We start from the raw sequence: 56,577 nt of genomic DNA, 5'->3' as shown, positions 1-56,577 counted from the left end.
GTCTGCAGCGCCTGGTCCTGACCGGGGGGCCACAGTGCGTCGATGCTCTGCTCCAGCAGATCGTCGTGGTCCCAGCCGAAGGTGGTGCAGGCGGCGGGATTGGCATCCAGAATCGCCAGCGTATCCAGATCGTAGACCAGGATCGGGCCGGGGTTGCCTTCGAACATCTGCCGCAGGCGCAGTTCAGAGGCCTGCTGGCGGGCATGGGTACGCAGCGCGTGCTCGGCCAGCGGACGCAGCAGCAGGTACAGCAGGCCCGCACTGGCCAGGGCGAAGAATGCGCCCTTCAGGCCCTGCCACAGCGCTGCCTGTTGCGGGTCGGGGACCAGTGCCTGGACCAGGCTGTCGGTGGAGATCATCCAGGCCAGCGCCATCACCAGGTAGCTCAGCACCACCCGCCGCCGGTCACGGCTCAGCGCCTGCGCCATCCGCGGGTCGGGAACTGGGGCGTTGCAGGTCGGTTCTGCGGGCATGGACAGGGCAGGGGAAAGGGGCGCCGGCCATCTTACCGCGCAGGTGTGCCGTGACCACTCAATTATCCGCCGCAGGCGCCGTTAACCACTGCGTGCCCCGCTGACGGGCGTGTCATCCGGAGCAAGATCGCGTGGACCAAGGGATCATCGCCAGCCTGCTGCAGCACCCGCTTGCGTCGGCGCTGGTCATCGTCGACCGTGCTGGACGTCCGTTGGCGGCCAACCCGGCTGCGCGCGAACATGGCCTGCCGGCCACCGTTGCCGCTTATGCGCCGATGCTGGAGGATCTGCGCCTGATGGCCGCCGATGGCGGCATCGTCGCCTGCACGCTGCCGGGTGGCCCGCGCGGCCACTATGACGGTCACCTGCGCGCCGTGCATGACAGCACCGGCAACCTGCTGGCGTTCACCCTGAGCATTCCCGAGCCGGTGCCGGTCGATGGCGGCGGCCGCTGGGAACTGGCGCTGGACAGTGCCGGGCACAGCCTGTGGGACTGGGACATCCCCAGCGATCGGGTGGCGCGCACGCCGGCACTGGGCGATGAGACTGCTACTGAAATGCTGTCACGCGTGCACAGCGAGGACATCGTGCAGGTGCGCGCCGCACTGGACGAGCACCTGCACGGACGAAGCGAGCAGTACAGTGCACAGTTCCGCTTCCGCCAGTCCGACGGGCAGTGGCGTTGGGTGCTGGATCGCGGCCGGGTGGTCGCGCGCACGGCCGACGGCCAGCCACTGCGCATGGTGGGTACGCACACCGACATTGAGCAGCAGAAGCAGCTCGAAGCGCTGCTGCAGGAACAGCAGCTGCACCTGAGCGAGGCCCAGCGCATCGCCAGCATGGGCAGCTGGTCGTTCGATCCCACTACCCGCCACTTCTGGTGGTCCCCGGAGCTGCGCTCGCTGCTGGCGCTGGAGCAGGGTGCCATCCCGGGCCAGCGGCGTTGGCTGAAACAGCTGCATCCACGTTCACGCGGTGCGTTGCGTGCGGCCTGGCGCCGCCTCTGGCGCGATGGTCGTGCCGCCAACCTCGAGCTGGAGCTGACCCGCGGCAAGGAACCCTCGCAGCACCTGCGCCTGTGGATGCAGCCGCTGCTGGACATGGATGGCCAGCCCAAGCGCCTGCTGGGCCAGGTACAGAACATCACCGAACAGCACCAGACCGACGCGCTGATCCGCTGGCGCACCGAACTGCTCAACCGTGTTTCCGCGTTGGGCCGCATCGGCGGTTGCGAGATCGAAGTGCAGACCCGGCACATGCAGTGGACCGAGGAGTGCTACCGCATCCACGGCTTGCGCAAGGAACCGATCACCCTCGACCAGGCGCTGGCGCTGTACACCGAAGACTCGCGCGATGCGTTTGAGGCGGCGCTGGTCCGCATCGCCAACGGCGGCCTGCCCGAGCAGCTGGACCTGTGCTTCTACCGCCAGTCCGGCCTGCGTGTCTGGGTGCAGGTGCTGATCGAGCTGGACCGGCGCGACGGCCTGCCACCGCGCTTCGTGGTGCTGTTCCGTGACATTACCCGCGAGCGCGAAGCCAACGAACGCATCGAGCTGCTGGCCCATTACGACCTGCTGACTGGACTGCCGAACCGCGTACTGCTCGGCGAGCAGACAGCTGAAGCCATCGAGGAGGCGCGCGATCGCGGTACCTCGTTGGCGATGCTGTTCATCGATCTGGACGGCTTCAAGACCATCAACGACAGTTTCGGCCACGCCACCGGCGATGCCCTGCTGAAGGCAGCGGCCACCCGCCTGCACCAGAACCTGCGCAACAACGATCTGTTCGGGCGCTTCAGTGGCGATGAATTCATCGTGGTGCTGCGCGACCTGGCCGAGCCGGAAGACGCCGGCCACGTGGCGCGGAAGCTGATCGGCTCGCTGGCCGAGCCGCTGCGTCGTGGTGAAACCACGCTGAAGGTCGGCGCCAGCGTCGGCATCGCCATGCTGGGTGACGCGCAGACCGACTTCGATTCGCTGCTGCGTGCCGCCGACGCTGCGATGTACGCGGCCAAGGAAGCCGGGCGTAACACCTACCAGTACTACAGCCAGGATGCGCTCGCACGCATCCAGCGCCGGCTGGAGATCGAACACGGCCTGCATGGCGCGATCGAGCGCGAGGAGTTCAGCCTGGCCTACCAGCCGCTGCTGCATGCCCACCAGGGCGAGCCTCCGGCGATCGAAGCGCTGCTGCGCTGGCATCGTCCCGGCATCGGCTACTGCAGCCCGGCCGAGTTCATTCCCATCGCTGAAAAATGCGGCGAAATCGTGCGCATCGGCGACTGGGTGTTGAATGAAGCCTGCCGCCAGGCGACCGCCTGGGACCGTGCCGGCCTGCATTTCGATCGCATCGCGGTGAATGTATCAGCGGTGCAGCTTCGTGATCGTGGTTTTGCCGAACGTGTGATCGAGATCTGCCATGCCCACGGCTGGGCGCCACAGCGGCTGGAGCTGGAACTGACCGAGTCGGCATTGATTCGTGACACCGACATCCTGCGGCATTGCTTCGACGTGCTGGAACGCCACGGCGTCCCGCTGGCGGTGGATGACTTCGGCACCGGCTTCTCCAACCTCAACTACCTCAATCGCTTCCCGGTGGGTCGCCTGAAGATCGACCGCAGTTTCGTGCAGGGCATGCTGCACGACTCGGGAACGGCTGAAGTGACCCAGGCCATCGTGCACCTGGGCCATGCGCTGGGCATGAAGGTGGTGGCCGAGGGCGTGGAAACGCACCAGGAAGAAGACATGCTGCGCCGCCAGGGCTGCGACGAGATCCAGGGCTACCTGTACTCGCGCCCGCTCAGCCCGCGCGACCTGGCACAGTGGCTGCGCCAGCAGCATCCGACGCCGATCCGCACCGACGCCAGTGGCGAAGTGGTGCTGGCGCGCTGACAACCGCCCTCTGGCGGCGCCCGCTCTGGTGGGTGCCGACCGTTGGTCGGCACTGGGGCTTGCACTCGCGGCCATCCACGCATGGCGTGGATCTACTGGCGGCACCTGCGATGGTGGGTGCCGACCGTTGGTCGGCACTGGGGCTTGCGCTCGCGACCATCCATGCATGGCGTGGATCTACTGGCAGCAGCTGCAATGGTGGGTGCCGACCGTTGGTCGGCACTGGGGCTTGCGCTCGCGACCATCCACGCATGGCGTGGATCTACTTGGCAGCACCTGCGATGGTGGGTGCCGACCGTTGGTCGGCACTGGGGCTTGCACTCGCGACCATCCATACATGGCGTGGATCTACCGCTTCGGGTCGGTGAATCGTCGCGGAAACTCCGAGCGCACCCGCGCGTGCACGGCCTCCACAACCTCGGCATAGCGTCGCAGCTGGATGCGATAGCCCATATAGAACACCAGCAGAAAGCCCAGCATCGGCCACGCCATCGGGTGCATCACGATGATCGGCAGCAGCATCATGGCCAGAATCAGCGCGAACCAGCTGCATCGCCCGATCACGCGAACCTCGCGGCGTCGCTTGTCGACCACCAGCTGGCCGTGCATCAGTGGAAAGTAGCGGCCGCCATAACCCGGCGCGAAGCTCTCACGAAACACTGCACTGCCGTCCGGCAGTGCATGGAATACGAAGCTCAGCCACTTGTCGGTAGGAAGGTCGTACTCCAGGCCGCCCAGCGATAGCCGGGTCAGTTCAGCCGGGGAGGCGGCAACGCGCTGGTTGAACAGGACGATGCCGGTGCGGAAGAAGAAGGGTGCCCAGAACAGCAACAGCAGAAGCTCCAACAGCATCAATGCGATCAGTGCGATGGCCATCGGTCTTCCATGAACGGGACCGGCGCATCATGCCACAGCGACTGCGCCGCTCCAGCAGATCCACGCCATGCGTGGATGATGTCCTGGAGCTCGCACTGTCACGTCATCCACGCATGGCGTGGATCTACTTCAGTGCTTCTCCATCCAGCCCCAGGTCCCACGCCAGTCCCAACAGGTCTTCACCCACGTGGGGCGGCGCAGGCCGCGCATCCGCCAGCTGCTGCAGTTCGCGGATTTCCTCACGGGCGACGTCCTCCAGCTGTTGCAGCTGCTCACGCACGCTCGCGTTGCGCGGGCGCTCGGTATCGGTGAGGGAGGGCAGGGCACGGATCAGGGTCATGGTGCGCGTACAGGATGCATCCAACGGCAGGTTACAGGCAAAGGCCCCGGGCGAACCGGGGCCTTGCGGGCTGCCGGCAATGGCAGCAGGCATCTCGATCAGAACAGCTCGACGGTACCGGCGCCCATGCTCTGCTGAGCAACCGGCTTGTGCGGCGGCCGTTCCCATTCGCTGCGCAGTTCGCGCAGGCGGCTGCCGGTGCGCTGCAGGGCGGTGGCGATTTCTTCGTCGAACACGCCGCCATTGCGATGCAGCAGTTCCTGCAGTGCCACCGCCTCACGGTTGATCGCGGTCAGGCGGTCCAGGTGGGTGTGCACGCCGCCCAGCGCCTGGGTGGCAATGTCCTCGAACTGCAACGCGCGCACGGCTTCGGCCACGCTGCCATCGATCGAACGGGCGCAATCGGACACTTCGCGCATGCCGTCGCCCAGCGAGGCATTGATCTGGGCCACGTTGTCGAGCATCGCGGCCGCTTCCTGGCGCGCTTCGCGGGAGCGGTCCATATCACGCGAGGCCATGTGCGAAACCGTCTCGCGGACCTTGGCGATGGCGTCCTTGGAGCTGTGGGCGAGCTTGCGGATCTGCTCGTTGAAGGTGGTCGAGCGCTCGGACAGGTTGCGCACTTCGTCAGCCACCACCGCAAAGCCACGACCGGCTTCACCGGCGCGCGCCGCTTCGATGGCGGCATTCAGCGCCAGCAGGTTGGTCTGGTCGGCGATCGACTTGACGTCTTCCAGCAGGGCGAAGATGCCGTCCAGGTGCTGCGCCATCTGGTCGATGTGCTGCACCGTGGTGGAGCTCTGGCCGCTGACCTGCTCCAGTGCTTCGACCAGCTGTTCCATGCGGTTGCTGGCGTGCTGGGCGAAACGGGCAACGTCGAGGCCGGCGCTGCCTTCATCACCGGCGCGGTCGACGATGCGCGACAGGGCCTGGCTCTGCTGGCGCGACTTGCGGTTCATCGCATCGAAACTGCCGCCGAGGCTGGACACCGCCTGGCGGATCAGGTCGCGGGCGCGCTCCACTTCACCGCGTGAACCGTCGATCTCGTTGCCGACGAAACTGCGCAGTTCGGTCAGCAGCTGGTCCTGTTCACGCAGGACGCGGGCATGTTCCGGGGAACGGTGTGCCTGGGCACGGGTGGTCCACCACGCAAAGCCAAGCCAGCTCAGCGTCATCGTGGTCAGGATCGCCCAGCGCAGGGCGGCCGGCCATTCGAAACCGATGGCGAAGGGGAGCAGCAGGGTCAGAGCCAGGGGGGCGGCCAGACGGATGAAAATGCGTGAGTACATGGACGTTCTCGGGAGGTGCACGGAGGATGTATCGGCCGTACCCCCCTTCTCTTTAACGTCGATGTGCTTCGAAGTGCATTGTGAATGCGCCGGTTTTCCGGCGCCTTGGTGGCTTCGGGGTCAGGGCCCTTTCCTTGCCGGAAAGGGATCTGACCCCTGGGTGGGCCGCGGCGGCCTCAGGCCAGTTGCCGGTCCACGGCCTCGATCATGGCCTTGCGGCTGAACAGGAAGTCCCAGTAGCTGCCACCCAGCTGCCGCCACAGCACCGCCGAGCGTACCGCGGCCAGCAGCAGCGCGCGGATCTCGGCGACCACGCCAGCCTGTCCCAGGTAGTGCGGGTTGCCCTGCACCATCACCCGTGGCTTCAGGTGGCTGATGGTGTCCGCGTACAGGCCGCCAAGGTTGGCCAGCACGTCCGGGTGCCCGCTATCGCCCAGTTCTGCGGCCTGTTGCTGCGCACGCTCGATGCCCGAGGCGACCTTGTTCACGGTCGCCCCGTCCTGCACGAAGCGGCGCTCCAGCTGCAGCACCGACAGGGCCAGCTTGGGCAGGATCGGGTCCTGGCCCTGGCTGCGGAAGTAGTTGTGCAGCAGGCGCAGGCCGGACTTCAGCGCATCGCGGTCACCGAACACCTCCTGCGGCGAGGACGCATCGACACGGAACACGCTGTCCACGGCAGTGCGCACGGCGGCGGCGTCGGAATGGCCGGTATCGGCGATGCGGCGTACCTGCTGCAGGGCCTGGGCAATGCCGGCCAAGGCCAGGACGCGGTCGTCGACAGTGAAACTCATGCAGCGATTACCTCAAAGGGGGAAGGGGTGGTGCGCAGGCGTTGTTCCAGGGGGGCATCGGTGGCGGCGATCACCGCGCCACCCAGGCACACGTCCCCGTCATACAGCACCAGCGACTGGCCGGGGGTGACGGCGCGCTGCGGGCGGGCAAACGTGACCAGCACGCTGCCGTCGTCCAGCACCTCGACCGTACACGGCTCGTCCGGCTGCCGGTAGCGGGTCTGTGCGGTGCACTCAAAGCGTCCCGCCGGCGGTGCACCGGCAATCCAGTGTGCGGTCTCCGAACGCAGGCGGTTGGACAGCATCCACTTGCTGTCGCGGTCCTGGTCCACGTACAGCACGTTGCTGGCCACGTCCTTGCCGACCACGTACCACGGTGCGGCGGGGCGGCCACGTACGCCGCCGATGTTCAGGCCCTCGCGCTGGCCAAGGGTGAAATAGAACACGCCCGGGTGTTCGGCAATCACGCTGCCGTCGGCCGGGTCGAGAATCTGGCCGGTCCGTGCCGGCAGGTAGCGGCCGAGGAATTCGCGGAAATCGCGCTCGCCGATGAAGCAGATGCCAGTGGAGTCCTTCTTGGCATGGGTGGGCAGGCTGACATCGCGCGCGATGCGGCGCAGATCACTCTTTTCCAGATCGCCGATCGGGAACAGGGTGGCGGCCAGCTGCTCCTGGCCCAGTTGGTGCAGGAAGTAGCTCTGGTCCTTGGAGCGATCGGCGCCACGCAGCAGCAGCCACTGGTGGCCGCGCTGGGTCACCCGCGCATAGTGGCCGGTGGCGATGCGTTCGGCGCCCAGGTCGCGGGCGGCATCCAGGAAGTGCTTGAACTTCACTTCGCGGTTGCACAGTACGTCCGGATTCGGCGTGCGGCCGGCGGCGTACTCGGCCAGGAAGTGCTCGAACACACCCTTCCAGTACTCGCTGGAAAAGTCGCGGAAGTGGAACGGGATGCCGAGCAGGCCGCACACCGCCACCGCGTCACGGCGGTCGTCCTCGGCACGGCAGTCGCCACTGCCGTCGTCGGCCCAGTTCTGCATGAACAGTCCGGCAACGGCCTCGCCCTGTTGCACGAGACGCCAAGCGGCGACCGAGGAATCGACGCCACCGGAGACGCCAACCATCACGCGCGGGGTGCTCATGCGACCTCCCGGACCAGCGAAAGGGGGTGGCGCTGGCCACCCAGGTAATCGGCCACCACCTGCCATACCAGCGGGCTGCGCTGGCGCTGGCCGGCGGCCTGCAGCTCGGCCGGGGTCAGCCACAACGCGCGGTCGATGCCGGTGTCCAGCGGCTGCGCCGGGTCGTGCGAGACCGGGCGCGCCGCATAGCAGAAGCGCAGGAAGGGCGTGCCATCACCGGCAGTCCACTGGTAGCAGCCGATGAAATGGGTCAGCTGCACCGTCCAGCCGGTTTCCTCGCGGGTCTCGCGCACGGCCGCCGCGGCCAGGCTTTCACCCGGCTCGAGGTGGCCGGCAGGCTGGTTCAGCACCTGGCGGCCATCGATGGTCTCTTCGACCAGCAGCACGCGGCCGCCGTCCACCACCACCGTGGCGACGGTGGCGTGCGGTGCCCAGCGCGGGTCCGGCGTGGCGTTCAACTCAGAATTCATCCTTCTTGGTCAGCTCCAGCTCCATCGCGTCGGCGGTGCGGATGGCCGCATCGATGGCGTCGCTGAGCTGGTCCGGGGTGGCGTCGGCGTCGATCTTCACTACGAACATGGCGGTCGTGTCCTGCTTTACCCAGCCGCCCATCTTGGCGTCCTGGGAATCTTCCAGCAGACGGTTGGCCACCACCACCGGGAACTGCTTGGTCTTGGACGTGTAGGCCGGCGACCAGATCTCGCGGATGTTGTGGGTGCCGAAATCTTCCACCGCCGAGCGCACGTAGACCATCTGGGTGCGATCGTCCACCACGTCGAACACCAGGCGGTAGTCACCATCCTCGTCGACCTCGTAGGTGTAGCCCAGCTTGTCCAGGTGGCGGGCCACGGACTTGTCGGCCTCGGGCGCGGCGGCGGCGGAGCCGGCAGCGGCCAGGGCGATCAGCAGGGCGGGCAGAAGGGTCCTTTTCATGAAGATCCTGTGAAGCAGAATTGAAAGAAGATGCAATTGTGACGATGGGCGTCCGCGCCGTCCAATCTGCGGCAGGCCGACGCAGGCCCGGCGCAACCTCTATAATGGCCAGATGCCCCATGAGTCTTCCCCCGATTCCCATCACGAGCACGGCGTTGCCGTGGAGCCCGCGCGCCCGGAAGTGGCGCCGCCGCCGTTCTACCAGGTGATGCTGCTCAACGACGACTACACCCCGATGGATTTCGTGGTGGATGTGCTGCAGCAGTTCTTCAGCATGGACCTGGACAAGGCCACGCAGGTGATGCTGCACGTCCACACCCGCGGCCGTGGCGTATGCGGAGTGTTCACCCGCGAGGTGGCCGAGACCAAGGTCGCCCAGGTCAACGAGTACTCGCGGATGAACCAGCATCCGTTGCTGTGCACGATGGAAACGGCCTGACCGGCCCCGATCTGTAGAGCCGAGCCCGTGCTCGGCTGCCTTTCGTCGAAGCGTACCGACGCCTGACGCAAAGTGCGCACCAAGGCGGGCACCTACGAGGCCGGTTTCAGCCCTCCGCCAGCGCCTCCAGCGCCATCTGCGCCACCGTCTCATCGATGTCAGCCGGGTCGCCATCGTCGCGGAACCACGCCGCTGACAACCCCATGCTGGCCGCGATCCAGCGCAGCAGCCGCACACGGTCGATGCCGGACAGCGCTACGACCTGTTCCAGCCGGGCGGTAAACCGCTCCGGCCGGGTCGCCACGTGGATCCCGGGGCCGCACAGGTCCGGGTTGCTGAACAGCGTCGTGTAGTCGAATGCACGGTCACCGAGCAGCCGCTTCGGGTCGATCGCCAGCCAGCCGCGCTGGCCGAAATCCAGCACGTTGTCATGATGCAGGTCGCCGTGCAGCGGCCGGATTTCCTGCTCTTCCTGCAGCAGCACCTCCGCCCATGATCCGCACTGTTCCAGCAGCGGCGGCAGCGCAACCCTTGGCTGCAGCAGGTCGGCGAACCATGTACGCAGGCAGATCAGTTCCGTTGGCGCCGCGTTCCGTGGCCAGTGCAGCCGCTGCAGAACCTGGCACAGGATCGCGGTACAGGCGTCATCGTCGCCGTCGATCGAGCGTTGTCGCAGCGATGGGCCGGCGGCACGTTCGATCAGGATGGCCGGCCCTTCATGGGCAAGCAGGCGGGCGGCGCCGTTGCCGTCCCACCAGCGCAGCAGGCGATGGGCGTTCTGTTCCTCGGGTTCGTCGCTGACTTTCAGCATCGCCGGCTCTCCGGTGGCGGTCAGGACCGGCCAGAGGTGCGCGCGGGGCGTCTGGATGGCCGGGCCATCACGCCGCAATCGCCAGCGGCTCAGGTAGGGTTCGGTCATGCCGGGCGGGCTGTCCTGGAGTGAATGAAGATCAAGCGATCCGTACTGCTAACGCCATCTGAACGCAGCAATCCGCTAGGGTGATGGAAATCGCGTAGTCAGGCCGCATATTGTTCCCATCTGCCGCCGGAGTAATCCATGTTCAGCAAAGACCTCGAACACACCATCGGCCAGTGCTACAAGCGCGCCCGTGAGGCCCGGCATGAGTTCATGACGGTCGAACACCTGCTGCTGGCACTGCTCGACAACCCGTCCGCCCAGGCCGTATTGAAGGCCTGTGGTGCCGACGCCGAACGCCTGCGCCAGGAGCTGGAGCAGGCCATCGAGGCCTCCGTGTCCCGCCTGGCCGAAGATGACGGTCGCGATACCCAGCCGACCCTGGGCTTCCAGCGCGTGCTGCAGCGGGCCGTGTACCACGTGCAGTCCTCGGGCAAGAAGGAAGTCACCGGCGCCAATGTGCTGGTCGCGATCTTCGGCGAAAAGGACTCCCACGCCGTCTATTACCTCAACCAGCAGGATGTCACCCGGCTGGACGTGGTCAATTACCTGTCTCATGGCATCGCCAAGCTGGGCGAGGAGGGCGAACAGCCGTCCTCGTCCTCCGAGGGTGAGGGCCGTATGGAAGGTGGCGAGGGCGAGCCCAAGGGCGATGCCCTGACTGAGTTCGCCAGCAACCTCAACGAACAGGCCCGCGCCGGACGCATCGATCCGCTGGTGGGCCGCGCCGACGAGATCGAGCGCACCATCCAGGTGCTGTGCCGCCGCCGCAAGAACAACCCGCTGTACGTGGGTGAGGCGGGCGTGGGCAAGACCGCCATCGCCGAGGGCCTGGCCCGTCGCATCGTCGAAGGCTCCGTGCCCGAGGTGCTGGCCGATGCGGTGATCTACTCGCTCGACCTGGGTGCGCTGGTGGCCGGCACCAAGTATCGCGGCGATTTCGAGAAGCGCCTGAAGAGCGTGTTGACCGCGATGAAGAAGGTGCCCAATGCGGTGCTGTTCATCGACGAGATCCATACCATCATCGGTGCCGGCTCGGCGTCGGGCGGCACCATGGATGCCTCCAACCTGATCAAGCCGGCGCTGGCCTCCGGTGAGCTGCGCTGCATCGGCTCGACCACCTTCCAGGAATATCGCGGCATCTTCGAGAAGGACCGTGCCCTGGCGCGTCGCTTCCAGAAGATCGACATCGTCGAGCCGACCGTTGGCGAGACCTACGAGATCCTGCAGGGCCTGAAGTCCAAGTACGAGCTGCACCACGGCGTGACCTATTCCGACGAGGCGCTGCAGGCCGCCGTGGACCTGTCGGTCAAGCACATCGGTGACCGCCTGTTGCCGGACAAGGCCATCGACGTGATCGACGAGGCCGGTGCCCGCCAGCGCCTGCTGCCGGAAGAGCAGCGCAAGGAGCTGATCGACGTCGAGGAAGTCGAAGCGATCGTCGCCAAGATGGCGCGCATTCCGACCAAGCAGGTCAGTGCCACCGACAAGGATGTGCTGCAGCACCTGGAGCGCAACCTGAAGATGGTGATCTTCGGCCAGGACCCGGCCATCGAGACGCTGTCGGCAGCGATCAAGCTGGCCCGTTCGGGCCTGGGCAACCCGGAAAAGCCGATTGGCAACTTCCTGTTCGCCGGCCCGACCGGTGTCGGCAAGACCGAGGTGACCAAGCAGCTGGCACTGCAGCTTGGCATCGAGCTGGTCCGCTTCGACATGTCCGAGTACATGGAGCCGCATTCGATCAGCCGCCTGATCGGTGCGCCTCCGGGCTATGTCGGCTTCGACCAGGGTGGCCTGCTCACCGAGAAGATCGTGAAGACGCCGCACTGCGTGCTGCTGCTGGACGAGATCGAGAAGGCGCATCCGGACATCTTCAACATCCTGTTGCAGGTGATGGACCGCGGTGTGCTGACCGATACCAACGGTCGCGAAGCCAACTTCAAGAACGTGGTGCTGGTGATGACCACCAATGCTGGTGCGGCACAGGCCTCGCGGCGCTCGATCGGCTTCACCAAGCAGGACCACGCCACCGACGCGATGGAGACCATCCGCCGCAGCTTCACCCCGGAATTCCGCAACCGCCTCGACGCGGTCGTGCAGTTCCAGGCGCTGGGCTTCGAGCACATCCTGCGCGTGGTGGACAAGTTCCTGATCGAGCTGGAGATGCGCCTGCAGGAGAAGCACGTCAGTCTGTCGGCTACCCCGACCGCACGCGACTGGCTGGCTCATCATGGTTTCGACCCGATGATGGGTGCCCGTCCGATGGCCCGCGTGATCCAAGACAAGATCAAGCGTCCGCTGGCCGACGAGCTGCTGTTCGGCAAGCTGGTCAACGGCGGCAAGGTCAGCATCGACGTCCGCGACGACGAGCTGGTGGTCGAGGCCCAGGCTGAGCCGGAGCGCCTGCTTCCGGCCACGGTGGAATGAGCTGACGCCGGGCCAGGCCCGGCGGACCTGAAATGACAAGGGCGGCTTTTTGGCCGCCCTTGTCGTGTCTGGCATCAGCGGCGCTGGCGCGCCTTCTGCTTGAACGTGGCCTCGTCGATCGTCTCGATCCGGGCCACCTTGCAGCGCCCCGAATCGGTCAGCAGATCGCTGCGACCGCTGGCGCACAGCCGGCCCTGCTCGCCCTCGGTGACGAAACTCAGCTTCCTGGAGCGGGCCGCGGCGGAGCAGTCATTCTGGAAGTGCACCACGTAGTGGTCCTGGCCATTGCGCAGCAGGACATTGCTCGAGGCGCCGCCGCGCACCAGTTGCTGGTCGCTGCCCAGCTGGAGGCAATCGCTGGCGTTGGCGGAAGGAGGGGCGGCGGCATGTGCCGGCGTGACCGCCAGGCTGGCGGCAGACGCGGCGAGGGCGGCGAGCAGGACAGACAGCGCGGGCATGTTCATGGCGGGGCAGGGGATGGCGATCCGGACTGGACCGGATCCCACGATGCCGCCCTTCCGGGGGCTGCGAATCTGCCGCAAGCGGGGCTGACCGACGTCACGGTGAGTTCGGTCACTGTGACCTCCGGCAGGGCCGGATTTCAGGCATGACAAAAGGCCAGCAACCAGGGCTGGCCTTGTCGAAAGGGCGCCAGGCGCCGACCGCTTACTTCATGCGGTAGGTGATACGACCCTTGGTCAGGTCGTACGGGGTCATTTCAACCTTGACCCGGTCACCGGTGAGGATGCGGATGTAGTTCTTGCGCATGCGGCCGGAGATGTGGGCAATGATCTCGTGCCCATTTTCCAGACGAACGCGGAAAGTGGTGTTCGGCAGCGTCTCGCTGACGGTGCCCTCGAACTCGATGGAATCGTCTTTCGACATGTAGTCCTGTGCGGTTCAGAAAACGGCCACGCTGGGCCTAAGGCGCGGTATTTTACGCGTGACGGGCCCAGCTTGCAAAGTTTGTGTTAACCCCCGGCCAAATCCCGGGCAGGCAGGCGCCCGATCGCCTGTGTCCACGGGCCTTCACGGCCATCGCAGCGCACTGCCTGGCGCACGTGATCGAGGAACGCGGCGCGGGGCTGATGCACGGCGCCCATCCTCAGCAGGTGCGGATTCTCGACCTGGGCGTCGATCAGTGACCAGCCCCAGCCATGCAGGATGGACGCCAATGCGGCCAGCGCGGTCTTGGAGCCGCCGCTGGCACCACTGAACATACTTTCGCCGAAGAACATCGTCCCGAGTGCGACACCATAGATGCCGCCGACCAGCGTCTGACGATCCCACACCTCGATGGAGTGGGCGAAGCCCAGATCGTGCAGCTGGCTGTAGGCCTCGACCATCGCCGGGCTGATCCAGGTGCCGTCCTGCCCGGGGCGGGGTGCAGCCGCGCAGGCGCGCATGACCCGGCCGAAGGCCGTGTCGGCGGTGACCTCCCAGTCGCTGCCGCGCAACTGGCGACGGAACCGGCTGGACAGGTGCACGCCATCGGTACGGAACACGATGCGCGGGTCCGGCGACCACCACAGGATCGGCTCGCCCTCGCTGAACCACGGGAAGATGCCGCCAGCGTACGCGTTGAGCAGGCGTGCCGCATGCAGGTCGCCGCCGATCGCCAGCAGGCCATCAGGCTGGCGTAACGCGGTTTCGGCCGGAGGGAACGGGGCGTCGGGCGCGTCGGCCAGGCGCCAGGGCAGCTGGCGGGTCATGCCGCCATTGTATTCGCGGTGGCCGTGCGCGATGTCTGGCACCATCACCCTCCACCGGCAAGGAGCCTCCCATGAGCGATTCGATCACCGCCCTGCTCGATGTGCACGACGCGCCGCGGACGCGCAACGACAGCCAGGGGCTGCTGCTGGCGTTGGCCAGCGAAGATCGCCGCCAGCTCGGTGCCGTGATGACACAGGCGCTGGCCCGGCGCTCGGCCGGCTCGAGCTTCCTCGACATGGCGCTGGATCTGCTGGCGGACGAGGCGGTGCCTGGAGTCTGCGCCGATGCCTGGCGCCGCTATCGTGAGGGCGAGCGCAGCGAACTGCTGGCTGATGTGCTGACATTCGCCAGCTACCAGGCGCCGCAGGTGCTCCAGGATGAGTGGGAGGCACTGCTGGCGGTGGCCATCGAAGACGAGGTGCAGTTGGCTTCGCAGGTCTGGCAGGCCCTGCCGGAGGCGATCGCCCTGCAGTGGGCGCAGGTGCTTGCCGAGGCCGACGATGATCGGGAGATGATGCGCGCGCGGGCCCTGCTGCTTGCCGCTCAGCCCGGAACCTACGCCGTCGCGCGAGGCTACCTGGCGGACTGGGGACGGCTGGACGCCGAGGTCTGGGCACACTGGGCCGGTGTTGCCAACGGTCCGCTGCCGCGCCGCTTGCACGATGAGGCGCCGCTGCACATCCGCTTCGGCCGCGAGCAGCATCGCGCACAACAGGCCGACGAGCCCAGCTGGCGCAAGCGTATCTGGCGCCTGCATCCCACCTGGAATGATGGCCGGGCGCATCATGCTGGCCGCATGGGCGGGCTGCTGGAAGCGCTGTGTGGCAGCTGCCATGCGCCGCTGCAGCGCCTGCTGCAGACCGAAGCCGCTGCGCTGCAGCCGGGTGCCGCGGGCGAGGTCACGCTTGGCCTGTGCCTGGACTGCTGCGGTTGGGAGGCTCCGCCGGTGCGCTTCTATCGCCACGATGCCGCCGGCCAGCCTGGCTGCCACCCCAGCCAGTATCGCGAGGTGCCCGCCACGCCCACCGACAATGGTGACCTGATGCAGGCCGAGGTGGGGCTGGTGGCGATGGAAAGTGCGCGCTGGCGGCAGCAGGACTGGGGGCAGTCCAACCATCGGCAGAACCTGTCGCGCGTGGGTGGCGCGCCGAGCTGGGTGCAGAGTGCGTGGTACCCGGCGTGCATCGATTGCGGCGAGGAAATGCGGTTCGTGATGCAGCTCGATTCGACGCTGCCCACCACCGCCGAAAGCACCCTGCTGTGGGGCAGTGGCGGCATGCTGTATACGTTCTGGTGCGCAAAGTGCCGGGTGAGTGGGCATTTCTGGCAGTGCACCTGAGCGTGCGGAACGGCCCGTTGCTCCGGTAGGTGCCAACCTTGGTTGGCACGCTTCGCAGGGGCCGACAGTCGAGCAAGCTCGACGCTACGTCTCGTTGCGGAACGGGCTGTGCGCCTGCAATTCCTGCTGGTAACGCCGCACATCGCGCCGCTCCTGCCGGCACCAGTCCTGCAGTGCCTCGGCGAACTCCGCGTCAGCCACCCAGTGCCGGCTGCGCACCAGTGTCGGCAGGAAGCCGCGCGCCAGCTTGTGCTCACCCTGCGCGCCGGGTTCGAAACGGGTCAGCCCTTCGCGCAGGCAGTATTCGATACCCTGGTAGTAGCAGGCTTCGAAGTGCAGGCCGGGAAGGGTCGCGCCGCCCCAGTAGCGGCCGTACAGGGTGTCGCCGCCCCGCAGGCACAGTGCGCCGGCAATCGGTTCGCCATCCATCTCTGCCAGGAACAGCACCAACCCGCGCCCCAGTGAAATGGCCAGATGGCGCAGGAAGGTCTCGGTCAGGGCCGGGGCGTTGCCGTATTCAAGGAAGGTTTGAAGGTAGAAGCGGTACATCGCCTGCAGGTCGGCTCGGCTGGCCTCGTCGCCGTGCAACACGCGGAACGTGATGCCCTGGCGGGTGACCTTGGCCCGCTCCTGGCGGATGTTCTTGCGGTGCTTGTGGTCCATGGCGCCGAGGAACTGCTCGAACGTGGTCCAGTCACCCGGGTTCTGCCACTGGAACTGCACGTCCTCGCGCAGCAGCCAGTTTTCGCCGAACGCGGCCTCGTCGTTTGCCGTGTGGAAATTGATATGGGCCGAGGACACATCCAGGCCGGGCAGCGCCTTGCGCAGTGCCGCCAGCAGATCACTGCGCCCTGAATCGTGACGGGCCAGCAACCGGGGGCCGGTGACCGGCGAGTACGGGACCGCGCCCAGCCACTTCGGATAGTAGTCGCGCCCATGGCGGGCGTAGGCATTGGCCCAGGCGTGGTCGAACACGAACTCGCCATGCGAGTTGCTCTTCAGGTAACCCGGAATGGCGCCGATCAGGCACTCGTCTTCCCACAGCGTGAAGTGGCGGGGTTGCCAGCCCCAGTCCTCGCGCAGGCAGCCGTGCTCTTCCAGTCCAGACAGGAAGGCGTGGCTGACGAAGGGATTGCGGCCGTCATGCAGGGCATCCCAATCGGTGGCGGGAATGGACTGCAGGGAGTCGAGGAAGCGGGCGGAAGGCATGGGGGGAAAGGATAGGGCAGGTGGATCGCGAACGGTGTTGGCGGGGCTGGGCCGGTTTGTTCTGGTTGAGGGTGAGGAAAGTTTGAATTGTCCATCCGTGTGCGCCCGCTGCGGATTCACTTGCACTCGACTCGGCACGGTGTCGGGGCGCTGCATGAGCGGCGCGTAGCCCGCCACATGGAGAAATCAACAATGAAGGGATTGAAGTTTGCCCCTGTCGTGGTCGCGTGCGGCCTGTTCTTTGCATCACCTGTATTGGCTTCTGGAGCTCAGGTGGAGAAAGTGGCTGAGGATCCAGGCGCATATGCGGAGGTGGTTGCACTGTTGGAGCGCGAGGCTGCGAGTCAGCTGACGCGTCATCTGCAGCAAACGGGGGAGCTGCGACAGGTCAGCGTCAGCATCCGTATTGATATGAAGAATAGATCAATGATGGTAAGTTTTGGCCCTGGATACCTTCCCGGCCCGGAAGGCAGCTATGACGAGCTCTTCCTGATTCCGATGGCGTCCTCATTGAGGTTCTACGCCGAAAAATCGGGACTGGACGTGAACGACATTGATTTCCTCTTTGACGGGAAAACCCTTGAGGAGTACTACCCCGAGGATCTGGCCGTTCCGCCGCAGGTTCAAGTGAGGTCTACGCAGACATCAGCCTTGGTCTCGGCAAGTCATGGCTACATCAGCCTGCATCCCGGCAGGGAGTGGGAGTTTCAGCGACCGGCGCCCCTCGGAGTTCAGGAGGACACGCTGAGTCCAGCATATGGCGACGAACTTCAAGGATTGATTGAGCAACGTAGCGGATTGACGGTGCACCGGGCACGAAGTCGCTCTACGGAACTCCATCCGGAGTCAGGAAAGCCATGGGAGCACATGTCATCGCGCTATCACCTAAAGGCGCTTTTTCCCGAGCGCACCGACATGTGGAATGAATTTCCGAACAGTCCAGCGTCTGCTCGCGAAAAGGACGAGGACATAAGAGCCCGCCCAAACTACGCCAACCATCTGGGTGTGGACGTGATGCTGAGCCTGCACACCAACGGCAGCGAATCCGCCAGCGTGCGCGGCACCGAGGTCTACTACCATCAGGAAAAACCGCAGGACAAGCCCCTGGCGGACAGTATCCTGTGTGCGATGCAGGAAATCATCCGCGCGCAACCTGGCTATCAGGATTTCCCGATTCGCGAGAGTTCGAGCGCGGCCAGGCACGGCGAGAACCGCATCGGAACGATGCCCTCAATCATCGTCGAGACGGCCTATCACTCCAATCCCGACGATGTGGCTGCCCTGCAGGATCCTGTCTTCCGTGCCGCCTCCATGAAGGGGGTGGAGAAGGGCTATCGCCTGTGGGCAGCTGGAAAGACGTGCGAGCCCCTGGCCCTGCATCCGATCCCGGATGTGGATGTGCTGGTTCAATCGTCCCGCGACGTTGGCCTGGGTTACACCGGCAATCCCCAGTACCCGCTGGCCGTGGAGCTCTCGCTGACGTCCTGCTCGGAGGCGGGCGCATGCACGCCAACGACGACGACCTTCGACGATCCGGTGAAGCCGTTGGCGATCACTCTCGCCTGCAATGGGCCGGGTTCGGGTGTGGTGCGCTTGACGGCTGTGCTGCGGGATGCAGATGGGGTTGCGACGGCGCCGGTCGAGTTTGCGCAGGCCTGTGTACGGGGGTGAGGGCATGTGCAGGGCTGCCAGGCATGGCCTGGCACTACTGAAATGCAAAGGCCGATGCTCTCGCATCGGCCTTCTCGGTCGAGCATGGCTCGACTCTACACAGAGGCGGGAGTGGGGCTCAGCTGGCCTTGCCCTCGGCGTCCAGGAAGCGCTCGGCGTCCAGTGCGGCCATGCAGCCGAAGCCGGCCGAGGTGATCGCCTGGCGGTAGTGCTGGTCGGCCACGTCGCCGGCGGCGAACACGCCTTCCACCGAGGTCTGGGTGGCGTTGCCGCCCAGGCCCGAACGGATTTCCAGGTAACCGTTGTTCATCGCCAGCTGGCCGTCGAACAGGGTGGTGTTCGGGTGGTGGCCGATGGCCACGAAGAAGCCGTGGGCGTCGATGTCGCGGGTGCTGCCGTCCTGGGTGGACTTGACGCGCACGCCGGTCACGCCGGCATCGTTGCCCAGCACTTCTTCCACCTGGTGATGCCAGACGGTTTCGATCTTGCCTTCGGCCACCTTCTTGAACAGCTTGTCCTGCATGATCTTTTCCGCCTTCAGGGTGTCGCGGCGGTGGACCAGGTAGACCTTGCGGGCGATGTTGGACAGGTACAGGGCCTCTTCCACGGCGGTGTTGCCGCCGCCGACCACGACCACGTCCTGGTCGCGGTAGAAGAAACCGTCACAGGTGGCGCAGGCCGAGACGCCGCGACCCTTGAAGGCTTCCTCGGTCGGGATGCCCAGGTACTTGGCAGTGGCGCCGGTGGCGATGATCAGCGCGTCGCAGGTGTACTCGTGGCTGTCGCCGATCAGCTTGAACGGGCGCTGGGAGACGTCGGCGGTATGGATGTGGTCGAAGATGACCTCGGTCTCGAAGCGCTCGGCGTGGGCCTGCATGCGCGACATCAGGTCCGGGCCCATCAGGCCATGGGCGTCACCGGGCCAGTTGTCCACCTCGGTGGTGGTCATCAGCTGGCCGCCCTGCTGCAGGCCGGTGATGACCACTGGCTTCAGGTTGGCGCGGGCGGCGTAGACGGCGGCGGTCCAGCCGGCCGGGCCGGAACCGAGGATGACGAGGCGCTGGTGGCGGGAAGGCAGGCTGGTGCTCATGTAAACTCGCGAAAAGGTAGATGGGACAAGGCGCTGGCGATGTTTGCGCAGCATCCGTGGCAGGTCATAGAGTGGCGGCTGGGGCAGGGCGATTCAAGCCGATGAACAGAACGCCGTCATCCACCGGCCGTTCGGGAGCCTCGGATGGCCCGTCAGATGTCGCATAACTGAAAACTGACGCCGTCTCATTTATTATCAATCACTAACAGCGCATTCCAAAGGTATGGTCTAAGGTGGCGAAGCAGGTCCCCGAACGCTCCAAGTCCGACGACAGCAAGGCGTCACGTCGCACGGCCGCGGCGGCGACGACCGACAATCCACGACGTCAACGCCTCTGGCGCGACCTTGGCCTGATCGCCATCGCGCCGGCGCTGCTGTACCTGGCGGCCAGCCTTTTCACCTATTCAGCTACTGACCCGGGCTGGTCGCATACCGGCAGTGTGGTCGCGCCGGTGCACAACATGGGCGGACGTGCGGGTGCCTGGATCGCCGACGTGCTGCTGCAGCTGTTTGGCTACATCGCCTTCCTGCTGCCGGTGGTGCTGGGCGCGCTGGCGTGGATCGCCATGTTCGGACTCAAGCGTGAGAGCAAGGGCGAGAACGACCTGGACCCGGCACTGCGGCTGGTCGGGCTGGTCGGTTTCCTGATCGCCGGCACCGGTTTCCTGCATGTGCGCCTGTTCAGTGGCGATGTCTCCAGTGCTGGCGGCATCCTCGGCAAGCTGGTGGGCAACTCGCTCACGGTGGGCTTCGGTGCGCTGGGCGCGAACCTGTTCGTGCTGGTACTGCTGTTGGCTTCGATCACCCTGGCGACCGGGCTGTCCTGGTTCACGGTGATGGAGAAGATCGGCCGTGGCGTGATGTCGCTTGCACCGTTGCTGGAGCGCAAGAAGGAAGAAGTCACCGAATGGCAGCAGACCCGCGTGATGCGCGAGGAACGCCAGGAGGTGCGCAAGGCCGATGCCGAGGTGCGCGCCAAGCGCGAGCCGGTGAAGATCGAGCCGCGCCCGGAGCCGGTGATCGAGAAGAGCGACCGGGCCAAGCGGGACAACCAGATTCCGATGTTCCGCGGGGTCAATGGCGACGGCTCGGACCTGCCGCCGCTGGCCCTGCTGGATGACCCCAAGCCGCAGCCGAAGGGCTACGACGAAGAGACGCTGGAGACCCTGTCACGGCAGATCGAGTTCAAGCTGAAGGACTTCCGCATCGACGCGCAGGTGGTTGGTGCCAACCCGGGCCCGGTCATCACCCGTTTCGAGATCGAGCCGGCACCGGGCATCAAGGTCAGCCAGATCAGCTCGCTGGACAAGGACATCGCGCGTGGCCTGTCGGTGAAGTCGGTGCGTGTGGTCGACGTCATTCCAGGCAAGTCGGTGATCGGCCTGGAGATTCCCAACGTCACCCGCGAAATGATCTTCCTGTCCGAGCTGCTGCGCTCGAAGGAATACGACAAGTCCGCCAGTGCGCTGACCCTGGCGCTGGGCAAGGATATCGCCGGCCGTCCGACCGTGGCCGACCTGGCGCGCATGCCGCACCTGCTGGTGGCCGGTACCACCGGTTCGGGCAAGTCGGTAGCGGTCAACGCGATGGTGCTGAGCCTGCTGTTCAAGGCTTCGCCCAAAGACCTGCGGATGCTGATGATCGACCCGAAGATGCTCGAACTGAGCGTCTACCAGGGCATCCCGCACCTGCTGGCGCCGGTGGTCACCGACATGAAGGAGGCCGCCAACGGCCTGCGCTGGTGCGTGGCCGAGATGGAGCGCCGATACAAGCTGATGAGCGCGGTGGGCGTGCGCAACCTGGCCGGCTTCAACAAGAAGGTGAAGGAAGCCGAGGACGCCGGGCAGCCGATGATGGACCCGCTGTTCAAGCCGAACCCGGAACTGGGCGAAGCGCCGCGTCCACTGGAGACGTTGCCGTTCATCGTCATCTTCATCGACGAATTCGCCGACATGATGATGATCGTCGGCAAGAAGGTGGAAGAACTGATCGCGCGCCTGGCGCAGAAGGCGCGTGCGGCCGGCATCCACCTGATCCTGGCCACGCAGCGCCCGTCGGTGGACGTGATCACCGGCCTGATCAAGGCCAACATCCCGACCCGCATCGCGTTCCAGGTCAGCTCCAAGATCGACTCGCGCACCATCCTCGACCAGTCCGGCGCGGAAACCCTGCTCGGCCATGGCGACATGCTGTACCTGCCGCCGGGCACCGCCATGCCTGAGCGTGTGCACGGCGCCTTCGTCTCCGACGAGGAAGTGCATCGCGTGGTCGAGCACCTCAAGGCGATGGGCCCGGCCGACTATGTCGATGGCGTGCTGGACGAAGTGCAGACGATGGGCGACGGCGTGGTGGTCGGTGCGACCGGCCTGCCGGAGACCAGTTCCGGCGGCGGCGATGAATCCGACCCGTTGTATGACGAAGCGCTGCGGGTGGTCACCGAGACCCGTCGCGCCTCGATCTCCGGCGTGCAGCGCCGGCTGAAGATCGGCTACAACCGTGCGGCGCGGCTGATCGAGGCCATGGAAGCGGCCGGCGTGGTCAGCTCGCCCGAGCACAATGGCGACCGCACGGTGCTGGCACCGCCGCCGCCGAAGTAAGACCCGACGTACCCCCACGACGTCCAAGGAACCGACGCATGCTTCACTCCGTACCAAGCGCGCTGGCGCTGGCGCTGGCAGGCCTTCTGGCTGCTGGCCCGGCACTGGCAGAAACCGCCGCCGCCGCGCCCGCCACGGCACCGCCCTCCAACAGCGGTGATACCGAAGCCAGCAACAACTTCAGCATTGTCCGTTACCGTGCCGATTACCAGGTGCGGCCGGATGCGGGCAATGTGCAGACCGAAACCTATGAGGTCCTGCTAAAGACCAAGGCCTCCGTCGAGCAGTTCAGCCAGGTGCGGCTGAGCTACAGCGAGAAGATGGAGACGCTGGACGTGCTCAGCGCCTACACGATCACCGCCGACGGCCAGCGCCGCGATGTGCCGGCCGATCGCATCTACACCCAGGAAAGCTACTCCAGCGCCTCGGCGGCGATGTACGCCGATCGCAAGGTGCGGGTGATCGTATTCCCGAACCTGGCCCCGGGTACGCGGCTGTTCTACCAGCTGCGCCGCACCCAGACGACGCCGTACTTCCCGGGCTACTTCGGCCTGTGGGAAACCTTCAATGTGTTCACCGAATACGAAGACGCCGAAGTCACCCTGAGTGCGCCGGCCAATCTGCCGATGTTCGTTGATACGCGGGGCGTACAGGGCAGCGACCGGCCTACGGTGAAGAACGGCCAGGCGCAGTGGCGCTGGCGCTACCAGCGCCGTGAAGCGATGCAGGCGCAGAACTGGTCGGCGGCCGGCTGGGAATTCGGCCCGAACATCATGGCCAGCACCTATCGTGACTGGTCGCAGATGGGCCGCGCCTACCAGCTCAAGGCGGGCCCGGCCGCGCAGGTCACCCCGGAACTGCAGGCGTTGGCCGACCAGGTCACCGCTGGCATCAACGACCGCCGCGAGCAGGCCGATGCGCTGTACCGCTGGGTGGCGCAGAACATCCGCTACGTGGCGGTGTACCTGGGCAATGGCGGCCTGGAGCCGAACAGTGCACAGAGCATCCTCGACAACCACTACGGCGACTGCAAGGACCATGTGACCATCCTGGAAGCGCTGCTGGCGGCCAAAGGCATCGCCAGTTCGCCGGTGCTGATCGGTGCCGGGGGCGGCCCCACGTTGCCGAAGATCCCGGTGCTGGGCCGTTTCAACCATGCCATCACCTACGTTCCCGAGTTCGATCTGTACCTGGACTCGACCACTGCATGGGCGCGCTTCGGCCAGCTGCCCGAAGGTGACCTCGGTGCACCGGTGGTGCGGACGGCGGACGCCACGCTGGCACGCACGCCGGCCAACAGCCCGCAGCGCAATGCCACCTCGATGGAGGTGCGTTTCACCTTCGACGCCAACGGCAACCTGCGCGGTGAGACGGTGCCGAAGCTGGGTGAAAATGCCGAGATCGGCATGCGCGCCCAGTTCGCCCAGCTCAACGCACAGAACCGTGCGCGCGCTGAGGAGCAGATCATGGCCGCGTCCGGCTTCGATGGGCGAGGGCAGCTGCAGCTGCAGGGTGTGCCGGTCGACCTGACCCGCCCGTTCGGTTATCGCATGGCCTTCCAGGCCGAGGACTACGCCGACTTCAGCGTGGCCGGTGGCATGGCCGTGCCGGATCCGCCGGGTGGTGAGTCGGTGCGTGGCCTGTATGCCACGGCCTCGGCACCGGCCAACGAGACGCCGTTCTACTGCAATGCCAGCCTGCGCGAGGAAACCTACCGCCTGCAGTTCCCGGCCAACGCGCCGATCATCGCCATCCCGGCCAGCCAGCGTTTTGCCAACGCCGCCGGCGAGTATCGGGTCGACTGGAGCCGCGAGGGCCAGGAGGTGATCGTGCACCACCGCCTGCAGCAGAATGCGGTGCGTGGCCCGGAGGCGCTGTGCCAGCCGCAGGACTACACAGCGTTCCGCGCGCTGTACCGCGAGGTGCGTCGCGGCTTCCGAGGCCAAGTGCTGTACGGCAGATTGCCGGCGTCGGGCGGCTGAATCGCCGATGGACGCACGGGGCGGCATAATGTCGCCCTGATCGCCCATTCATCTTTGACCGGGCACACTGCAACCCATCTTCCTGGCGCATGCGCCCACAGGATTCCTGCATGAACTTCCGCTTCCGCCGTTTCCTCGCCACCACCACCCTGGCCGTGGCCTGTGCTGCCGCCGGCAGCGCCTGGGCCGGTGCCCGCGATGACCTGAAGAGTTTCACCAGCGGCCTGAAGGGGCTGGATGGACAGTTCAGCCAGCAGGTGTTCGACAGCCGGGGCAAGGTGAAGGAGGCAACCAGCGGCCGCGTAGCGCTGTCGGCGCCGCGCCTGTTCCGCTGGGAATATGTGCGCCCGCACGAACAGCTGATCGTGGCTGACGGCAAGAAGGTCTGGATGTACGAGCCGGACCTGGAGCAGGCCACCGTGCGTGAGCAGGGCAAGGAAGAGCAGAACAGCCCGCTGACCGCGCTGATCAACCCGGCGCTGCTGGAGCAGCAGTACGACGTCAGCGAAGAGGCCGCACAGCGTGACGGTCTGCAGTGGCTGTCGCTGTCGCCGAAGCGCGAAACCGAAGCCAGCTTCCAGTACGCCGCGCTGGGCTTCAATGCCCAGGGCCTGGCGAAGATGGAAATCACCGATGCCCTCGGTCAGCGCACCGTGATCACCTTCAGTGGCTGGAAGCGCAACCCGGGCTTCGCCGCCGGCACCTTCAGCTTCACCCCGCCGAAGGGCACCGACGTCATCGGTAATTGACGCGCGACGCCGGGCATGGCCCGGCGCTACCTGCTCTGGTGGGTGTCAACCTTCGCCCTTGGTGGGTGTCAACCTTGGTTGACACGCTTTTGATCTGCCGGCCAGCGGCTGGCACTACCGGCTACTGCGGCCTGATCCGCCGGGCATGCCTCGGCGCTACCGCGATCCGACCTGACCCGCTCTGGTAGGTGCCAACCTTGGTTGGCACGCTTTCGGCCGGCTTATCCGTTGTCCGGATGAACGATGACCTGCCAGTCGAAGCCATCGAAGCGGACCAGATCCCAGGGCGTCAGCACCCACAGCACGCTACCGACGGAACTGATGTCGACGATCGTCGCATCTCTCAGTTCTTCGGGGATGCCTTCCAGTAAGGGTTCAACTACCCCGGTTTCGTGGCTGTAGACGTACAGGCCTGCATATTCAGTGCCGATGTAGATCTGTTGCCCATGTTGGCAGGCCGAGTTGAAGTTGATGTCCTCGCTTACGTCATGGCGTAGGTACTCAAATCCAGTAGAGATGTTGCCGGTAACGATGGCGCTTTCCTTGCCGACAAAGAAGAGGCGGCCCTGGTCAGTTCTACAGGCATGAAACAGCTCCGCAGTGGTGACTTGCTCGGGCTGCGTCCACTTCAAGCCATTCCAGTGCGCAATCAAGCCATCTGAGCCGATTGCGTAGAGGTCTGTTAAGCCGGTTCCGCAGAGGTCGTTCACGCTGGCGACGTCAAAACTGGCGAGCAACTCCCTGTGCGCGGGGGCTTTGCGGCCCTCAACTATCTGGCTGCGTGTTTCGTCGAACTTCCGACGCAGCTCGGCCTCACGTTTTGTCGGATCAGTGGGTAGTGGGGGAACGCCGTCGAGTTCGAATATGTGGCCGCAATACAAAAGCCAAGTTTCGAAGTCCATCGAATCAAGATCGTCCTCGAGACTCCTGCGCCCGGGTGCGGGGAAGTGCGTGGGAAGTTGCTTCCACCCAGCCTCGTTGCGGTGATAGATCATTCCGTGCACACCGCAACAGAACAGATCTTCGCCGAGCTGCCGAATGCGGGTGAGGCCACCTGTATCCGCCTTCACGCGCTCAATCGTGGCGCCAGTGCGGCCGTAATGTTCCAGCTGTCCCCAGTAGTCCAGCGCGAGTAAGCGCTGTGGGCCACCACTGTCTTCTGGCGGGATGAACAGTGTGGACATGACCTGGAAGTCCAGCAGGTCGTGATGGAACCATCCTTCCTGGGGTACGCGGCCAAAGACGAACATCCGGGTGGGCGGGCCGGGATCCGGGTCGTAGTATTCATGGGCTGGGCCGAGGGCTGCAGCCAGATAGTAGATATCCGCATTGACAGCGCAGCCGGCAACGAACTCAAGCACATTAGAGTCGGGATCGCGCACGTGTACGTCCTGGAAGGTTGAGTTTCGGATTCTCGGCTGCTGGCGACGGCGCGTGGCGCTGCGAGGCAGTGAGCTCTGTTGGATCAGTAACTTACCTATGACTTGCCAGTGGCTGCTACGGTCTATTTCCGACAGATTGCGAGGTTGCCGGCCAGCGGCCGGCACTACCGATCAAAGCACATCTCCGATCCGCCGAGCACGGCCCGGCGCTACCGCTGTTGGTAGGTGCCAACCTTGGTTGGCACGCTCTCGCGGTACAATGACCACGTGGCAAGACATCGTTCAACCTCATTCCCCGGCCCCGATCTGCTGAGCGTCGATCGGGAACACATGCGCCCGCTGGCCGAGCGCATGCGACCGCGCACCCTGGACGAAATGGTCGGGCAGAAGCGCCTGCTGGCGCCGGACAGCGCGCTGCGCCGTGCGGTCGAGTCCGGGCGCGTGCATTCGATGATCCTGTGGGGGCCGCCTGGCTGCGGCAAGACCACGCTGGCGTTGTTGCTGGCCGAATACTCCGACGCCGAATTCCGCGCCATCTCTGCCGTGCTGTCCGGCCTGCCGGAGGTACGCCAGGTGCTGGCCGAAGCCGCGCAGCGCTTTGCCGAAGGCCGGCGCACCGTGTTGTTTGTGGATGAGGTGCATCGCTTCAACAAGGCGCAGCAGGATGCATTCCTGCCGCACATCGAGCGTGGCACGATCCTGTTCGTCGGTGCCACCACCGAGAACCCGTCATTCGAGTTGAACTCGGCACTGCTGTCGCGCTGCCGCGTGCATGTGCTGGAAGGCGTCTCGCCGACCGACATCGTTGAAGCGCTGGAACGTGCGCTCGGTGACCGCGAACGCGGCCTGGGCGAAGAGCGCATCGAGGTTGCTCCCGAGCTGTTGCTGGAAATCGCAACCGCCGCCGATGGTGATGTGCGGCGTGCGCTGACGCTGCTGGAGATCGCCGCCGAGCTGGCAGGCGGGGAGGGCGGTCGCATCACGCCCCAGACCCTGACCCAGGTGCTGGCCGATCGTACCCGTCGTTTCGACAAGGGCGGCGAGCAGTTCTACGACCAGATCTCGGCGCTGCACAAATCGGTGCGCAGCTCCAACCCTGATGCTGCGCTGTACTGGCTGACCCGCATGCTCGATGGCGGTTGCGATCCGTCCTATCTGGCGCGCCGGCTGACCCGCATGGCCATCGAGGATATCGGCCTGGCCGATCCGCGCGCGCAGAGCATGGCGCTGGAAGCCTGGGATATCTACGAGCGGCTGGGCAGCCCGGAAGGCGAGCTCGCGTTCGCCCAGCTGGTGCTGTACCTGGCCAGCACCGCCAAATCGAATGCCGGCTATGCGGCTTTCAACCAGGCCAAGGCCGACGTGCGCGAAAGCGGCACCGAAGAAGTGCCGCTGCACCTGCGCAATGCGCCGACCAAACTGATGAAGGAGCTCGGTTACGGTGCCGAGTACCAGTACGACCACGACGCCGAAGGCGGTATCGCGCTGGACCAGACCGGCTTCCCGGATGCGATGGGCGAGCGGGTGTATTACAACCCGGTTCCGCGCGGTCTGGAGATCAAGCTGAAGGAAAAGCTGGACCGTTTGCGCGCCGAGCGCGAAGCGGCGCGGGCCGCAAAGGGCCGTTGATCCTGCTTCTGTAGAGTCGAGCACGGCTCGACTGCTTTTCGCATCGCATCGCGGCGACCGACAGCCGAGCATGGCTCGGCTCTACATTGTCCTGCGCGCGTTCATTTGGCACACTGCGCGGCTTCTCTTTTCAAGGATCGATGCCGTGCAGGAAATGATTCTGCCGTTGAAGCGTTACGCCCAGTTCGATGGTCGTGCCAACCGCCGTGAGTACTGGATGTTCCAGCTGTTCATGCTGATCGTCTCAGCCGTCCTGATGGTGCCGCTCATCGCCGCTTTGGTGATGCAGTCCGACGGCCTGGGCATCGCGTCGATCATCCTGTTTGTCGTGTTCTGGTTGGCCACCCTGCTGCCGGTCATCGCCGTCACCGTGCGCCGCCTGCATGACTGCAACCAGTCGGGCTGGATGTACCTGCTGGCCTTCATTCCGTTCGGCGGCCTGGTGATTTTCGTGTTCGCGCTGCTGCCGGGGACGCCGCAGGAGAACGCGTATGGTCCGGTGCCTGCGGGGCCGTGACGCAGTGGGAGCCGAGCATGGCTCGGCTCTACAGAAGTGCGATTACTTGAGGCTGCAATCGCCGAAGGACAGATAGTCCGTGCCCGAGCTGAACTGCAGCGTGCAGCTGGCGGTAAAGATGGCGCCTTCTTCCAGTGCACCGAGTTTGGCGCCCTGCTGCTCATCGGAGGTGGTCAGCCGGGCCAGCACATTGCCCTGGTCATCGCCGGCTTCGATCAGGGGTTCTCCCTGCAGGTTGCTGGAAATACCCAGCGCCACGGCGGTGAAGGTCACCGTCTGGTTGAGTTCTTCCATGCTCAGCGTCGAGTTGCCGGCCTCTTCATAGGCCTGGTAGAGCGTGGGCAGATCCTGTGCGGCGTGGGCGGCCAGCGGCGCAAGCAGGCCGAGGGTAAGGGCGATCAGTGCGGTGTGCTTCAAGGGGGTCTCACAATCATGGGATCCAATCCCATGGCGGTCGTGGTGCGATGAACGCGGCCCGGCCGGCGGCAACGTGCCCGCCATCCATGGCCGCGCTGGAAGCGGGGCGATCCAATGCCCCGGTGGGCGGCAAAATAGGTGAATTGCCGCCTTCTGTGCAACCCGGACATGCGCGCGCGTGATACACAGCGTGACGTGTGATCGATGTGATAATCATTCGCGTTTGAGGTAGACTGCGGTCCCCTGTGAACCGGCGGCCGCGGGCCGCTTCTGCCGCCGCCGATGAAGCATTTCGTCCTGCCTTCGCACCGTGGTCCGCTGGCCCGCGGACTGGTCGCCCTGATGATGGGTCTGCTCCTGGCTACTCCGTACGCCCATGCGCAGCAGCGCAATCCGCTGCAGAAGATCGGTCACACCGTGCTCGACGAGCCGGCAGCGAGCTATCGCTTCGAGCATTTCGTGGTGAGCAGCCCCGACCAGCAGCGCCGCTGGCGGGTGAACATGGCGATCCCGGTCAAGGCCGGCAAGGCGCCGCTGCCGGTGTTGTACGCGCTGGACGGCAATGCCGTGGCGATGGTGCTGGACCAGCCGATCCTGGCCGAGCTGGCCGCACGCAAGGCGCCGCCGGTGTTGGTGCTGATCGGCTACGACAACGATCTGCGTATCGATTCGAAGGCGCGCACCCTCGACTACACCGCGTGGATCGACCGCGCCGACGATGAGAACGGCACGACCGAGGCCGCCGGCGGTGGTGCGGCGGCGTTCCTCGATGTGATCGAGCGCCGCATCAAGCCGGAAGTCGAGCGCCGCGCACGCATCGATGCGCAGCAGCAATCGCTGTGGGGCCACTCGCTGGGCGGCCTGTTCGTGCTCAATGCGCTGTATACCCGGCCGGCGGCGTTCCAGGCCTACCTGGCTGCCAGCCCGTCGTTGTGGTGGAGCCAGGGTGCGGCGCTGGGTGATCCCGAGCAGCAGTTCGTACAGAACGTGCACGGCCAGCCGGCGAAGCTGTGGCTGATGCTCGGCGGTGCCGAGCGTATCGGCGACCGCGGCAAGCGCGATATGAACAATCCGCGCGTGGTCGCGCACCTGCGCCGCATCGGCGGTGCCACCCCGGATGCAGCACTGCAGCTGTCCGAGCGGCTGGGCAAGGTGCCGGGCCTGAGCGTGCGGTACCGCGAGTTCGATGGCCTCGGCCACGGCCCGATGCTACCGGCCTCGTTCCACGCCGCGCTGCATGAGCTGTACGGCGTGACCGACCGCAGTGCTGGTGACGGTGCGCCCAGCGGTGGCGACAGCGCCACCGAATGAATTGCCTCGCACGCAACGCCGTGCGACCCCATACCCAGGCGAGGCTGCCGAGCGCAGCGGCCCAGGCAACCGATGAATCCCGCGCCACGTGGCGCGGCCTACGTGTGCAAGGAGCCTGCCATGTCGTTTCCCCTGTCTCTCCGTCCGTCCCTTCGCATCACCACGCTGGCCGCCGGCCTGCTGCTGGCGGTTGCCGCCACCGCACAGCCGGTGTTCGACCAGCCCGCCAACGCCACCTTCAAGGGCGAGGTTGTCTCGCGCGGTGAGAATGTGGTTCCCGGCAGTACTGCCGACGTGGTTGGTCGTGGCTTCGTGCCAGGCCAGAAGGTCAGCCTGCTGCGCGGTGACAGCGTGCTCAACACGCAGCCGGTGGTGGTCGATGCCGATGGCAACTTCAAGACCCAGCTGAGCATTCCGACCGATGCGGTGCCGGGCACCCACCCGGTGGTGGTGCGCGCCAGCCAGCCGGCCGCAGCCACCGTGCTGAAGCTGCGCGTCTCGCCACAGCTGCCGTTGTCCGGCCAGGCGCAGTTCGCCACCCAGTCCAACAGGCTGGTGCCGGGCCTGTACCAGTCCGCCTACAGCGCTGCCAGCAATGCAGTGTTTGTGACCTCGGCCGTGGGTCGCCCGCCGGTGACTCAGTCGCAGCTGCTGAAGCTGGACCCGAAGTCGCTGAAGGTGACCAAGGCGATCACCCCAGCGCAGGTGCCGGGCAGTACCAATGGCGCGGTGTACGCGGTCTACGGCGTGGGCGTGGATGACGTCAATGGCAATGTGTGGGTGACCAATACCCGCCAGAACTCGATCGCGGTGTACCGCCAGAAGGATCTGTCGCTGGTGCATCAGTTCCCGGTCGATGCCGTGCCGCATGCGCGCGACGTGGTGGTCGATGGCACCCATGGCAAGGTGTTTGCATCGGCCACGGGCGAGGACCACCTGTCGGTGTTCGATGCCAAGACCTTCAAGGAGCTGCCGGCGGTGACGCTGGAATCCGGCGTCGATGATGGCAAGTTCACCCCGATGAGCCTGGTGCTGGACGAGAAGGGCGGCAAGCTGTTCACCGTCAGCATCGGTACCCCTGAAGCGGCGGTGATCGATGTGGCCAGTGGCAAGGTCGAGAAAGTCATCGATCTGGGCAACTCGATCAGCGCCTCGGGCGTCGCCTTCGACCCAGCACGCAATCGTCTGTACGTGGCCTCGCAGGGTACCGACAACCTGCTGATCGTCGATGTGGCTGCCGGCAAGGTGCTGCACGACGTGCCGGTCGGTGCCGGCGCATTGAATGTTGCCTTCGATGATGCCTCCGGCCTGGCCTACGTCAGCAGCCGCGGCGCCGGTACGGTCACCGTGGTGAACGGCGACGGCAAGGTGGTGGCCAACCTCGATGGTGGCACGCTGCCGAACCATGTGCGCGCCGATGGCAAGGGCAATGTGTATGCCGTGAACAAGTCGCGCGGCGCGGAAGACCCGAAGGGTGACCGCATCACCCGCATCACCCCGAAGCAGTAAGCCACAGGGCAGGGCGGCGTGCGCGTCGCCCTGCCCGCAAGGAGAACGTCCATGAACATCGCTTCCCGTCTGCGCCTGTGTGCGCTTCCGCTGGCTGTTTCGCTGGCGCTGGCCGCCTGCGGCGGTTCGTCGACGCCGTCTGATGGCCAGAAGGCCGCCGAGTCGCCCGCCGCAACGACCGCTGCGAAAACCGCGCTGCCGTCAGGCTGGCAGCGGGTGGCCGGTGCCGAGATGCCGGCCGTGCACGACCAGAAGGCCGTGCTGCCGGCCAAGGTGCACTCCGATGACGGCGCCGATATCGAGGTGGCCGACACCAGCCGGATCATCGCCGGCGGCGACGACGTCATCGCGGTGATCGAAGCGTTGGGCCTGGGCAGGCAGGTATTTGCCGCGCCGACCAACACCACCACCCAGGCCGGCCTGGCCGCGCCGCACCAGTTCCTGTTCAACCGCACCACCGGCGTGGAGGGCGTGCTGAGCCTGCAGGGCTCGCTGTTCCTGGGCAACAGCCTGCGCCGCCACACCGAACTGGCAAAGAAGCTGCGCGAGGTCGGAGAGCCGGCGGTGGTCATCGATGATCTGCAGCCGGCGCCGGACAAGGTGCGCAAAATTGCCGCCGCACTCGGGCTGGCCGAGGCAGGGCAGGCGCTTGCCACGCAGGTGCAGCGTCAGCTCGACGAGGCTGCAGCGATTGGCAAGGGCCTGGGCCATGCGCCAAGAGTGATCCACGTGTCGGCAACAGGTGCCGGGGGCTCTCCGACCGTCGCGGGTGCCGACAGCGCGTCAGCGCAGCTGATCGCACTGGCCGGTGGCGTCAACATCGGTACCGAGGCTGGGGTGAAGAACTACTCGCAGCTGAGCAACGAGGGCGTTGTCGCTGCGGCGCCGGAGGTGATCCTGGTAACCGAGCATGACCTGCAGCTGTTCGGCGGTGCCGAAGGCCTGTGGAAGTCCTACCCGACGCTGAAGCAGACCCCGGCCGGGCAGGCCAGCCGGGTCTGGGTGATGCCCGATGTGCAGCTGAAGTACACCAGCGTGGGTTCCGGTGCCGGTGCGCTGGCGCTCGCCAAGGCCTTCGCGGCGATGCCGAAGGCATGAGCCCAGCGGATCGGCGCCGCCGTCGCGGGCGGACGATGGTGATGGTGGCGTTGCTGGCACTGCTGGGGGCCGTGCTGGCGTCGTTTGCCGTGGGTCCGCTGCGGCTGCCGCCGCTGGAGGTGATGCAGGCGCTGGGGGTGAAGCTGGGCCTGGTGGATCCGCAGGCAGTCAGTAGTCGTGACCTGGCCGTGGTCTGGCAGCTGCGCATTCCGCGTGCCCTGCTGGGCGCGATGGTCGGCGCTGCGCTGGCGATGGCTGGCGCCAGCCTGCAGGGCCTGTTCGGCAATCCGTTGGCCGACCCGGGCATCGTCGGTGTCAGCCAGGGTGCGGCGCTGGGCGCCGTGGCCGCGATCGTGCTGGGCGCTGCAGGTGCGGCCGGCTGGCTGGTACCGGTTGCCGCCTTCGCCGGTGGTGCCGTGGCCATCGGCCTCACCTATGCGCTGGCACGGCCGGGCAAGGGCAGTGGCAATGCCACGCTGCTGCTGGTGGGCATTGCCATGGCCGCCTTCTGCTCGGCGTTGATCGGCTTCCTGACCTACATCGCCAGCGAAAGCGAACTGCAGTCGCTGGTGTTCTGGCAGATGGGCTCGCTGGCACGTGCCAACTGGGCCGATGTCGCCGCGGTGGTGCCACTGTTCGCCATCGGCGTGCTGGCGCTGCAGCGGCTGGCGACGCCGCTGGACATGCTGGCGCTGGGTGAGCGCCAGGCACAGCACCTGGGCCTGGATGTGACCCGCACGCGCCGACGCCTGGTGGCGTTCAGTGCGCTGCTGGTCGGTGCGGCGGTGGCGTTTGCTGGTTCGATCAGCTTCGTCGGCCTGGTCGTGCCGCATGTCGCGCGCCTGCTGGTCGGCCCGGGCCATCGTTGGCTGTTGCCGCTGTCCGGCCTGCTGGGTGCATTGCTGATCGTGGTGGCCGACACCGCGGCGCGCACGCTGGATCCGCCCGCTGAGATTCCGCTCGGGCTGTTCTCTGCCGCCCTGGGTGCGCCGTTCTTCCTGTGGCTGGTGCTGCAGCAGCGCCGCAAGGTGGCGCCATGAGCGTGCTATTGAAGCTGCACGAGGTGGTGGTGCGCCGTCAGCAGCGCGAGATCCTGCATGGTATTTCGCTTTCATTCGAGCCCGGCACAGTGACTGCGCTGGTCGGCCCGAATGGTGCCGGAAAATCGACCTTGCTGGCCGTGGCCGCGGGTGACCTGCGTGCCGATGTGGGCGAGGTGAGCCTGCTGGGCATGCCGTTGGCCAGTTACAAGGCCGGGCCATTGGCACGCGAGCGCGCGGTGATGCCGCAGGAGCATGGCGTGCGCTTTGCCTTCAGCGTGGAGGAAGTGGTGGCGATGGGGCGCCTGCCGCATCCGCCCGACCCGATCTTGGATGATGCCCAGGTGGAAGCCGCGATCGATGCCGCCGAACTGCAGGCACTGCGCCTGCGCGAAGTGCAGCAGCTGTCCGGTGGCGAATCCGCGCGGACCACGTTCGCGCGCGTACTGGCACAGGACACGCCGTTGTTGCTGCTGGATGAGCCCACCGCCGCGCTGGATCTGCGCCATCAGGAGCGCACGCTGCGCAGTGTGCGTGCCTGTGCCGAGGCCGGTGCGTGCGTGATCGTGGTGCTGCATGACCTGAATCTTGCGGCCGGCTATGCCGATCGCATCGTGCTGTTGGAGCAGGGCAGGGTGGCGGCCGATGGCACGCCGTTGCAGGTGCTGACCGAGGACAACCTGCAACGGGTGTACCAGCAGGATGTGGTGGTGCTGGAGCATCCGCGCCGTGGGGTGCCGTTGGTGGTGGTGACGTGATCGACACCTGGTCGCGTAACGTCGGCTACTGTGCAAGCGCTTATCATTGGCGGTTCGTCTTTTTCAAAGGATTGACCCCCATGAACCGTATCGTGCGCCGCTGTGCGCTGTCTGTTTCGTTGATCGCCCTGGCCGGTGCTGCGCAGGCGGGTACGCTGTCGCTGGAAGATGCTGCTGAAAGCGCTGCAAGCATCGAGACCCGCTACCTGAAGGAGCCGGGCGCTGCGGTAACGACGTTCACCACGCAGTACTTCGCCAACGGCGAAATCATGATGGGCTGGGATGACCAGCGCGTGCTGCTGCTGTGCAGGAAAGCGGCGTACCTGAACCTGCCCGGCATGAAGCCCGAGGCGGGCAAGCTGACCACCGGGCAGCGGCAGATGGTCGCCTATGAGGCGATGATGGCAGGTATTGGCGGCATCGCCGCACTGGCCGGGGTGACCGGCGAGACGATTGAATACGCCGACGACGGCAGCGAGCGGCGCAGCACCGGCGAAGGCTCGTGGGCATATGGGGTGGAGCGCTATGAAGTGACTAGCCAGCGCCTGGCGGACGGCGCCGTGCGGGTACGCGCGCTCAAGACCGAAACGGTGAACAAGGCCAAGCCCTCTGCGCCGGATGACACCTTCAGCACCGACGATGACCAGGCAGCGCGGCTGGCCGAACTGGCGCCGGTGGGCAGCTGGACCGAGCTGGTGATTCACGGCGGTCCGCGCCAGCCGGGCGTGGATGCGGGGATGTCGCTGAAGGGTTGGGTATCCACTGTCGACAAGCAGGCTGTGACCGTGGGTGAGGCGCGCAAGCTGCACGACTGCAAGTAAGGCATGGCAGGGGTCAGAGCCCTTTGCCGTTGGCAAAGGGATCCGACCCCGATGCTGGTCGGCCTCATCGTTCTATTTATGCGCGCAATATTCACTTGCGCGCCAGATTGGCAGGTCTAGAATGCGCTCCATGAACCGGATGCCGCTCCTGAAGTTTTTCACCCTGACCCGCGCAAGCGCGGAACGGGCGTGTCTGCCTGGAGCCCCGCGAGGTCGCTGAAGCGGCCATCGCTGGACCTTCGACAGAGCGCCCTCCGGGGCGCTCTTTTCGTTTTACCCATCACCCAGTACCGCAAGGAGAACGTGCCATGCACCAGATCGCCGAGACCGAACGCTAGCCGCACACCCTGTCGCCAACCGGGGTGTGCGGTCCCCGAAGTTGGCTTTGCAGGAACCTCTTTATGAACACCCAGACCCTTTCCCGTCGCCGCAACCTCGGCATCATTGCCCATATCGACGCCGGCAAGACCACGCTGACCGAACGCCTGCTGTGGAAAAGCGGCGAGATCCACCGCGTCGGCGAAGTGCACGACGGCAACGCGACCACCGACTTTTCGGCGATCGAGCGCGAGCGTGGCATCACCATCGGTGCTGCTGCCGTACAGGCGCAGTGGGCGCCGCGCGACCTGCCGCCGCATCGGCTGACCCTGATCGATACCCCTGGCCACATCGACTTCGCCATTGAGGTCGAGCGTTCGCTACGCGTGCTCGATGGTGCCGTCGCCGTATTCTCGGCCGTGGACGGCGTGCAGCCGCAATCGGAGACCGTGTGGCGGCAGGCGCGTCGCCACCGTGTGCCACTGATCGCCTTCGTCAACAAGATGGACCGTGTCGGTGCTTCGTTCGAGCGCGTGCTGGAGCAGCTGCAGGACAAGCTGCAAGCACGACCGTGGGCGCTGGGCGTACCACTGGGCAGCGAAAGCGGCTTCAATGGCTGGGTCGATCTGGTCGATGAGCGCGTGCTGCGCTGGCAGGACGGTGCCGCGACGATGGTGACGGCATGGAGCGACGCCGAGCGTGTGCAGTGGCAGTCGCAGCGCGATGCCCTGGTCGAAGCTGTGGCCGATCACGACGAACAACTGGCCGATGCCTGGCTGGAAGGGCGCGTGATCGGTGCCGAACTGCTGCGCGCGGCGATCCGCCGGGCGACGCTGGCGGGCGCGGGCGTACCTGTGCTGGCCGGCGCGGCCTTCAAGGACAAAGGCATCGAAACACTGCTGGATGCAGTGGTCGATTACCTGCCGTCGCCACTGGATCGTCCTGCGGTCACTGCCGAAGGCGAGGGCGGTGATGTGCTGCTGCCGCCGGATTCGGACGGCCCGCTGGCCGGCCTGCTGTTCAAGATCACCCACCAGCAACACGGCGCGCTCAGCTTCGTGCGGCTGTACTCGGGCACCTTGAAGGTGGGCGATGCGGTGGCCAGTTCGCAGCATCCGCAGGGGCGGCGCATCGGCCGCCTGGTGCGGGTGCAGGCCGACCAGACCCACGACATCGAACAGGCTGTGGCCGGTGACATCGTTGCGGTGCTGGGCTGGAAGGATGCGGTCAGCGGCGAAACGCTGAGTTCCCGCACACAGCCGCTGCGCCTGGAGAGCATCCATGCGCAGGCACCGGTTCTGGCCTGGCGGTTGGAGCCGGCGCGTGCGGCAGACCTGATCCGGATGGCGCAGGGGCTGGCCAGCCTGGCCCAGGAAGACCCGTCGTTCCGTGTGGAAACGGATCGCGATACGGGTGAAACCCTGGTCTGGGGCATGGGCGAGCTGCACCTGGAAGTGATGGTCGAGCGCCTTCGCAGCGAATGGAAGGTCGACGTGGGCGTTGGCGCGCCACGCGTGGCCTACCAGGAGACGCCGCTGCGGGCGATGGCCGGCGTGTTGGGTCGGCTGGTCAAGCAGACCGGCGGCCAGGGCCAGTTCGCGCAGGTAGTGCTGGACGTGGCCCCGCGCGACGACGATCAGGTGGTATTCAACGACCGCATCGTCGGTGGCGTGATTCCGCGAAGCTTCATCGCGGCGGTGGAGAAGGGCGTTCGCGCCGCGCTGTCGGAAGGCCCGCAAGGGCATCCGGTGGTCGGTATCGAGGTCAGTCTGGTTGATGGCCAGACCCATGCCAAGGACTCCTCGGAAATGGCGTTCCATCGCGCCGGCGCCGAGGCGATCAAGGCGGCACTGGCCGAAGGCGGTACGCAACTGCTGGAGCCGGTGATGGCGCTGACGGTGCACTCGCCGTCGGCGTCGGTGGGTGATGTGGTGGGCGACCTCAATCGTCGCCACGGACGTGTGGCCCGTATCGACGACCAGGACGGTCGCGCCGAAGTCAGCGGCTTTGCGCCGTTGGCGCAGTTGGTGGGTTACACCACCTCGCTGCGTTCGCTCAGCCAGGGCCGGGCCAGCAGTGAGGCGCATCTGCATGGGTATGAGCCGGTGCGCGCTGCATGAGGAAGGAGAAGGGGGCCCGTTCGCGGGCTCCCTTTTTGTGGGCGTTGATGGCGTTCCGCATCCACGCATGGCGTGGATCTATCGAATGTGGATGGGTTTGCGTTTCCACGCATGGCGTGGATCTACCGAGCGAGTCCGCAGTAGATCCACGCCATGCGTGGATGAATCCGTACTGGCGCGCGAGCATTTGCACTGCACTGCAACAAAAGCGCAAAAAAAGCTGGATTAAAGTGATGCCTCACGATAAATTGCGGACCCCCCGTTGCTCGCCGCCGCCCGCACCCCGCCCATGCGTGATGACAAAGACCCCGGAACCCTGGAGCTGACCCTGCCGCGAAAGCGCGGTCGTCCGCCCAAGTTCGGGTACGCGATGAGCGATGCACAGCGGGCGGCACGCTACCGTGCGCGCCGGGCAGGGCAGGCCAATCATGCCGACGTGCGCGCCTGCAGTGACATGGTCCTGCTGGACAAGATCCGTGCGGCGGTGAGCGCGCGTGATACCGAGCTGGCCGGCTTCCTGGTCCATGTGCTCTGGCAGCGCTATCCCCTGCAGCTGAAATAGTTCGCCGCTGGGCTGGCCGTTGTCATCGAGCTTGTTGAATAATGCGGGATTCAGGTTGTTCCCGCTGGCGTGCCCGGGATGGCAGGCGCGCATGATCGAACGGTTCCCAACATGACCACCACCAGCGACACCACCACCGAAGCGGCGCCGAGCGGCGCCCCCCTGTTCTATACCCGTCCGGTGCCGCTGCAGGCCGATGTGCATGCCGACCTGCGCATCCTGCCGGGCAAGCTCGAGTTCGCCGCCGGCAACAATGCCATTCCGTTGGTACTGGGCGAGTTCTCGCTGGCCCTGCATCACTTCCCGATCCTGTTTGCCGGCCCGGGTGCGGTCCCGATGGCGGCCGTCGGCGTGTCCGACCAGAACCTGTTCATCCAGGACGGCCTGTGGGAAGACGAGGCCTACATTCCGGCCTACCTGCGCCGCCATCCCTTCATCTTCATCGATACCGGTGCGGAGAATGATTTCCTGCTGGGCATCGACGAAGAAAGCCCGCGCGTGGTCAAGGGTGGCGAAGAAGGCCAGCCGCTGTTCGTCGATGGCAAGGCCACCGAGATGGTGCAGCAGGCGCTGGAGTTCTGCGGCCAGTACACCCGCGAGCACGAACAGACCCTGGCCTTCTCCAAGGCGCTGACCGACCACGGCCTGCTGGTCGAGCGCAATGCCACCGTGCGCACCCCGGATGGCCGCGAGTTCAATCTCAATGGCTTCCTGGTGGTGGACGTCGAAAAGTTCGTCGCCCTGCCGGAAGCAACTGTGGTTGAGTGGCACCGTAGTGGCTGGCTGGCGCTGATCCACCAGCACCTGATGTCGCTGGGCCGCTTCAACGACCTGACCCGTCGTCAGGTCGAGCGCCTGGCTGCCTGATCAGGGCCCCGGCATGGTTCCCGCTGCGCGGGCGCCATGCCGTTCCTGCAGGATTCCAAGCAGGCGCCGCACGTCGGCCCAGTCCGGCACAGCATCGTGTCCCAGTTCGGACAGGTCGGCGGCGATGGTGGCCTGCTCGCATTCGCCGAGCATCTGCAGCGCGCCCTGCAATCGATGGGCATGGTGGCGGAGCGCGCGTGCATCGGCGAGATGGATCATCCGCTCGATCTGCGCGAGTTCGTTGCCGATATCGGCGGCGTAAGCATCGTGCAGCTGCGCTGTCTCGTCGTTTGCAACAGGGAGCTGTCGCGCGGGAAGGCCCAGTGCCGGCAGCAGCTGCGTGGCCCGAAGCGGCTTGGCCAATACGGCATCGAATCCAGACCGGCGACAGCGTGCAGTGTGTCGGCGTCCCGTTCGCGCTGACAACGCGATCAGTCGCAGCGGGCCGTTGGCACGACGGCGCAGCTCGCGCGCCAGCGCATGTCCATCGATGCCACGCAGCTCGATGTCGAGCAGCAATGTCTGGCGCGGCAGTCGCGCCTGTTCGTCGAGTGCGCTGGCGGCGTCGGCCACCGCGCATACCTGCGCACCCCATTGCCGCAGTTGTTCGGCAATGACGTGGCGATTGAGTTCGTGATCTTATACCAGTAATAGATCAAGCCCGGTCAGCGGCCGGCCGACAACGGCGGTGTGCGCGATGCAGGCATCAGGACGGGCAGGGTCCACCGGCAGGCGCAGGATGAAGCGGCTGCCACGCCCGAGCACGCTGTGCACCGTCAGCTCGCCGCCCATCGCCCGGGCCAGTTCGCGCGCAATGGCCAGCCCCAGCCCGGTGCCACCACGCTGCTGTCCGCCGCCACCCTGCTGGAATGGCTGGAACAGGGCGGACACCTGCGCCGGCGCGATGCCGATGCCGCTGTCGATCACCTCCAGCAACAGGTTGCGGGGCCGCGTCGACGGCGTGAATTGCAGGCGCAGCTCGACGCCGCCGATATCGCTGAACTTCACCGCGTTGGCCAGCAGGTTGCTGATGATCTGCCGCAGCCCATCGGCATCCACCAGTACCACGGGCGAGGGTGCCTCAGGGTTGGCGAGGTGCAGTTTCAGGCCTTTCTGCTGTGCCTGTGGCCGGATGGCATCGAGCACCTCGCAACAGAGCAGGGTGATGTCGCAGGGCTGCGCGTTCGGTCTGAAGGCGCCGTGGGCCAGGCGCGAAAACTCCAGCGCCCGGTTCAACAGGTTGCGCAGCGATTGGCCTGCCACATGGGCGGTCGCCAGCAGGTCTCGTTCCCCCGTGGGCAGCGACGCTCGCCCGAGCAGTTCGATCGAGGTGAGTACGGCCTGTGTCGAGTTGCGCATCTCGTGGCTGAGCATGCCGACGGCGCGCGCCCCTTCCTGGTCTCCGTGGTTCCGTAGATGGCGGGTCATGCGCGAGAGCAGTGGCAGCGCGGCCAGTAGAGGGGCCAGCAACAGCCACCAGAACGGCGGAGGTATCCGCATCCAGTCCAGCACCCGATCGACCGTGGCCGGCAATGCCTGATGCGCCCAGGTTTGCAGCAGTCCGGCGTGCTCCTCAAGGGTGATCCCCTGCAGGGCCCGCTCGATGCGGTGCAGCAGCAGCTGGTCTTCGCGGCGTGCGAGCAGGTGCAGGTCGGTGGAAAAGTCGCTGTCGAACGGCTGCAGGCGCAGTCTGCCGTTGAAATGACGACGGACCATCGGGCGCAGGGTCGGTTCCATGCCGATCGCCAGATCGGCCAGGCCCGATTCAACGGCGGCCAACGTCGCATGCCGGTCCGGCACGTACAGCAGGCGTGTCGCCGGATGGTGCGCGCGCAGCCATGCGGTGTAGGGGCCGCCGTCGACAACGGCAATCGTCCGTCCTTCGAGCTCGTGCATTTCCCGCGGTAGCCATTCGCCGGTGCGCCCCACCAGCAACGTGGCACCCCCATGGAAGCGCCCCGACGCGACGAGATCGGGACAGGGCAGGGTATGACGCATCGCGCCAGCCAGCACCAGTACCAGGTCGGCCTCCTGATGACAGACTGCCGCGATCGCTGCCGTGGTGGTCGGGTAGGGCAGGTCTACGAAGTCAAGGCGGGCGTGGCGTGCCACCAGATCGGCGTAGCCATGGGCCAGGGTCGGTAGTGGCGTCGATCCGGCAAGCGATGCCGGCACAGGGCGGAGCGAGGGTGCGGTGGCGACCCGCACCTGGCTGCCGGGCATCCAGCGCTGGGAGTGCACATCTTCTGCCGACGCGGCAGGCAGAAGGAGCAGGGCAAGCAGCAGAGTGAGCAGCGTGCGGCGACTCAATGGAGCTGCGCGGCTCACAGCAACTCCAGACGCTGGCGCATTGCATAGATCTCCATGTCACTGCGCAGCCCAAGCTTGCGCAGTGCGGCGATCTTCTGTGTGCTGACCGTCTTGATGCTGCGATGCCGGCGCAGGGCGATCTCCGATACGGTCAGCCCTTCCAGGAGCAGGTCCAGCACCTCGCGTTCGTTGCGGCTGAGTGCGCCGCGGTCGCCGGCCAGCGTGACATCCGGTGGAACCCGGGTCAGCCCCTGGAACACGCGGACGATGGCGTCCGACAGTGCAGGCAAGGGCTCGGCCTTGCTGACAAAGCCACTGAGCCCGGTGCCGATCAGATGGTTCAGATTGGTCGTGGGCAGATGCGTGGCGAACGCGAGCAACGGCAGTCGCGGAAAATCCTGCCGCAGAAGGGCGACCAGATCGGCACCATCGCGGTCGCCGGGCGCAAGCGTGAGGTCGACGATGGCCACGTCGACCGGCGCCTGCCGAAGACTGCAGATGAGGTCGTCGCTACGGGCGTGGCTGGCGGCGATGTGGAAGCGGAGATCGCCGGACAGGTGCAGTGCGGTGCCACGGCGAACGATTTCGTGATCGTCCAGGAGCGCCAGGCGAAGCCGACGCGGTGCAGGAAATCCATTCATGCGCGGGGGGATGTCGGCGCCGATGGGCGTGGCCGTCATTCTGGCGCCGCTGTCGCGTCGAACATCGAAATCGTTGGATTTTTGCGATTATTCCTAAGAATCGATCATTGCTTATTATTGATCTGAGCAATCCTCATTGATCGAGTCGATCGCCGCGAGTGCGTCGCGCCCGTGGCCGGCGCGGATCGCCGCCGTGCGCAGTCTGCTGACGCACTCCTGCGTGTGATGGGAGGTCTATTTTTCGCGGGTCTTCTGCACGGCTGGCGCCATCAGCACGGTCAGCAGCATGGTGTCGCCCTGTGGGCTCGCGTCGAGCGCAGCGGCTTCAAGCTCATCGATCAGTGCATTGATATGTTCGAGCCGCGCGTCGTCGGTGCGGAAGGACACATGCCTGACCACGCAGTTGCGGTGTGGTCCTTCAAAGCGGGCGGCGGCATGGGTGGCGGCGGTCGCAAAGGTGCGCAGGGTGGCGGCGACAGTGCTTGCTGCCACGCGGATGAGGCTCCTGCGCCCGGCAGTGGTGCGCACCGCATCCCGGGAGGAAAGTTGTTGTGATATCGCCGCGTAAACCGCCTCCGGGCGGCGCCCGGTGACACGGTGTCCAGTGATGCGCACCAGCCCGTTTTTCTCCAGATGTGCCAGGTGGTGATAGAGCGCGGTCGCTGGACGGCCCAGGCGCTCGGCAAGCTCACGCGTGCTTGCGGGTCCATCCGCGTCCAGGCGCTGCAGGATCGCCATCCGCGTCGGGGAAGCCATTGCGGCCAGCTGATCGGGCGTCAGCTTGAGCGGGGGCGGGGAGGGGGGTCTTGCTGCGGAGGGGCTCATAATTCAAACTCTATACCAAATTTGAATTAATGGGGTTCGGCAATGCGCACCGGATACTTCTGGATTGGCCTGGCAGGTCTGCTGGCCATGACGGCCAGCGGCAACCCGTGCGCCCTTGCCGCAACGGGCGCGCGCGGCCCCGTATCCAGCGGCGCGAGCGCTGCGCTGGACGCGGCAGCGACGCAACGGATCGATCGTGGCGTCGAGCAGGTCATGCGCCGCTTCAACGTGCCCGGGGCCACGGTGCTGGTCCTCCAGCACGATCGGCAGGTCTACGCGAGGGCCTACGGCCAGCGTGACATGGAACAACGCCTTGCGGTGCGCACCGATACGCCCTTCGAAATAGGCTCGATCACCAAGCAGTTCACCGCTGCCGCCATCGTGCAGCTGCAGGAGGCCGGAAAGCTCAAGCTTGACGACCCGCTTGCCCGATACCTGCCAGACGCGCCGCATGCGCACGAGGTGACCCTACGCCAGTTGCTGTCCCACACCAGTGGCCTGCACGATTACTTCGACGGGCCGGAACAGGAGGTCGATGCGTTGGTGACGCAACCGATTGCCTTTGATCGGCTGATCGCCCGCATTGCCGGACGCCCCCTGGATTTCGCGCCGGGCAGCCGCTGGTCGTATTCCAATACCGGATACCTGCTGCTCGGACGGGTCATCGAGGTGGTGTCGGGGGAGCCGTATGGTGACTACGTGCGCCGACATCTGCTGGCGCCTCTGGACATGCGGCACACCTTCACCCTCGCCGACACCGCGCGGCTGGATGGAATGGCGATGGGATACCGGCATGAAAATGGCGTTCTACGGCGATCGCCGTACTTCCATCCGGATTGGAGTGGCGCGGCCGGCTTCCTGGTCAGCACGCTGGATGACCTTGCACGCTGGGACCGCGGCCTGGTCGAGGGTCGGGTGGTCAGCAAGGCTGGCTACATCGAAATGATGACGCCGGCGCGGACCACGGAAGGCAGCAGTGCCGACTATGGACTCGGGCTGTTCGTCAACTCGGTCTTTGGTCAGTCTCGGATCGGGCACACCGGTGGTTCGCAGGGCTTCACCACTGCCGATGAGTACTTTCCGGGCCTCGGGCTGCGTGTCATTGCCTTCACCAATCTGGGAGACAAGACACCTGAAGCCGGGATCACCCTGACCAATGCGGTCTTCAGTGCGCTTCATCCGAACATCGTGGCCGCATGGAGCCATCCTGCGCTCGGCGAAGATGCTGCGATGACGAAACGCGCGCGGGCGACATTCGAGCAACTGCAGGCCGGGCACGGCTATGGGGGGTTCAGCGAAAACCTGCGCGCGAAACTGGAAGCCGGGCTGGGCAGTGGACTGTCGAAGGCAATCGCGCCCTATGGCACACCGGCGACCCTGATCTTCAAGGGGACGCAGGCGGGCGCGAAGGGGACCGAGTACAACTACGTGGCCACCTTTGGCCCGGGCGTCTTCATGCCGTACATGATCCGCCCGGACGAACACGGCAAGGTTGCCGGATTCGCACTGGATTGACTGCGGGCGGCGCCGTCTCCGGGCAGCACCCCCCTCCGTCAGCGATCAGGTGTCCGCACGGACTGTGGAACGCGGCGCAGCAGATGGGTGTCATAGCCCATGGCGGCGATGCGTTCCACGGCCTGCGCATAGTCGGTCGCAGAAACCTGTGGCGTGCGCGCCATGTACCAGACATAGTCGCGCTTGCTGCGGGCCACGATCACCTGGGTGTAGTCGTCGTCCAGCCAGGCGATCACATACTCGGCCTGGATGGGCCAGACGAACTGCATGCCCCAGATCGCCCCGGCCCCTTCCTTTTCCACACGGCCGACAGGGTGCATCGACTTTCGTGGTGCATCGAAGCTGCCCTTGCGATAGGTGAACGTGGTCTGGATGCGCCCATCCGGGCGCAGCGCGTAGCTTTCCACGGCGTCGAAGGCATCGCGCTCCGGCCAGGATGGGATGTGGGCGATCACATACCAATCGCCCATGAAACGCGGCACATCCACCGACGCAGGTCGCGGCAGCGGCCGGGCGTCATGGGAACTGCAGCCTGCGCCGAACAGGCTGACCGCCAGCAGCGGAAGCAGCGATAGCATGCGCATGGGGCACCTCAACGGGGACGGAACAGATAGTGAGCCACCAGCCATTGCTGGCCGCCGTCATAACCGAACAGTTCTGCGCAGGCCATCCAGAACATGCGCCAGCGCTGCCACCAGATCTTCGCCGCAGCCTGTCCATAGGTGGCGACCAGCACCGGCATGATCGCTTCGCGTGCCGCGTCCTGGTTGGCCAGCCAATGATCGGCGGTGCGCTGATAGTGCGTGCCATCCAGCAGCCAGCGCTGCGCCAGCTGCAGGTCGTGCTGGAAATGCAGCAGGGTGTCGGCGGCCGGCATCAGCCCGCCGGTGAAGAAATGACGGCCCATCCAGTTGTCGTCACCGGCGGTTTCGAACGGGTACATCAGCGTGCGATGCGCGAAGATGTGCACGAACAACGCGCCATCGGGCTTCAGCCATTGCCCGATGCGGGCCAGCAGGCGCTGGTAATTGCGGATGTGCTCGAACATTTCCACGGAGACGCAGCGGTCGAAACGGGCGGTGGGCAACTCCAGCTGATTCACGTCCCGCGTGAGGACTTCCACATTGTTCAGTCCGCGCGCTTGGCATTGCGCCAGGATGTGCTGGCGCTGGCTGTGCGAGTTGGATACTGCGGTGATACGTGACTGCGGGTAGCGTTCGGCCATCCACAGCGTCAACGAGCCCCAGCCGCAGCCCAGCTCAAGGACCTGCTGGCCATCTGACAGGCCCGCGCGCTGTCCATACAGTTCCAGCATCGCCTCTTCAGCCTGGTCGAGGGTTTCCTGGCCGGTGGCGTAGTAGCAACTGCTGTACTTCAGGCGCTTGCCCAGGCAGGCCTGGAAGAACGCGGCGGGCACTTCGTAGTGCTGGCGGTTGGCCGCATCGGTATGCAGAGCGAGCGGGCTGTCGGCCAGCTCGGCGATGCGCTGCGCGAACCGTGTGGACTGCGCTTGGATGCCGCCGGCCGCTTCCTCGTGCAGGCGCTGGGCACACAGGCGTCGAATACCGGCCCGCAGTGCTGCATCGGGAACCAGCCCGCGTTCGGCCCAGGCAACAAGCCCCGTCTCGGACGCTTCGGCTGGCATCAATGATGGGGTCGCGCTCATCGTGGGGTGTCCTTGGTATCGTCGGGGAGCCAGGGGAAGAACATCGGGGTGCTGCGCTGGTAGGCGCGGTAGTCCTCGCCACGGCTGCGCAGCGCCTGCTTCTCGGTGAAGGGGATGCCGCTCAGGTAACGCAGGAACACATACATCAGCAGTGGCCCGATCCAGGCCAGCCACCACAGCGGCGAGCCAACTGCCAGCAGGACGTAGCTGAACCAGTGCAACCATTCGAAGAAATAGTTGGGATGACGGGAGTAGTGCCAGAGGCCGTCGCGGCAGGTGCGCCCCTTGTTCGCCGGCGCGGCACGGAAGCGGGCCAGTTGGCGGTCGGCCACGGCTTCTCCGCCCACGCTCAGCAACCAGACGCCCGCCGCTGCGACCATCCAGATCGAGATGCCGCGCTGTGGATTGCTGGCAACCGCAACGAAGGGCAGGGCAAACAGCACGATCAGCAGCGCCTGGGCCATGAAGAAACCGAAGATCCGGCCCTGGTGACCCTGCCAGTAGTCGCGCAGGTAGCGATAGCGGCCGTCTTCGGCCTCCTTGCGCACGCGGCTCCACAGATGCAGGGCAAGGCGGCTACCCCACAGGCCGCCGAGCACGCCCAGGGCGATGCGCGGTGCTGCTGCGCCGCTGCCCAGCAGTGCCAGCAGCACGGCCGAGGCGCCGACGCCCTTGGCCCAGAGCACATCCACCACGCCGATATTGTGGTGGCTGCGCTGCCACGCCCAGCCCCAGGCCATGATCAATACGGCGTACAGCAGCACCCATGGCAGGCCGTTCATGGCGATGTTCCCATCAGTGGCTGACGGCCTGGGCCACGCAATCCGCGACGGCCGGCCCAGCAAAGCAATGACAGCGCGATGCTCCAGCCGACGCCCAGCAGCAGCACGCCCTGCCATGCCGGCGCCGCGAACCGCACCGCATCGAATCCGCGCGCGGCGGAGAGGTAGGCCAGCGGGGCCAGCAGCAGGCCGAACACCGCGGGCAGTGCGGCGTGCCGCTGCAGGAACGCCATCGATGTGGTCAGGGTCATCGCAAACGCGGCCCACAGCGCCAGGATCCATGGCGGCGGCGCCCAGCCGAATGGCGCGGCGGCGTAGCGCACAGTACCGCTGGCCGCTGCAGTGGCATCGACCAGCCAGGCGCAGGCCAATGCCAGCATCATCAGGCGCAGGTCCAGCCTGGTGTGCGGCGAGGTCAGCAGCTGGCTGCCGATGTAGAGCGTGGCGGCCAGCAACGCGGGCCATTGCCAGCCGCGTCCTGCGCCAGCCACCGCGCACAGCCAGACCAGCTGGTTGCCGAGCAGGTTGCCCCAGAACCGGCGCATCTCAGCCCTCCCGCCCCGGCTGGAGCATCGGCCGATGGCCCGGGCGCGCCAGCAGCAGATGCGAGACACCAATGGAGCGCTCCAGGAATCCACCCTCGCAGTAGGCCAGGTAGAACTCCCACAGGCGGCAGAAGCGCGCATCGAACCCCTGGGCGTGCACCGCCGGCAACTGGGCCAGGAACCGCTGGCGCCACGCTCGCAGGGTGAGGGCGTAGGAAGGGCCGAAGTCCTGCTGGGCGATCAGCTGCAGGTCGCTGGCCCGGGTCTTGGCGGCCACGATCGCATTGATCGAGGGAATGAAGCTGCCCGGGAACACGTAGCGCTTGATGTAGTCCACGCTGCGCCGCGCCTGCTCGTAGCGGTGGTCTTCGATGGTGATGGCCTGCAGCAGGGCAACACCGCCGGGCTTCAGCAGCCGCTGCAGCGTGGCCATGTAGGTCTCCAGGTACTCCGCACCGATCGCCTCGATCATCTCGATCGAGACCAGTGTGTCGAACTGGCCCTGCAGGTCACGATAGTCCTGCATCAGCAGGGTGATATGGTCCTGCAGGCCTGCTGCCTGCACACGCTGGGTCGCCAGTGCGTGCTGCTCGGCAGAGATGGTGGTGGTGGTGACGTGGCAGCCATAGTGCTGCGCGGCATGCAGGGCAAAGCCGCCCCAGCCGGTGCCGATTTCCACCACGCGGTCGCCCGGTTTCAGCTGCAGCTGCTGGCAGATGCGGTCCAGCTTGCGCCGTGATGCCGATTCCAGTGATTCGTCCGCGTTGGCGAACAACGCCGAGGAATACATCAGGTCCGGTGACAGGAACAGGGCGAAGAAATCGTTGCCCAGGTCATAGTGCGCGGCGATGTTGCGCCGGCTGCCCTCGCGGCTGTTGCGGCGCAGGCGGTTCCAGCCGCGCAGCAGCCAGCCGCCGATGCGGGCGGGGCCGTGTTCCATGCTGTCCAGCAGGTCGCGATTGCGCACCAGCAGCTGCACCAGCGCCACCAGGTCATCGCAGCGCCAGTCGCCATGGATATAGCTCTCGCCGGTGCCGACGCTGCCCTGCGCGGCCACTTTGCGATAGAACGCCGGGTCGTCGATGGTCACCGTGGCGTGCAGCCCACCGCGTGTTTCACCCAGCCACACTTCACCGAGCGCATCGCGCACGCACAGGCGGCCCTCGCGCAACGGCGCAAGCTGGGCCAGCAGGCGGCGGCGCAGGAACGCATCCAGTGCGCCGGGATGCGGCAGTGCCACCGTGGGAGTCATTTCGTTCATCGGGGTTTCCCTGCCAAGGTGGGGTGGTCGTGCACGGGGTTGCGCTTCAGCCAGAGCCGCAGTGCGTGCCAATGAATGGCGGTCACCACCTGCATCGTCATCAGCGGGTAGCACGCCAGCACGCGGGCCAGGCCGGGCCCGTCCAGCGGATGCCGCTGCATGCTCTGGGTGGCATCGAACTGGCGCACGCCATCACGCCAGACCTGCATGTGCACGCGAAGGACATCGCCAGGGCAGTTGAAGCGCCAGTCATAGCGGCAATCCATCGCCATGAACGGCGACACATGGAAGCACTTGTCGAACTGCCAGCGCATCGAGCCGCCGTCCTGCGCTGCCGTCGACACTGGAAGCACGTAGGCGTGGCGCTCTTTCCAGGGTGTGTTGGTGATCTCGGCCACGATGCACTCCAGCGTGCTGCCGTCGGCGGCATAGCAGTAGTAGAAGCTGACCGGGTTGAACACGTGTCCGGCGAAGCGCAGATGCGTGAGCAGCCGCACGGGGCCGTCCGGACGGTGGCCAAGGCTGCCTGCGGCATGGTCGCGGATGGCGTCTGCCAGCGGCATTGCGGCGTCACCGAAGTAATCGCTGCGCCGGAACTCGGCCAGGTTGCGGCGATTGACCGACCACAGCCAGCGGCCGGCGAACACCGTCTCCAGCTCGTCCAGGTCGAGCAGCAGCTGCGCCACCGGGTAGCGGAATGCATGCGGGTGCGGGTGATGCCGACGATGCACCACCTGCCCGAAATAGAGCGCGCTGGCGTTCACGCCGCCACCTCACCTGCAACCGGGGGTGAGCACAGGGACTGGCGTGCGCGTAGGGCTTCCACCACGCGCTGCGCGCTGCGGATTCCATCTTCGTGGAATCCCCAGCCCCAGTAGGCGCCGGCGAACCAGGTGTGGCGATGGCCCTGCAGGTCGTCCCAGCGCTGCTGTGCGCGCACGGCGGCGTGGTCGTGCACGGGGTGGGAATACTGCAGCGTGCGCAGCACCTTGGTCGGATCGATGGCCTCGCTGCGATTGAGGGTTGCCACCAGTGGCGTGTCGCCGGGCAGGCCCTGCAGCAGGTTCATGCAATAGCTGACCGTGCAGAGCGCAGCCGGATCGTGGGGCACATGGGCGTTCCAGGCAGCCCACGCTCTTCGGTTGCGTGGCAGCAGCGAGGCATCGGTATGCAGTACCACTTCGTTGCGCTGGTAGCGGATGGCGCCAAGAACATCGCGCTCGACGGCATCGGCATCGGCCAGCAATGCCAGGGCCTGGTCGCTGTGGCAGGCCAGGATCACCTCATCGAACGCCTCTACGCCTGCTGCGCTATGCACGCGCGCGCCCCAGGGCATGCGCTCGATGGCCGTGACCGGGCACTGCAACCGCTCATGGACCCGCCAACGGCGACGCAGCGCATCCACGTACCGCGCCGACCCGCCCGTGACGACGCGCCAGCTTGGGCGGCCGGTCATCTGCAGCATCTGGTGGTTGGCCATGAACTGGACGAGGTAGCGCGCCGGGAAGTCCAGCACGCTGGCGGTGGGCGAAGACCACAGCGCCGAGGCCATTGGCAGCAGGTGCTCCTCGATGAAGGCATCCCCGTAGCGTTGATCGCGAAGGTACTGGCCCAGCGTGGGGCCCTCGTGCCCGGACAGCAGCTGCGGCGCATCGCGGTAAAAGCGCCGCAGGTCCGCCAGCATGCCCCAGAAGCGCGGCGATACCAGGTTGCGGCGCTGGCAGAACAGGCCGTCCAGCGAGGTCGCGTTGTACTCCACGCCACTGCGCTCGCTGTGCATCGAGAAGCTCATCGTGGTCGGCTGCGAGGCCACGCCCAGCTCATCGAACAGCGCCGTCAGCAACGGGTAATGATGGGGGTTGAAGACGATGAAGCCGGTATCCACGGCCATGCATACGCCGTCGACCTGCACGTCGTGGGTGTGGGTGTGCCCGCCCAGGTAGTCATTGGCCTCGAACAGGGTGACGTCATGGCCGGCGTCCAGCCACCATGCGCTGGCGAGGCCTGCAATGCCCGATCCGATGATCGCGATGCGCATGTCAGTATCTCGCCTTGGTCAGCACCCATGCGGGGATGGGCTTGAGGCCCTTCACCAGGCCCAGCGCCGCCATCATGCGCAGCCCATACCAGGTCAGGTCGATTTCCCACCAGCGAAAGCCCTGGCGGACGGTGCCGGGGAAGAAATGATGGTTGTTGTGCCAGCCTTCGCCGAAGGTCAGCAGGGCCAGCCAGAGGTTGTTGCGGCTGTCGTCGCGCGTATCGAAACGACGGCGGCCAAAGCGATGCGCCAGCGAGTTGATGGTGACCGTGGCGTGGAACAGCACCACGGTGGAGATGAAGAAGCCCCACACCAGCAGCTGCGCGCCCGAAGTGTGCAGCCCGGGCGCCCAGCGTTCCAGTGCTGCGCCGAGCGCGAACAACGCCATGGCCAGCAGCACCGGCACCGCCGTATCGAAGCGGTCCAGCCAGCGCAGTTCGGGAAAGCGCGCCAGATCCGGAATCCGCGACAGATCGGTAGCGAAGGCTTCACGTGTCAGGAACCAGCCCATGTGGCTGCGCCAGAAGCCACCTTCACGTGGCGAATGGGGATCCAGCGGTTGATCGGCGTGGCGATGATGGTGGCGATGGTGCGCGGCCCACCACAGTGGACCGCGTTGCACGCTGGATGCACCGATTGCAGCGAACAGGAACTGCACCGTCCGCGACGTCTGGAAGGTGCGATGGGAAAAGTAGCGGTGGTAGAACGCCGTGATCGCGAACATGCGCAGCGCGTAAAGCGCAGCGGCGACGATCACCGCCGTCCATGAAACGCCGACCCAGATCACCGTCAGGCAGGCCAGATGCATCAGCGCGAAGGGCACCGCACGCAGCCAGTCGATGCGGCCACTGCGTACCAGCGCAGTCTCCGGTTCACTGCGGGTGTCGAACCACCGTTGCATCGTGCGCAACAGCCGGTGGCGACGGCGGGGCAGGGGCGCTGCAGAGTCCATGGGCAATCCCGGGTGAGCGTATGTCCTTCTCTACGCGGGAGCGCGTCAATTGGATGCAACAGCGACGCGCTTCATCTGGTCGTAACGGGGCACGCCGTGACCAGTGGCCGTGTCCAGGCGTCGCGCCATTCGGACTGTGAAGGGCGGGTAGGCGCCGTGGCGAAGCGCACCACCACCTGCGGATAGCGGCCGCCGGCGTCGCGCAGATTGCTGGTTCCCCTGAATTCCAGAAGGCGCCGGTCGTCATCGGCATAGACCAGTGCCAGTTTCGGGGCCATGGTGCCGTACCATGCATCCAGGCCGACCTCGATGGACTCTGCTGCGACACCCTGCCAGCGCACCTCGCCGCGCCGGACAACCTTGACCGGGTAGAAGCGTTGCCGCCCCGGCACAAGGAAGGGCAGGTGCACGACGTCCCCGTGCATCAGGGCCTGCCAGTGCTGGCGTACGGCAGCATCGAAGCCTGCATCGATCACGGCCGCATCCGGCAACGGCACATCCTGCACGCGCCGCGCGGTGTCACGCGCTTCCTTCCAGTCCACCCGCACACGGCCGCCTGCCAACTGCACGCTGGCGGCCTGGCCGCTGCGCTGATCAAGCAGCTGGTAGCCGCGTGCCTGGACCTGCGTGCTGGCGGGCATCTGCTTGCGCGCGAACGGGGTACCGTCCGGGCACTGGTACTGGACCCAGCGCTCAGCGCCGTCCTCGGCGTTGGCCCGCCAATGCACTTCCCGATACGCCACCGACCCGTCGGCCAGGGTGGCAACACCTTCGGTGCGCAGCAGCGGGTCGGCCAGGGCAACGTGGGGCAGGCACAGCAGCAGCCAGAGGGTACGCATGGGATCGTTTCCGGCGGAGGGGTCGCAGTGCCTACGGCGGATGTGGGCAGGTGGATGCAGCGGCGCGTGCATCCAAATGCCACTGCCGACCGTAGAGGAAGCTACCTTCACCCGCCCGCCGCGAACGCAGATGTACCCTGACGCCGCCAGCCCTCCCTTCAACTTCGACACCGCGCGGACCGTGCCCAGTTCCCAGCAGCCGAGCAACGAGCCGACGAACTGGGCCGGGGACATGGACGGTGTTGCGCGCCTGCGCGACCGTGACTGTTTCATGCGCATCTACGATCACTTCATGCCGCGCCTGTGTGTCTACCTCCGTGGCCTGGGCGCCCCCGGTGCGGTGGCCGAAGAGCTGGCGCAGGAGTGCCTGCTGCGGCTATGGCTGCGCGCCGCAGACTTCGATCCTGCGCAGGGCGCATTGAGCACCTGGCTGTACCGGATCGCGCGCAACCTGCACATCGACCGCGTGCGTCACGAGCGCAGCTGGATGCAGGTGCAGTCGGCGGTGGAGGAGGCGGCTGCGGGGGATCTGGTCGAGCGCAGCAGTGCAGAGCAGTTCGCTGATCACGTGCGGCTGCGCCAGCGCATCAATGAACTGCCGGCCATCCAGGCGCGGCTGGTGCGCATGTCGTACTTCGAAGCAAAGAGCCATGCCGAAATCGCACACGCCCTGGGCATGCCGCTCGGCACGGTCAAATCACACCTGCGACGCGCATTCCTGCAGTTGCAGGCCAAGATAGGGGGCGCACCATGAGCCCGCGTCATCACCTGCACGAATCTACCCTGGTGAGCTACGCGGCCGGCGCCTTGTCGGCGCCACTGAGCGTGGTGGCCGGGGTCCATCTGGAGCACTGTGCACAGTGCCGGCAGCGGCTGCGTGAAGCCGAAGCGATCGGTTCGGCATTGATGGAGCAGACCCAGCCGGTCCGGATCGAGTCGCGGCAGGCGGACCTGCGCAACGCCATGCTGGCGCAGCTGGATCAGCGCGGTGAGGTGGCCCTTCCTTCGTCGCGCAGCGTGGTGGCACGGCCCCAGCCGGGGGCCGATCCTGACCTGCTGCCGGCATCGCTGCATCCCTATTTCGGCCACTCGATGCGTAGCCTGCCCTGGCGCTGGATGGCGCCGGGCGTGCACTGCATCCGCGCGCAGGAAATGCCGTCGCTGATCATGCTGAAGATCGCCCCGGGCAAATCCCTGCCGATGCACAGCCACGGCCGCTCGGAACTGACACAGATCCTGCAGGGCTCGTACAACGATGCGTTGGGGTTGTTCACCCCCGGCGACATGGCGGATCTGGATGAGGACATCGAGCATCAGCCCGTGACTGCCCCTGGCGTACCCTGCATCTGCGTGTCGGCACTGGATGCGCCGCTGGTGTTCAGTGGCTGGCTGGCGCGGAAGATCCAGCGATTCGTGAAGCTGTAAGGAGTAGTGCGATCCCTGGGCGAGCGCATCCGGCGTCAGTTCGACGTTCCGGAGGAGTCCGTAGCGGCCTCGGCGGGCAGCAATCCGGGGCGCTGGTCGAACCATTCGCGTGCCTTCGCCAGGTGCCACTGCCGCTGGTCCCCATCCAGCTCGATGCCGGCGCCCAGCAGCCCCCAGCGCAGGTACAGGTCGCCGCGCTTGCGTTGTTCCAGTAGATCCAGCCGCGCGCGCACCGACAGGCGATCGTTCTCTGCCTGCAGGTTGTCGACCACCAGGTGGCCTGCACGCCAGCGCAGCCTGGCCTGGGCATCAATCTGACCGGAATCCAGCAACGACAGGGTCCAGCGCGGATAATCGGTACGTTGGGCAAACAGTGCCAGCAGTGGGCGCGCATCACTCAGGGTCAGATCGGTAGTGGCATCCACCTGGAACGGCGATTGCGCATCGATGCGGCCGCGCTTGAAAGCAACGCGCCCCTGCCAGGCAGTGTCACGCGGCGTGCCGCCGACCTGCACATTGCGCAGCGCAACGATGGTGCCGGACAGGTCGAAATGACGCTGGCTGAAGTCGCCGCGGCGCAGTGTTGCATTGACGTCGACATCCCCGCCCATGTCCAGCCCCGCAATCCTGGCCTGGGTTTTTTGCCCCAGGAGCCGTGCGCTACCGTGGCCAACGCGGCCGTCGGTATCGAGGGTGGCATCGCCACTGAGCACGCCGGTGCCGCTCAGAAGGTGTACCTGTGGCGAGCGCAGGTAGCGGTTGTAGGCGGCCAGGTCGGGAATCGTGGCCTCGCTGAAGCGCAGGCGCGCACGGACGCCCTTGCGCAGCTCCTGCAGGCGACCATCGCCGGTGAGGTCCAGCGCCAGGTCGCGGCCATCGAACAGTCGCACCTCCTTGGCGTCGCTCGGGCGTGCGCTGAAGCGGGGCAGGCGCACGGCAAGCAGTGCCTGGCTGGGCGAGCCTGCCTTCAACTCGCCATGTGCACTGGCCGTACCGGCAAGACGAACGCCGGCGACTTCGGCCACCGCCTCGGCGGCAGGAATGTCCACCGTACTGCCTTCGATCAGCTCGCCGTTGCGCAGGCGCAGATCGGCCTTCAGCGTGCCGCCACCGTCCAGTTGCAGCCAGGGTTTGCGCACGAACAGGGCAGGGATCCAGTTGAGCGAGGTGAAGGCCCATTCGCCGCGCACCGTGCCTGAGCTGCGCTCCAGGAGCTGAGCGGGCTGCTGGAAGGGAATGTCGCGGCCACGGATATGCAGGTCCGCGTCGACTTCTGCACCCGAACCCGGCCGTGGCGGCAGGCGCGCCTGCAGGCGCAGATCGTCGGCCACATTGAGCTGGAGGGCGAGCACGCCGCGATCAGGGGCGCCATCGCCCATCTGCAAGGGGACATGCCAGAGCAGATGGTCACCGGGCCGGAGCTGTCCATTGGCAAGATGCATCTCGGCGCGCAGGCGACCGGCCACCGGCGAGCTGGCAATCCTGGGCTGCAGAGTGTCGGTATCCATGCGCAGGCCCTGGCTGCGGGCGTCGACGCTCAGCGCGGCACGCAGCAGTTTCAGTTTGGCCAGGCCTGGCGCCTGGTCGCGATAGTGGCGTGGATAGCTGAAGCGCGCGGTGAGATTCATGTCACCCAGCAGCTGCACGCCGTCGAAGCTGCTATCGGCGTCCTTGAAGGTGATGGTGGAGTCGAGCAGTTCCGACGGGCCGCCGCGCAGCTGCTTGACGAAGCCGACCGTGCCCTGGCCCTGGCCGATGATCAGCAGCTTGCCAAAGCGGGCGCTGCGGATGCTGTCGCTGTGGATGCCGTCGAAGTGCAGGGTCCAGCCCTGGTCGCTGCGCGGAGGGGGCGCAATGGCATCCTCGACCCGGCTGATCTCGGCCGAAACACCGGTGGCCTGCAGCCGCGGCACCCGCACTTCACGGCGGAACAAGGACAGAATCGCCAGGCGGGCGCTGGCGCGGTCGGCATGCAGCACGTAGACGGTGTGGTTCACATGCCCACGCATGTGCACATTCCAGGCAATGACATGGCCCGGCAGCACGGTAATGGCTGGGCCGGTAGTCATCACGAACTTGTGCGGCTTGCGGTTGGTGACCTGGTCGAACAGCGGTGTGTTGAGGAAGATATTGCCGGCCAGCAGGTAAGTGGCGTAAACGCCAAGCAGCACGTAGAAGGCGGTGCGCCATCGACGGGATGATGTGTTCGTGGGAAACAGGGGCATGCACCGCTCGAACCGCAGGGATCGTTGCCACTATTGCGAAATGGGCTGAGGCGGGGTGTGAAGCAGGTAGATGGCCGGCGTGAATCCGGCCATCGTTGATCGGTGTGGAGTCCGGGCTGCCGGCCAATGGCCCGCTCGCAAGTGGATCAGCGGGCCGCTGCTGCACCCTGCTGCGCGCCGCTCCCGGCGTCCAACCTCTGAATGACCGCAGCCACTACACCACGGGTGGATTCCCAGTTCATGCCGGTAACAAGCCGGCCATCGGCCTCGACATGCGACGTTCCGCGGGCGCCGTGGCGGAACTGGCCCTTGCTCCCCCGCAGGCGTTGTTCGATCGAGA

General features: G+C 66.1%; 53 protein-coding genes and 1 pseudogene (2 of these 54 cut by a window edge). 22 read left to right on the top strand and 32 right to left on the bottom strand.

Annotation, left to right across the window (positions count from 1 at the left end):
• Positions 1-473, bottom strand: partial view of a PAS domain S-box protein gene (locus tag ABH900_RS02210; RefSeq protein WP_429620854.1) — the 5' end (the start) only. 1,630 nt of this gene lie to the left of the window's left edge; 473 of the gene's 2,103 nt are visible here — the first part of the coding sequence; it begins with the start codon at positions 471-473; the stop codon falls past the left edge of the window.
• Between the two features lie 131 nt (positions 474-604).
• Here ABH900_RS02210 and ABH900_RS02205 point away from each other — a divergent pair, with 131 nt between their 5' ends.
• Positions 605-3,364, top strand: a complete 2,760-nt coding sequence (locus ABH900_RS02205; RefSeq protein WP_429620852.1) for a bifunctional diguanylate cyclase/phosphodiesterase — start codon at positions 605-607, stop codon at positions 3,362-3,364.
• A gap of 348 nt (positions 3,365-3,712) precedes the next feature.
• On the opposite strand, the gene ABH900_RS02200 is transcribed toward ABH900_RS02205, so the two are convergent.
• From ABH900_RS02200 to ABH900_RS02170, 7 genes are all read right to left on the bottom strand, one after another.
• Entirely contained in the window at positions 3,713-4,240 is a 528-nt protein-coding gene (locus ABH900_RS02200; RefSeq protein ID WP_429620850.1) for a hypothetical protein, read from the bottom strand.
• 124 nt (positions 4,241-4,364) lie between these two features.
• Positions 4,365-4,580, bottom strand: coding sequence for a hypothetical protein (locus ABH900_RS02195; protein ID WP_429620848.1), 216 nt, complete (start codon positions 4,578-4,580; stop codon positions 4,365-4,367).
• A gap of 98 nt (positions 4,581-4,678) precedes the next feature.
• Positions 4,679-5,869 (bottom strand): methyl-accepting chemotaxis protein, encoded by a 1,191-nt coding sequence (locus ABH900_RS02190; RefSeq protein WP_429620846.1) that lies wholly within the window; start codon positions 5,867-5,869, stop codon positions 4,679-4,681.
• A 176-nt stretch (positions 5,870-6,045) separates the two neighbouring features.
• Positions 6,046-6,660 carry a high frequency lysogenization protein HflD gene (gene hflD, locus ABH900_RS02185; protein ID WP_429620844.1) on the bottom strand — a complete coding sequence of 205 codons (615 nt, stop codon included), beginning with the start codon at positions 6,658-6,660 and terminating at the stop codon, positions 6,046-6,048.
• Complete coding sequence (mnmA, locus tag ABH900_RS02180) at positions 6,657-7,799, bottom strand: tRNA 2-thiouridine(34) synthase MnmA (RefSeq protein ID WP_429620842.1); 1,143 nt, start codon at positions 7,797-7,799, stop codon at positions 6,657-6,659. The genes hflD and mnmA overlap by 4 nt, the downstream gene beginning before the upstream one ends.
• Positions 7,796-8,257, bottom strand: coding sequence for an NUDIX hydrolase (locus tag ABH900_RS02175; protein WP_429621414.1), 462 nt, complete (start codon positions 8,255-8,257; stop codon positions 7,796-7,798). The genes mnmA and ABH900_RS02175 overlap by 4 nt, the downstream gene beginning before the upstream one ends.
• A 1-nt stretch (position 8,258) precedes the next feature.
• Positions 8,259-8,732: a hypothetical protein gene (locus ABH900_RS02170; RefSeq protein WP_429620840.1), complete on the bottom strand. Its 474-nt coding sequence runs from the start codon at positions 8,730-8,732 to the stop codon at positions 8,259-8,261.
• Between the two features lie 112 nt (positions 8,733-8,844).
• On the opposite strand from ABH900_RS02170, the gene clpS reads away from it, so the two are divergent.
• Positions 8,845-9,171: an ATP-dependent Clp protease adapter ClpS gene (clpS, locus tag ABH900_RS02165; RefSeq protein WP_429620838.1), complete on the top strand. Its 327-nt coding sequence runs from the start codon at positions 8,845-8,847 to the stop codon at positions 9,169-9,171.
• 106 nt (positions 9,172-9,277) lie between these two features.
• Here clpS and ABH900_RS02160 read toward each other — a convergent pair whose 3' ends face one another.
• Complete coding sequence (locus tag ABH900_RS02160) at positions 9,278-10,090, bottom strand: APH(6) family putative aminoglycoside O-phosphotransferase (protein WP_429620836.1); 813 nt, start codon at positions 10,088-10,090, stop codon at positions 9,278-9,280.
• Between the two features lie 138 nt (positions 10,091-10,228).
• Here ABH900_RS02160 and clpA point away from each other — a divergent pair, with 138 nt between their 5' ends.
• Positions 10,229-12,514 (top strand): ATP-dependent Clp protease ATP-binding subunit ClpA, encoded by a 2,286-nt coding sequence (gene clpA / locus ABH900_RS02155; protein ID WP_429620834.1) that lies wholly within the window; start codon positions 10,229-10,231, stop codon positions 12,512-12,514.
• A gap of 74 nt (positions 12,515-12,588) precedes the next feature.
• On the opposite strand, the gene ABH900_RS02150 is transcribed toward clpA, so the two are convergent.
• From ABH900_RS02150 to aat, 3 genes are all read right to left on the bottom strand, one after another.
• The gene (locus tag ABH900_RS02150) at positions 12,589-12,978 is read right to left on the bottom strand and encodes a hypothetical protein (RefSeq protein WP_429620831.1); all 390 of its coding nucleotides are present in this window, start codon (positions 12,976-12,978) and stop codon (positions 12,589-12,591) included.
• A 202-nt stretch (positions 12,979-13,180) separates the two neighbouring features.
• Positions 13,181-13,399 (bottom strand): translation initiation factor IF-1, encoded by a 219-nt coding sequence (gene infA / locus ABH900_RS02145; RefSeq protein ID WP_005409596.1) that lies wholly within the window; start codon positions 13,397-13,399, stop codon positions 13,181-13,183.
• A gap of 86 nt (positions 13,400-13,485) precedes the next feature.
• On the bottom strand, positions 13,486-14,226 hold the full coding sequence (aat, locus tag ABH900_RS02140) for a leucyl/phenylalanyl-tRNA--protein transferase (protein WP_429621412.1): 741 nt from the start codon (positions 14,224-14,226) through the stop codon (positions 13,486-13,488).
• 71 nt (positions 14,227-14,297) lie between these two features.
• Here aat and ABH900_RS02135 point away from each other — a divergent pair, with 71 nt between their 5' ends.
• Positions 14,298-15,566 (top strand): hypothetical protein, encoded by a 1,269-nt coding sequence (locus ABH900_RS02135; RefSeq protein ID WP_429620828.1) that lies wholly within the window; start codon positions 14,298-14,300, stop codon positions 15,564-15,566.
• A gap of 84 nt (positions 15,567-15,650) precedes the next feature.
• Here ABH900_RS02135 and ABH900_RS02130 read toward each other — a convergent pair whose 3' ends face one another.
• Positions 15,651-16,775: a GNAT family N-acetyltransferase gene (locus tag ABH900_RS02130; protein WP_429620826.1), complete on the bottom strand. Its 1,125-nt coding sequence runs from the start codon at positions 16,773-16,775 to the stop codon at positions 15,651-15,653.
• A gap of 192 nt (positions 16,776-16,967) precedes the next feature.
• Between ABH900_RS02130 and ABH900_RS02125 the strand changes: the two genes are divergently transcribed.
• Positions 16,968-18,446, top strand: a complete 1,479-nt coding sequence (locus ABH900_RS02125; RefSeq protein WP_429620824.1) for an N-acetylmuramoyl-L-alanine amidase family protein — start codon at positions 16,968-16,970, stop codon at positions 18,444-18,446.
• Positions 18,447-18,564: 118 nt separating this feature from the next.
• Here the strand turns inward: ABH900_RS02125 and trxB are convergent, their stop codons facing one another.
• Positions 18,565-19,536, bottom strand: coding sequence for a thioredoxin-disulfide reductase (gene trxB / locus ABH900_RS02120; protein WP_429620822.1), 972 nt, complete (start codon positions 19,534-19,536; stop codon positions 18,565-18,567).
• 233 nt (positions 19,537-19,769) lie between these two features.
• On the opposite strand from trxB, the gene ABH900_RS02115 reads away from it, so the two are divergent.
• From ABH900_RS02115 to lolA, 3 genes are all read left to right on the top strand, one after another.
• Complete coding sequence (locus tag ABH900_RS02115; protein WP_429620821.1) at positions 19,770-22,133, top strand: DNA translocase FtsK; 2,364 nt, start codon at positions 19,770-19,772, stop codon at positions 22,131-22,133.
• Between the two features lie 38 nt (positions 22,134-22,171).
• Entirely contained in the window at positions 22,172-24,115 is a 1,944-nt protein-coding gene (locus ABH900_RS02110; RefSeq protein ID WP_429620819.1) for a DUF3857 domain-containing protein, read from the top strand.
• A 110-nt stretch (positions 24,116-24,225) separates the two neighbouring features.
• Positions 24,226-24,864: an outer membrane lipoprotein chaperone LolA gene (gene lolA, locus ABH900_RS02105; RefSeq protein WP_429620817.1), complete on the top strand. Its 639-nt coding sequence runs from the start codon at positions 24,226-24,228 to the stop codon at positions 24,862-24,864.
• Between the two features lie 221 nt (positions 24,865-25,085).
• On the opposite strand, the gene ABH900_RS02100 is transcribed toward lolA, so the two are convergent.
• The gene (locus tag ABH900_RS02100) at positions 25,086-26,246 is read right to left on the bottom strand and encodes a hypothetical protein (RefSeq protein WP_429620815.1); all 1,161 of its coding nucleotides are present in this window, start codon (positions 26,244-26,246) and stop codon (positions 25,086-25,088) included.
• 330 nt (positions 26,247-26,576) lie between these two features.
• Between ABH900_RS02100 and ABH900_RS02095 the strand changes: the two genes are divergently transcribed.
• Positions 26,577-27,875: a replication-associated recombination protein A gene (locus ABH900_RS02095; protein WP_429620813.1), complete on the top strand. Its 1,299-nt coding sequence runs from the start codon at positions 26,577-26,579 to the stop codon at positions 27,873-27,875.
• Between the two features lie 145 nt (positions 27,876-28,020).
• Entirely contained in the window at positions 28,021-28,392 is a 372-nt protein-coding gene (locus ABH900_RS02090; RefSeq protein ID WP_429620811.1) for a DUF805 domain-containing protein, read from the top strand.
• Between the two features lie 42 nt (positions 28,393-28,434).
• On the opposite strand, the gene ABH900_RS02085 is transcribed toward ABH900_RS02090, so the two are convergent.
• Entirely contained in the window at positions 28,435-28,809 is a 375-nt protein-coding gene (locus ABH900_RS02085; protein WP_429620809.1) for a hypothetical protein, read from the bottom strand.
• A gap of 282 nt (positions 28,810-29,091) precedes the next feature.
• On the opposite strand from ABH900_RS02085, the gene ABH900_RS02080 reads away from it, so the two are divergent.
• The 9 genes from ABH900_RS02080 (at position 29,092) to ABH900_RS02040 (ending at position 39,213) form a co-directional block, all read left to right on the top strand.
• A complete protein-coding gene (locus tag ABH900_RS02080; protein WP_429620807.1) occupies positions 29,092-30,120 on the top strand; it encodes an alpha/beta hydrolase in 1,029 nt (342 codons plus the stop codon).
• A gap of 132 nt (positions 30,121-30,252) precedes the next feature.
• Positions 30,253-31,629 carry an ATP-binding protein gene (locus ABH900_RS02075; RefSeq protein WP_429621410.1) on the top strand — a complete coding sequence of 459 codons (1,377 nt, stop codon included), beginning with the start codon at positions 30,253-30,255 and terminating at the stop codon, positions 31,627-31,629.
• A 51-nt stretch (positions 31,630-31,680) separates the two neighbouring features.
• Positions 31,681-32,727 (top strand): heme/hemin ABC transporter substrate-binding protein, encoded by a 1,047-nt coding sequence (locus tag ABH900_RS02070; RefSeq protein WP_429620805.1) that lies wholly within the window; start codon positions 31,681-31,683, stop codon positions 32,725-32,727.
• Positions 32,724-33,767, top strand: a complete 1,044-nt coding sequence (locus ABH900_RS02065) for a FecCD family ABC transporter permease (RefSeq protein WP_429620803.1) — start codon at positions 32,724-32,726, stop codon at positions 33,765-33,767. Before ABH900_RS02070 ends, ABH900_RS02065 begins: the two co-directional genes overlap by 4 nt.
• The gene (locus tag ABH900_RS02060; protein ID WP_429620800.1) at positions 33,764-34,525 is read left to right on the top strand and encodes a heme ABC transporter ATP-binding protein; all 762 of its coding nucleotides are present in this window, start codon (positions 33,764-33,766) and stop codon (positions 34,523-34,525) included. Before ABH900_RS02065 ends, ABH900_RS02060 begins: the two co-directional genes overlap by 4 nt.
• Positions 34,526-34,605: 80 nt before the next feature.
• A complete protein-coding gene (locus ABH900_RS02055) occupies positions 34,606-35,346 on the top strand; it encodes a hypothetical protein (protein WP_429620798.1) in 741 nt (246 codons plus the stop codon).
• Positions 35,347-35,747: 401 nt separating this feature from the next.
• Positions 35,748-37,784 (top strand): elongation factor G, encoded by a 2,037-nt coding sequence (gene fusA / locus ABH900_RS02050; RefSeq protein WP_429620796.1) that lies wholly within the window; start codon positions 35,748-35,750, stop codon positions 37,782-37,784.
• Between the two features lie 289 nt (positions 37,785-38,073).
• Positions 38,074-38,346: a hypothetical protein gene (locus tag ABH900_RS02045; RefSeq protein ID WP_006366874.1), complete on the top strand. Its 273-nt coding sequence runs from the start codon at positions 38,074-38,076 to the stop codon at positions 38,344-38,346.
• 111 nt (positions 38,347-38,457) lie between these two features.
• On the top strand, positions 38,458-39,213 hold the full coding sequence (locus ABH900_RS02040) for a SapC family protein (RefSeq protein ID WP_429620794.1): 756 nt from the start codon (positions 38,458-38,460) through the stop codon (positions 39,211-39,213).
• On the opposite strand, the gene ABH900_RS02035 is transcribed toward ABH900_RS02040, so the two are convergent.
• From ABH900_RS02035 to ABH900_RS02015, 5 genes and pseudogenes are all read right to left on the bottom strand, one after another.
• Entirely contained in the window at positions 39,214-39,816 is a 603-nt protein-coding gene (locus tag ABH900_RS02035; RefSeq protein ID WP_429621408.1) for a response regulator, read from the bottom strand.
• Between the two features lie 36 nt (positions 39,817-39,852).
• Positions 39,853-41,541 (bottom strand): ATP-binding protein, encoded by a 1,689-nt coding sequence (locus ABH900_RS02030; RefSeq protein WP_429620792.1) that lies wholly within the window; start codon positions 41,539-41,541, stop codon positions 39,853-39,855.
• A complete protein-coding gene (locus ABH900_RS02025) occupies positions 41,538-41,813 on the bottom strand; it encodes a helix-turn-helix domain-containing protein (protein ID WP_429621406.1) in 276 nt (91 codons plus the stop codon). Before ABH900_RS02025 ends, ABH900_RS02030 begins: the two co-directional genes overlap by 4 nt.
• Positions 41,814-41,849: 36 nt before the next feature.
• Positions 41,850-42,164 (bottom strand): annotated as a pseudogene (locus ABH900_RS02020) (response regulator transcription factor); the annotation flags it as partial.
• Positions 42,165-42,398: 234 nt separating this feature from the next.
• The gene (locus ABH900_RS02015) at positions 42,399-42,920 is read right to left on the bottom strand and encodes a helix-turn-helix domain-containing protein (RefSeq protein ID WP_429620790.1); all 522 of its coding nucleotides are present in this window, start codon (positions 42,918-42,920) and stop codon (positions 42,399-42,401) included.
• Between the two features lie 111 nt (positions 42,921-43,031).
• Here ABH900_RS02015 and ABH900_RS02010 point away from each other — a divergent pair, with 111 nt between their 5' ends.
• Complete coding sequence (locus ABH900_RS02010) at positions 43,032-44,504, top strand: serine hydrolase domain-containing protein (protein ID WP_429620788.1); 1,473 nt, start codon at positions 43,032-43,034, stop codon at positions 44,502-44,504.
• A 38-nt stretch (positions 44,505-44,542) separates the two neighbouring features.
• Here the strand turns inward: ABH900_RS02010 and ABH900_RS02005 are convergent, their stop codons facing one another.
• From ABH900_RS02005 to ABH900_RS01965, 9 genes are all read right to left on the bottom strand, one after another.
• Positions 44,543-45,088: a lipocalin family protein gene (locus ABH900_RS02005; protein WP_429620787.1), complete on the bottom strand. Its 546-nt coding sequence runs from the start codon at positions 45,086-45,088 to the stop codon at positions 44,543-44,545.
• A gap of 8 nt (positions 45,089-45,096) precedes the next feature.
• Entirely contained in the window at positions 45,097-46,170 is a 1,074-nt protein-coding gene (locus ABH900_RS02000) for an SAM-dependent methyltransferase (protein ID WP_429620786.1), read from the bottom strand.
• On the bottom strand, positions 46,167-46,952 hold the full coding sequence (locus ABH900_RS01995; protein WP_429620785.1) for a DUF1295 domain-containing protein: 786 nt from the start codon (positions 46,950-46,952) through the stop codon (positions 46,167-46,169). The genes ABH900_RS02000 and ABH900_RS01995 overlap by 4 nt, the downstream gene beginning before the upstream one ends.
• Positions 46,949-47,497: a DUF2878 domain-containing protein gene (locus tag ABH900_RS01990; protein ID WP_429620784.1), complete on the bottom strand. Its 549-nt coding sequence runs from the start codon at positions 47,495-47,497 to the stop codon at positions 46,949-46,951. The genes ABH900_RS01995 and ABH900_RS01990 overlap by 4 nt, the downstream gene beginning before the upstream one ends.
• Position 47,498: 1 nt before the next feature.
• A complete protein-coding gene (locus ABH900_RS01985; protein WP_429620782.1) occupies positions 47,499-48,758 on the bottom strand; it encodes a class I SAM-dependent methyltransferase in 1,260 nt (419 codons plus the stop codon).
• Positions 48,755-49,522 carry a DUF1365 domain-containing protein gene (locus ABH900_RS01980; RefSeq protein ID WP_429620780.1) on the bottom strand — a complete coding sequence of 256 codons (768 nt, stop codon included), beginning with the start codon at positions 49,520-49,522 and terminating at the stop codon, positions 48,755-48,757. The genes ABH900_RS01985 and ABH900_RS01980 overlap by 4 nt, the downstream gene beginning before the upstream one ends.
• Positions 49,519-50,796, bottom strand: coding sequence for an NAD(P)/FAD-dependent oxidoreductase (locus tag ABH900_RS01975; protein WP_429620778.1), 1,278 nt, complete (start codon positions 50,794-50,796; stop codon positions 49,519-49,521). The genes ABH900_RS01980 and ABH900_RS01975 overlap by 4 nt, the downstream gene beginning before the upstream one ends.
• 1 nt (position 50,797) lies before the next feature.
• Entirely contained in the window at positions 50,798-51,697 is a 900-nt protein-coding gene (locus ABH900_RS01970; protein ID WP_429620776.1) for an acyl-CoA desaturase, read from the bottom strand.
• Between the two features lie 122 nt (positions 51,698-51,819).
• Positions 51,820-52,587: a hypothetical protein gene (locus ABH900_RS01965; protein ID WP_429620775.1), complete on the bottom strand. Its 768-nt coding sequence runs from the start codon at positions 52,585-52,587 to the stop codon at positions 51,820-51,822.
• Positions 52,588-52,717: 130 nt separating this feature from the next.
• Between ABH900_RS01965 and ABH900_RS01960 the strand changes: the two genes are divergently transcribed.
• A complete protein-coding gene (locus ABH900_RS01960; protein WP_429620774.1) occupies positions 52,718-53,341 on the top strand; it encodes a sigma-70 family RNA polymerase sigma factor in 624 nt (207 codons plus the stop codon).
• Positions 53,338-54,012 (top strand): ChrR family anti-sigma-E factor, encoded by a 675-nt coding sequence (locus ABH900_RS01955; protein WP_429620773.1) that lies wholly within the window; start codon positions 53,338-53,340, stop codon positions 54,010-54,012. Before ABH900_RS01960 ends, ABH900_RS01955 begins: the two co-directional genes overlap by 4 nt.
• 35 nt (positions 54,013-54,047) lie before the next feature.
• Here the strand turns inward: ABH900_RS01955 and ABH900_RS01950 are convergent, their stop codons facing one another.
• Together ABH900_RS01950 and ABH900_RS01945 are read right to left on the bottom strand one after the other, a co-directional pair.
• Complete coding sequence (locus ABH900_RS01950) at positions 54,048-56,237, bottom strand: hypothetical protein (protein ID WP_429620772.1); 2,190 nt, start codon at positions 56,235-56,237, stop codon at positions 54,048-54,050.
• Between the two features lie 146 nt (positions 56,238-56,383).
• Positions 56,384-56,577: the end of a nuclear transport factor 2 family protein gene (locus ABH900_RS01945; RefSeq protein ID WP_429620771.1), read on the bottom strand. It continues 1,015 nt past the right edge of the window; the window shows 194 of its 1,209 coding nt (coding positions 1,016-1,209); its start codon lies beyond the right edge, outside the window; it ends in the stop codon at positions 56,384-56,386.

The sequence above is a fragment of the Stenotrophomonas sp. AN71 genome, assembly GCF_050435725.1.
GTDB lineage: Bacteria > Pseudomonadota > Gammaproteobacteria > Xanthomonadales > Xanthomonadaceae > Stenotrophomonas.
Note: the sequence above shows the minus strand (reverse complement) of the source record. Positions and strands in the feature narration are given on the sequence as shown.

What these genes read in the sequence shown, in the direction of transcription:
- ABH900_RS02095 (WP_429620813.1), top strand. Translation starts at nt 26,577, where the DNA reads ATGCGCCCGCTGGCCGAGCGCATGCGACCGCGCACCCTGGACGAAATG.
- ABH900_RS01975 (WP_429620778.1), bottom strand. Translation starts at nt 50,796, where the DNA reads ATGCGCATCGCGATCATCGGATCGGGCATTGCAGGCCTCGCCAGCGCA.
- ABH900_RS02160 (WP_429620836.1), bottom strand. Translation starts at nt 10,090, where the DNA reads ATGACCGAACCCTACCTGAGCCGCTGGCGATTGCGGCGTGATGGCCCG.
- ABH900_RS02170 (WP_429620840.1), bottom strand. Translation starts at nt 8,732, where the DNA reads ATGAAAAGGACCCTTCTGCCCGCCCTGCTGATCGCCCTGGCCGCTGCC.
- ABH900_RS01955 (WP_429620773.1), top strand. Translation starts at nt 53,338, where the DNA reads ATGAGCCCGCGTCATCACCTGCACGAATCTACCCTGGTGAGCTACGCG.
- ABH900_RS02000 (WP_429620786.1), bottom strand. Translation starts at nt 46,170, where the DNA reads ATGAGCGCGACCCCATCATTGATGCCAGCCGAAGCGTCCGAGACGGGG.
- ABH900_RS01970 (WP_429620776.1), bottom strand. Translation starts at nt 51,697, where the DNA reads ATGCAACGGTGGTTCGACACCCGCAGTGAACCGGAGACTGCGCTGGTA.
- ABH900_RS01990 (WP_429620784.1), bottom strand. Translation starts at nt 47,497, where the DNA reads ATGCGCCGGTTCTGGGGCAACCTGCTCGGCAACCAGCTGGTCTGGCTG.
- ABH900_RS02060 (WP_429620800.1), top strand. Translation starts at nt 33,764, where the DNA reads ATGAGCGTGCTATTGAAGCTGCACGAGGTGGTGGTGCGCCGTCAGCAG.
- ABH900_RS02015 (WP_429620790.1), bottom strand. Translation starts at nt 42,920, where the DNA reads ATGGCTTCCCCGACGCGGATGGCGATCCTGCAGCGCCTGGACGCGGAT.
- ABH900_RS02065 (WP_429620803.1), top strand. Translation starts at nt 32,724, where the DNA reads ATGAGCCCAGCGGATCGGCGCCGCCGTCGCGGGCGGACGATGGTGATG.
- ABH900_RS02200 (WP_429620850.1), bottom strand. Translation starts at nt 4,240, where the DNA reads ATGGCCATCGCACTGATCGCATTGATGCTGTTGGAGCTTCTGCTGTTG.
- ABH900_RS01995 (WP_429620785.1), bottom strand. Translation starts at nt 46,952, where the DNA reads ATGAACGGCCTGCCATGGGTGCTGCTGTACGCCGTATTGATCATGGCC.
- ABH900_RS02190 (WP_429620846.1), bottom strand. Translation starts at nt 5,869, where the DNA reads ATGTACTCACGCATTTTCATCCGTCTGGCCGCCCCCCTGGCTCTGACC.
- trxB (WP_429620822.1), bottom strand. Translation starts at nt 19,536, where the DNA reads ATGAGCACCAGCCTGCCTTCCCGCCACCAGCGCCTCGTCATCCTCGGT.
- clpA (WP_429620834.1), top strand. Translation starts at nt 10,229, where the DNA reads ATGTTCAGCAAAGACCTCGAACACACCATCGGCCAGTGCTACAAGCGC.
- ABH900_RS02125 (WP_429620824.1), top strand. Translation starts at nt 16,968, where the DNA reads ATGAAGGGATTGAAGTTTGCCCCTGTCGTGGTCGCGTGCGGCCTGTTC.
- aat (WP_429621412.1), bottom strand. Translation starts at nt 14,226, where the DNA reads ATGACCCGCCAGCTGCCCTGGCGCCTGGCCGACGCGCCCGACGCCCCG.
- ABH900_RS02195 (WP_429620848.1), bottom strand. Translation starts at nt 4,580, where the DNA reads ATGACCCTGATCCGTGCCCTGCCCTCCCTCACCGATACCGAGCGCCCG.
- ABH900_RS02055 (WP_429620798.1), top strand. Translation starts at nt 34,606, where the DNA reads ATGAACCGTATCGTGCGCCGCTGTGCGCTGTCTGTTTCGTTGATCGCC.
- ABH900_RS02110 (WP_429620819.1), top strand. Translation starts at nt 22,172, where the DNA reads ATGCTTCACTCCGTACCAAGCGCGCTGGCGCTGGCGCTGGCAGGCCTT.
- fusA (WP_429620796.1), top strand. Translation starts at nt 35,748, where the DNA reads ATGAACACCCAGACCCTTTCCCGTCGCCGCAACCTCGGCATCATTGCC.
- ABH900_RS02010 (WP_429620788.1), top strand. Translation starts at nt 43,032, where the DNA reads ATGCGCACCGGATACTTCTGGATTGGCCTGGCAGGTCTGCTGGCCATG.
- ABH900_RS02005 (WP_429620787.1), bottom strand. Translation starts at nt 45,088, where the DNA reads ATGCGCATGCTATCGCTGCTTCCGCTGCTGGCGGTCAGCCTGTTCGGC.
- clpS (WP_429620838.1), top strand. Translation starts at nt 8,845, where the DNA reads ATGCCCCATGAGTCTTCCCCCGATTCCCATCACGAGCACGGCGTTGCC.
- ABH900_RS02150 (WP_429620831.1), bottom strand. Translation starts at nt 12,978, where the DNA reads ATGAACATGCCCGCGCTGTCTGTCCTGCTCGCCGCCCTCGCCGCGTCT.
- ABH900_RS02070 (WP_429620805.1), top strand. Translation starts at nt 31,681, where the DNA reads ATGAACATCGCTTCCCGTCTGCGCCTGTGTGCGCTTCCGCTGGCTGTT.
- ABH900_RS02040 (WP_429620794.1), top strand. Translation starts at nt 38,458, where the DNA reads ATGACCACCACCAGCGACACCACCACCGAAGCGGCGCCGAGCGGCGCC.
- infA (WP_005409596.1), bottom strand. Translation starts at nt 13,399, where the DNA reads ATGTCGAAAGACGATTCCATCGAGTTCGAGGGCACCGTCAGCGAGACG.
- ABH900_RS02045 (WP_006366874.1), top strand. Translation starts at nt 38,074, where the DNA reads ATGCGTGATGACAAAGACCCCGGAACCCTGGAGCTGACCCTGCCGCGA.
- ABH900_RS01960 (WP_429620774.1), top strand. Translation starts at nt 52,718, where the DNA reads ATGTACCCTGACGCCGCCAGCCCTCCCTTCAACTTCGACACCGCGCGG.
- ABH900_RS01950 (WP_429620772.1), bottom strand. Translation starts at nt 56,237, where the DNA reads ATGCCCCTGTTTCCCACGAACACATCATCCCGTCGATGGCGCACCGCC.
- ABH900_RS01965 (WP_429620775.1), bottom strand. Translation starts at nt 52,587, where the DNA reads ATGCGTACCCTCTGGCTGCTGCTGTGCCTGCCCCACGTTGCCCTGGCC.
- ABH900_RS01985 (WP_429620782.1), bottom strand. Translation starts at nt 48,758, where the DNA reads ATGAACGAAATGACTCCCACGGTGGCACTGCCGCATCCCGGCGCACTG.
- hflD (WP_429620844.1), bottom strand. Translation starts at nt 6,660, where the DNA reads ATGAGTTTCACTGTCGACGACCGCGTCCTGGCCTTGGCCGGCATTGCC.
- ABH900_RS02130 (WP_429620826.1), bottom strand. Translation starts at nt 16,775, where the DNA reads ATGCCTTCCGCCCGCTTCCTCGACTCCCTGCAGTCCATTCCCGCCACC.
- ABH900_RS02135 (WP_429620828.1), top strand. Translation starts at nt 14,298, where the DNA reads ATGAGCGATTCGATCACCGCCCTGCTCGATGTGCACGACGCGCCGCGG.
- lolA (WP_429620817.1), top strand. Translation starts at nt 24,226, where the DNA reads ATGAACTTCCGCTTCCGCCGTTTCCTCGCCACCACCACCCTGGCCGTG.
- mnmA (WP_429620842.1), bottom strand. Translation starts at nt 7,799, where the DNA reads ATGAGCACCCCGCGCGTGATGGTTGGCGTCTCCGGTGGCGTCGATTCC.
- ABH900_RS02080 (WP_429620807.1), top strand. Translation starts at nt 29,092, where the DNA reads ATGAAGCATTTCGTCCTGCCTTCGCACCGTGGTCCGCTGGCCCGCGGA.